Source organism: Pseudoalteromonas issachenkonii (assembly GCF_002310795.1).
Taxonomy (GTDB): Bacteria; Pseudomonadota; Gammaproteobacteria; order Enterobacterales; family Alteromonadaceae; genus Pseudoalteromonas; species Pseudoalteromonas tetraodonis.
Map to the genome: position 1 here is coordinate 2,018,497 of NZ_CP011030.1, position 57,671 is coordinate 2,076,167.

Consider the following 57,671-nt stretch of genomic DNA (forward strand, 5'->3'; position numbering starts at 1 on the left):
TACTTCGTTATGATCCAATATGGTTTGGCGCTTCAATTGTTGTTGCAGTGCTGCTGTCTTTTATAAGTCTCTATACACGTTTTCATTTACCAGCACACTTTAAAAAATTAACGCCTGTGCATAATCGTATTATTTGTGCCCTTATTCTTGGCCTTGCCGTGGCTGGTATGCATTATATGGGCATGGCTGCTACGCGATTTATTGCAACAAGCCCGATAATTAACGAGCAAACAAACCAATCACATCTAACCTTTATTGCTATTAGTGTGTCGTTCGCCACGCTTTTATTAACAGCGGTGGTTGTGATCATCAATGGCATGATCCGTTACAGAATGCTGTTGGGGAAAAAATCAGCTGAAGAGTCTCGCCTTGATGCTATTTTATCAACTGCCATTGACGGCATCGTTACTATCAATATTAAAGGCACTATTTTGAGCTTTAATAAAGCCGCAGAAACAATTTTTGGCTGGCAAGATAATGAGGTCATTGGCCAGAATGTAAAAATATTAATGGCTGATGATATTGCTAATCAACACGATGCTTTTTTAAAAAATACAACAAACCATGAGGTAAAACGTGTTATTGGTGTTAATCGCGATGTGTGGGCAAAACATAAAAATGGTCATCAATTTCCAATTCGCTTAGGGATTGGTGAAGTAAAGCAATTACAAACTGAAACATTGTTTGTGGGCTTTATTACCGATTTAACTGAGCAAAGAGCGTTACAACAAAGCTTAATTGAAAAAGAGCGACAATACCGTACCTTAATGAACAATATGCCCGGTGTGGTATTTCGCTGCTTGTTAGATGAACACTGGAGTATGTTGTTTATCAGCCCTAGCGTCTATGAACTAACGGGTTATCGCGCTGAAGAATTTACTGAGCAGCGTATTACCTTTGCCGAGCTTATTGTTAAAGAAGATGAAGCGGCTATTTCTTTAGCGATTGATCAAGCAGTTGCATCGACCAGTCAATACTCAATTGAGTATCGCATTCGCCATCGCAACGGCAATATTATTTGGGTACTTGATCAAGCAAGTATTATCACTAACTCTAAAGATGATACACGCTGGGTTGATGGCGTTTTAGTTGATATAACCAAGCGCCATGAATATGAGCAAAGCTTAAAGCAAGCTAAATACGAGGCTGAAGCAGCCGCGCAAGCTAAACAGTCTTTTATGGCAAATATGAGCCATGAGATACGTACCCCCATGAATGCAATTATTGGCTTTAGTGATATTTTAATGGATAGTCCGCTTAATAAAGAACAACAAAAACAAATTATTACCGTTAATAACGCTGCGCGTTCTTTATTGCATTTACTCAACGATATCCTTGACTCAGCAAAGCTAGAGAAAGGTAAACTCGAAATTCAAAAAGTACATTTTAACTTGCAAGAATTGCTCGATAATATTGTGTCGACATTTTGGCTTGATGCAAAACGCAAAGACTTACAGCTCATTTTAAAAATAGCTGACAATGTAAATCCATTTTATTTTGGTGATGATACGCGTTTACGCCAAGTGCTAACCAATTTAATCGGCAATGCGATAAAGTTTACTGAGCAAGGCCATGTTACTGTTTCGGTTACTCATAAACCCAATCAACCCATTTTATTTGAAGTACAAGATAGTGGTATAGGTATCGAAAAAGGTCGCCTTGAGGCTATTTTTAAACCCTTTGAGCAAGCAGATGGCACCACAACACGCCGATTTGGTGGCACAGGGCTTGGCACAACAATTAGTAAGCAGCTGGTTGAATTAATGGGCGGCAAAATATATGCACAAAGTACCCTTGGTCAAGGTAGCTGTTTTTCCTTTACTGTTGGGCTTGAGCCAGGCGAAAAAAGTCAGGTGCAAGCCATTAGTAGAAACGCATTTAGCTTACCCCCATTAAAAATCTTAGTGGTGGATGATATTGAACAAAATATCGAACTACTCACTATTATGCTTTCCCAAGCAGGCCATCAGGTAAGTAAAGCAAATAATGGTTTTGAGGCCATTGACATGTTTAATCAGCATCGCTTTGATATTATCCTAATGGATATTCATATGCCTAAATGTGATGGGATCAGTGCCACAGCATCAATTCGCTCTTTAGAGCAGCAAAAACAACTAAAGCACACGCCAATAATTGCCTTAACGGCCAGTGTGCTACAGCAAGATAAGCTAACAGCCAAACAAGCGGGTATGAATGGTTTTACAACCAAACCCGTTGACATAAACCAACTCAACCAAGAAATAGCACGGGTGCTTGGGCTTGCTATCAGCCAGTTAGTAACTAACGATCCAATAGATTCAAAACTTCGCATAGATTTTAGTAAAGGCGAAAAAATGTGGGGCAGCAAAGAGAAACATCTCAAAGAGGCTGTACTCTTTTTAGCTCAGCATCAAAATAGTATGCAAACCTTGGCGACCACTAAGCTAAACGATAAGCATCATGCTCATATTTTGCATAATTTAAAAGGTCTTGCCGGTAATTTAGCGCTCAATAATTTATCTTACTTAATTGCGCAAGCTGAAAAACAACGTGATATAACAAGTTATACTCAGTGCATATTAAAATGTCAGCAAGAGTGGCAGCAGCTAGCAGATGAATTATCACACTTACACATTGCTTTTAAAGAGAATGAATTACAAAAAGAAACCGTGTCAGATGCTGAATTTATTCACCAATTAACGCTTTTACTCAGCCAAGCTAAACGAGCAGAGTTGGATGATACGTTATTAAGTTATATTGTAAGAATAACACCCGAACAACACAAAGTTGCTATTTTAAATATTTATGAGCAGTTTAATGACTTTGAATTTGATAATGCACAAACACAGCTCAACGCATTATTAACAACACTCAATAACTAGCTCTTCTGAGGATACCGATGGATCAATCGATAAGTCATGCGCGAATATTAATCGTCGATGATGAACCTGCAAATTTAAAAGTAATGCGCGAGGTCTTAGCGAGTAACTACCGTTTATCGTTTGCTAAATCGGGGGCTGTGGCACTGCAATTAATAGAAAACGATCCGCCAAAACTCATTTTACTTGATGTAATGATGCCAGATATGAATGGCTTTGAAGTGTGCAAAATTTTAAAAGCTAATCCTAAAACCGCACACATTCCGGTCATTTTTGTCACCGCACTCACGCAAGAACAAGATGAATCGGAAGGGTTTTCGCTAGGTGCGGTTGACTATATAACCAAACCTATTAGCCCTGCGATAGTAAAGGCAAGGGTAAAAACTCATCTTTCTTTAGTACAAGCCGAGCAACTAAAACAAGCACATGTAGATTTAGTTGAGCGATTGGGTCGCGCGGCAGAGTATAAAGATACTGATACGGGTGAGCATATTGCACGAATGAGCCAATACAGCAAAGTACTTGCTTTAGCGTTGGGAATGAACGAACAACACGCAGAATTATTACGCCAAGCTGCGCCAATGCACGATGTCGGAAAAATAGGTATTCCTGATTCGATACTGTTAAAACCTGGCAAATTAACCCCCGACGAATTTGCACACATGAAAGAGCATGCCGCTATAGGGGCTAAAATATTGGCCAACTCACCTTCCCCCTTACTGCAACTTGCCCATGTATTGGCTATTGAACATCATGAAAAATGGGATGGCACAGGTTATCCTAATGGATTGAAAGGCGAGGAAATCTCTATTGAGGGGCGGATTGTAGCGATTGCTGATGTATTTGATGCACTTACATCAAAACGTCCTTATAAAGAGCCTTGGAGCATTGAGCAAACACTAGAGCATATGCAACAACAAGCAGGAAAACACTTTGACCCTCAGCTGGTTGATCTTTTTATTAGCAAAATAGACGCTATTTTAGCGATAAAAAAGGCTCATCAAGAACGCGATTAAATCGTCTCTTTTTTGAACAAACATTACTGCGCAAAGTTCAACAGGACCTAGCCTCTTTTGGCATTGTGAGAGCCTAACGCTACAGCTGGAAAATGCTGTTTTATAATGCGGTAGTCATGGGAAGTGATCTCATGGCTATTGCCACTGTTATCTTTAAAATACATAGAAAAAGTCACGCCATGATCAGCCAGTATCGTTTTAATTTCAAGCTGCTCAAAATGTGCTAACCACGCTATAAATTGCTCACCGGTTGCAGCAAAAGCGATTCCTTTACTTCGCCCTGGCGCCTCAAATAAAGCTAAACGTGTCGATCCGTTTTCATCTTCAAGCGTTAAAGGGCCTTTGCCTTCTTCATTCCAAAATGCTAATTCCTCTACTACAGTAAAACCAAGCACCTTTTCATACCAATCAACGGCTTGGGTGAGGCTTTGAACATTTAAATGACAATGATCAATACCGCTCAATTTTGGCCTCACTGTCTTACCCTCCAATTTCAGATTTTAACTGCTCTAAAAAGTCATACATATAATCTGTTCTTCTAAGTGCTTCAGCTTTAGCTGAAGGTGTATTCATACTTTTTGCAATATGCAGCAACTTTATAAAAAAATGATCTAAGGTGTACTGTTTATCATCAGGTTCACGCTCTAAACAAAATGGATCATTAGGATTGTACAAAAGTCGGCTTATTGAGCCCCCCACTTTCATACAACGACTAACACCAATAGCCCCTAAGGCATCCATTCTGTCAGCATCTTGTACAAGATGTGCTTCAACGGTTTTAATAGCAATATTGGCGCTAAAACTATGCGCGGCTATGGCGTGGTGAATATCATCAAATAGCGCTTCATCATAGCCAATAGACGCTAAAAAACTAATCGCTTTATCGGCAGCCATCGTTGAAGCTTTTGCCCTATCGGGATGGTTTTTTGCTACGGCCACACAATCATGTAACCACGCAGCAGGTAAAACAACATTCATATTGGCTTTTTCAGCAGTGCATAATTTAACTGCAACACGTACTACCCGTTCAATATGGGTAATATCATGGGCTACATCGGCATGTACTAAGGATGTTATAAATTCTCTGCATTGCTGATCAAGTTGCTTTAATGAAGGGCTAAGGGCTAAATTGTTCACCGAGCTTCCAAAAATCTATTTAAACGAGGTAATATCCCCTACTTTAACGCGATTTATAAGGCCCTTGCAAAACATTCATTGTATGTTGCGAGTGGCTTGACTAAAATACAGCGCTTATTTATTACTACAGAGAAGCCCTATGTCATCTGCCGTTTACCTGCAAGCTGGTCGCGATAAATCATTAAAAAGAAAACACCCTTGGTTATTTTCTAAAGCCATCAAAAAAATTAAAGGTAAACCTGGATTAGGTGACACGGTAACCATACACGACAGTGAAGGTAAGTTTTTAGCCACCGCGGCTTACAGCCCGCATTCACAAATTCGCGCGCGTGTTTGGAGCTTTGATGAAAAAGAAGTCATAGATCAACATTTTTTCGAGCGTCGCCTACGTCGTGCTTTAGAAGCTCGCAGCCATGCGATTGAAGAAGGTGGACTGACCGGTTTTAGGCTTTGCGCCGCTGAATCAGATTATTTACCGGGTGTTACCATAGATAAATTTGATAACACCTTGGTTTGTCAGTTACTCAGTGCCGGTGCTGAGCGCCACAAAGGTGAAATTGTTGGTGCATTAATGGCTATTTTCCCAGGCTCTAATATTTATGAGCGCTCAGATGTAGATGTGCGCACTAAAGAAGGCTTGGAGCCAATTAAAGGAGTGCTTTGGGGTAATGAACCCACAGCGCCAGTTATCATTGAAGAAAATGGTTTAAAAATTGAAGTTGATATTCTTGAAGGCCATAAAACCGGCTTTTATTTAGATCAACGTGATAGCCGTGCTGCGCTGGAGCGTTTTTCAAAAGATAAAACCGTATTAAATTGCTTTAGTTATACGGGGACGTTTTCTCTTTATGCCCTGCGTGGTGGCTGTAAGCATGTAACCAATGTCGATGTTTCACAACCAGCTCTGGATACAGCAAAGCGCAATGTTGAACATAACAACCTTGATTTAAATAAAGTCGACTTTGTAAAACAAGATGTATTTAAGTTATTGCGCCAATACCGTGAAGACGGCGTGATGTTTGATACGATTGTGATGGATCCGCCTAAATTTGCTGATAATAAAGCGCAGTTAACTGGGGCATGTCGGGGTTACAAAGATATTAATATGATTGCGATGCAAATATTAAAACCAGGCGGCACACTGCTTACTTTCTCATGCTCTGGTTTAATGGAACAAAATTTGTTTCAAAAAGTGGTTGCAGATGCAGCACTTGATGCAGGTAAAGATTTGCTGATCATGGAGCGATTAAATCAAGCAGCTGACCACCCTATTGCGGGCAGCTACCCTGAAGGCTTTTATCTTAAAGGCCTTATTTGTAAGGTTTACTAAACACTAATTTTAGTTAAACTCAATAATTTCTAGCCCTGCGGTTATCGTGCCATCCTCTTCTGTACTGGCACGTATCACCTTTGCAGTGGCTTTTAACGGTGCAATGCTTGGATGGGTTGATGCAATATCAACCGATAAAATTGAGTTAAGCTCTAATAAATCATCGAGCTGCAAGGAGAGCCCTGTTGCACTTAAGTCAAGGCAGGTGCCTGTGTAACTTAGTCCTGCGACGGGCTCAATCGAGGTTAACTTAGCGGGTGTGTTAACCTGCATACGTCTGTAGTTTCGCTTATCTTCAGTAAACATAATTCCCTCTACACAATATTATTAATTTTTTCTCGTAGTACGGCGATAGAAAAAGGTTTTACAACGTAAGCATCACACCCTGAGTCAAAGCCTGCTTGTTGCTCAAGCTCTGACTCAAGTCCTGATATCATCACCACCGGAATGTGTTTTGTCTCTGGCGTATGTTTAAGTATGCGACAGGTATCATAACCATCAAGCCCCGGCATACATACATCAAGCAAAATAATATCAGGCGGATTAGCAATGGCAGATGCTAAACAACTTTTACCAGAATCAGCATAGCTTAAATCAAATGTTGATGCTAACCCTGCTTTGAGTATTTCAAAATTGAAATACTCATCATCAACCACTAACAATTGTCGCGCTTGGTGTTTTAGTAATGAGGACATAGCAATGTCATTTCCTTCTCAAGTTAGTCCCTTAGGGTCTGTTGACCGTTCAAGGTTGAATTTGCAGTAGCCTGTTTGGTATTTAGGCAAGGCAGAGCCTATGTGGTGTGGTTTTTACTTAGCCCACTAGGTTACAAACCTTGCGCCGCGATTAAACCGCCCTTAGTTTGAACAAATTTTAATCCACAAAGGTCAACAGACCCTAGCTTAATAGCGAATAAAGGGATTATTCAATTTCTTTTATCGCATTTAACACACGTTTTGCTGAAATTGGATAAGGTGTACCTAAGGTTTGCGCAAATAAGGATACGCGTAATTCTTGCTGCATCCAAAAAATAGCCTCAACATCGTCAGGCAATGGCATTCCTTTAGGGGTTTTATTCGTCAGTTTTTTATATTCTTGCGCCACTTTTTCAAGCTCTAGCACACATAATCTATCACGATTTGGGTCGACGGGTAGCTTTTCTAGTCGTTTTTGAATCGCTTTTAAGTAACGAATTAAATCGCCGAGCTTATCCGCCCCATGCTGGCTCACAAAACCTTTAAAAATAAGCGATTCTAACTGAGATTTAATATCGCCATGGGCAGTGATCATGGTTAAATCTACTCGCCCTTTCATTTTTTTATGCAGCGCATGAGCAATACTCAGTACTTGCTCTACTTGGGTTGCAATTGCTACTACGGTGTCGCCTAATTCGCCGCGAATATGCTCTTTAACCGCTTCAAATGCATCACTTGTACGAATATCACCATATTTAACTAATAGGCTATCAACACCCGATGCGATACAGTCATCAATTAAATCTGCAATTTTACCAAAAGGATTAAAGTACAACCCTAGCTTAGCCTTGTTAGGTAAATTTTGCTGCAGGTATTTAATGGGTGATGGTACGTTTAATAACACTAAACGACGCAACCCCTGCTGGTGCGCTAATTGCGCTTTAATTTCGTTATCGAATAACTCCACTGCCGCCGTTGATTTTTTATCCACCAGCGCAGGGTACGCTTTAATTTCGTACTGACCTTGCTTTTTCACATAGGATGTTGGTAACTCTCCAAAATCCCACTGTGTTAAATCGGTTTTTTCTATGCCTTTGTCGGCGACTTTAGATAAGGTGTCGGTGACCTTGCCTTGTAGCTGCGCTTTAAGTTTAGCTAAATCGAGTCCACGTGCCAGTAGCTTGTCGTGTTCATCGCGCACTTCAAATTGTAGCCTTAAATGCGGAGCAAGCGCAGTTAAATCCCACGCCTCAGGGTCTACACGGACGCCGGTCATACGTAGTAATCGATTGCTTAGCGAGTCGATTAACGAGCCTTGTAATGGCTCTATAGCCGCTAACACCGCATCGGCATAATTAGGCGCAGGAACAAAGTTACGACGCAATGACTTAGGTAATGACTTAATTAACCCACAAATTAACTCATGACGAAATGCCGGTATATGCCAATCAAAGCCACTTTCTTGCACTTGGTTTAACAGTGCAACGGGTATTTGTACGGCAACGCCATCAACCGCTTGGCCTGGATCAAAGTGATAGGTAAGCGGCAGCATCAAATTATCTTGCTGCCATGTATCTGGGTAGTCAAATTCGGTAATGCTGCTGGCGCCATGTTGCATGAGCTCTTCGCGCGTCATATGCAGGTAGTGTTTGTCTTGTTGTTTTTGTGTTTTATACCACTTAATAAACGCAGCACGATTGTTAATATCGCTGGGTATTTTCTTCTCGTAAAACTCAAACAAGGTTTGCTCATCAACTAAAATATCGCGTCTACGAGACTTGTTCTCGAGCACTTGAATATCTTCAATTAATTCGCGGTTATACGCTAAAAATGCTTCATTTAATCCAAGCTCTTGTTCAACCAGCGCCGAGCGGATAAATAATTCGCGGCTTACTTTAGGATCAATCTTGCTATACACACACCGGCGTTTATTAACGATAAGCAGGCCGTAAAGTGTTTGTTGCTCAAAGGCAATGACTGCACCGGGCTTTTTCTCCCAGTGTGGCTCGGTATAGCTTCGTTTTACCAAATGTTGAGCAAACGGTTCTACCCAGTTCACATCAATTTTGGCATTAATACGGGCATAGAGTTTACTGGTTTCTACCAATTCAGCCGACATCATCCACTTGGGGCTCTTTTTAAACAAGCCAGATCCTGGAAAAATATGAAATTGGCTATTACGTGCGCCTTTATACAGCTGCTTTTCGTCTTTAAAACCGATATGACTGAGCATGCCACTTAACAGTGCTTTGTGAATAAGCTCGCTGTCTGCAACATTCGTGGTGGCTTTCATTTTCATTTCATTGCACACAGTGCTGATTTGATAAACGATGTCTTGCCATTCACGAATGCGCATATACGCTAAAAAATCTTTTTGACATAGCTTTCTAAACTGGCTATTGGTCAGCTCACTTTGCTGCTCTTCGAGGTAATTCCACAAGTTTAAAAAGGCGATAAAGTCAGAGTCTGGATCGTCAAAGCGACCGTGTTTTTCATTCGCTGCCTGGCGTTTTTCTTGTGGTCGTTCTCGTGGGTCTTGAATTGAGAGCGCAGCAACAATAATAATCACCTCACGCAATGCACCCAGCTTATGCGCAGTCAGCACCATTTTTGCTAAACGCGGATCCACTGGCAAACGACTCAGCTCTCGACCAGATTGCGTTAAACTGGTTTTTTGATGACGTTTAGCTTCTTTTACCGCTTCTAACTCTTCAAGCAGTGTTAAACCATCGTTAATGTTGCGGCTATCTGGGGCTTGCACAAAAGGAAATTGCGCCATATCACCCAACCCTAATGCCAGCATTTGTAAAATAACTGACGCTAAGTTAGTACGCAATATTTCAGGATCGGTAAATTCAGGACGTGATAAAAAATCGTCCTCTGAATACAAGCGAATACAAATACCCGCTTCAACACGTCCACAACGCCCCATTCGCTGATTAGCACTGGCTTGCGAAATAGGCTCTATGGGTAAACGTTGAACCTTTGTACGGTAACTGTAACGACTAATACGCGCCGTACCCGGGTCAATAACATAACGAATACCTGGCACCGTTAGCGATGTTTCAGCCACGTTGGTTGAGAGAATAATGTGGCGGCGCGAATGCGGCGCAAAAATACGATTTTGCTCAGCGTTCGATAGCCTTGAATACAAAGGTAATATATCGGTGTGTTTTAAATTGCGCTTACTTAGCGCATCGGCGGTGTCGCGTATTTCTCGCTCACCGTTTAAAAAGATCAGAATATCACCGGGGCCTTCAGCGCAAAGTTCATCGACCGCATCAAAAATCCCCTGTAACTGGTCGCCTTCGGCTTCCATGTCTTCTTTTTGGATATCACTGATGGGGTTATAGCGTACATCCACAGGGAATGTCCGGCCTGATACTTCAATAATTGGCGCATCATCAAAGTGCTTAGAAAAACGTTCTGGATCAATGGTCGCTGAGGTAATAATAACTTTTAAGTCAGGACGTTTAGGAAGTAAATTTTTAAGGTAACCTAAAATAAAATCAATGTTTAAACTGCGCTCATGCGCTTCATCAATAATAATGGTGTCGTATTGATTCAAAAAACGGTCTTGTTGTATTTCAGCTAATAGAATACCGTCGGTCATCAGTTTTATATAACTGTTATTAGAAACCTGATCGCTAAAGCGAATTTTAAAACCCACTTGCTGACCAAGCTCGCATTGCATTTCTTCTGCTATACGATTGGCAACGCTACGTGCAGCTAAACGTCTAGGTTGAGTATGGCCTATATACCCATCAACCCCGCGGCCTAACTCTAAACACATTTTAGGAATTTGTGTGGTTTTACCTGAGCCGGTTTCACCAGCAATGATCACCACTTGATTATTAGCAATGGCTTCTTTAATGGTGTCTTTTTTTTGACTGACCGGTAATTGCTCAGGATAAGTAACGTTAGGTAGCCCAGCTAAACGCTGCTCGCGAAGCGATTGACTGCGACTGATATCAGCCGTAATTTTTTCAAGCGCACTGGTAAGTTTTGCCTCGTCGGTAATTTTTTTTACGCCATGAAGGCGCTTTTTAAAACTGAATTGATCTTTTTTTAAGCACGTTTTTAGCTCGCCAAACAACTGACCTAGGTTTACCACCTGCATACCTTATAAAAATTAGTCAAAGAGTCCCGATTGTAGCAAATTAAATGGCTGGGGTTAATCCTGTAAAGGACATAACAATCAGCGGATTATTATATAAACCTCCAGCCACTAAAGAAAAACGCTTATTCGTCGCTAAAAATACCTACATAAGTCGCTTGCGTATTCGATTTACTCGCACGGTACATGCCTGTGGTGTTAAACGGCAGGCTAATATTGCCTTTTGTATCAACAATAATAACACCACCTGTGCCGCCAATCGGTTTAAGCACCCCATTTATTACTTCATCCCCGGCTTGAGCAATGGTTTTACCTTGATATTTTACTCGTGCGCAAATATCGCTTGCCACATTATAACGAATAAAATATTCGCCATGGCCGGTTGCCGATACTGCACACGAGGCGTTTTCTGCAAAGGTACCCGCGCCAATAACTGGTGCATCACCAATACGGCCAAAACGTTTTGCGGTCATTCCGCCAGTTGACGTACCCGCGGCTAAATTACCTTGTTTATCCAGTGCAACCGCACCCACAGTCCCCATTTTATAATTAGCGGGTAACGCCTTGTGCGCTGCTTGATAATCTTTATTGGTGCTTTTGCTCGCCTCTAGTTTTTCCTTTGCTTTTAATAAAGCTTCATAGCGATGCTTTGTATCAAATATATTATTCTCTACTAAGCTAACTCCTTGCTCTTTAGCAAACTCTTCTGCACCTTGGCCACTTAACATCACATGCACTGATTTTTCCATCACTAAACGGGCAAGTTTAATTGGACTTTCTATATGCTTAATGCCCGAAACCGCTCCAGCTTGGCGGTTACGACCATCCATAATAGAGGCATCTAACTCATGGCTACCATCATAGGTGTATACCGCGCCGCGTCCGGCGTTAAAATAAGGCGATTGCTCTAACACTTCAATGGCTGCTGTGACTGCATCAAGGCTTTCTCCGCCTTGTTCAAGTACCTTATACCCAGTCTCAACAGCTTGAGCTAATTTATCGCGGTAAGCTTGCTCTTGAGCAGGTGTAAATTTACTTTTTTCGATTGTGCCTGCCCCGCCATGAATCGCAATGGCAAACGGCGTGCTCGCACTCAATGCAGATGAGCTCACACTCATTAAACTACCGCAAAGCAGTCCTAGTAATAGTGATTTTTTCATTGTGCGTTCTTTTGTTAGTTAAGATTAAAACTAATGTGAATGGTTACGTGGGGTTTTTCAAGTGAACTGAGTTTAATGGCATAAAAAAAGCGCCCTGAGGCGCTTTTTGAATTCTGTTTAAAAATTACGCTTGTTGCGCTTTTAAACGTGCTAAACGTGCTACTTGGTGAGTAGACGTTAAGAAAGAATAGATAGGTGCTAAATAACCGCGTTTACGAAGCTCTAGAAAGTCTGCATCGCTTAGCTCATTTAGTTTTTTCTCATCGATAAGGTAAATACCGTTGATGTCTTTTTTCTCGCCTTTAATATCAACCGTTAGCGTTTGTGCTACTAGTAATTCTTTATCAGCAAGGAATTTAGTAAACGCATCAGTGACTTGTGAAAACTCAATGAACGATACTAACGCTTCTTTACGACGCTTAAGGTAATCAGTTTCTTCACCGTTTTCGAATAATGCATTACCCTCTTCTTCACCAACTAATGAGCTCGCTTCGTCAATTACAATACCAAATTGATCTTGCTCAGGGTGCTTTACTAAACCTAATGGGTAACGCGTTGTTGCCATAGGTGCAAATGCTGCTGTCCATTTGTCGCCATCAACAAATAAGTTTTCGCCAGGCTCTAGGCCAAACATAGCAACCGCTTGAAAAGTACCTGTTTCGTTATTTTTAACAAAAGACATTGGAAACTCATTGGCGATACGCGCAAACTCGTGTGCTACAACTGGCACTAAGTGTTGAGTTTTCATAAATTCGATATTGATGCCATTTTTAATTTTAGTGTTGGCATGTTTTTCGTTGTGTAAAGGCTGTACTTGTTGCTCCGCCATGTTACTGCTCCGTTATTTATTAATTTGATTTATTACTATTAGTGGCCTAAGGCTAATGGTTTTGGTGACAAAAAGGAAGTGAAAATTTTGTGTCATTTTGTACGTTATTAATTAACAAAAACATTATCGCTGATTATTTAGACAAATATATAAAAAACGTTACTTTTGCCAACGTTCACTGGTCTATTAGCCATTAAATACACTCGCTGATAGCTTTGACAGCGTTGTCAGAGGTGATATATTAATTTTACAGCGAGGTAAGATGTTTACACTTAAATATTCTCATCAAAAATTAGACCTTAAAAATGAAAAATTTAACCATAAATCCACAGTTAAAAATTGAAAAGTTGATGATCCCTGGCACACAGGTATACGCTTACGTTGTTGATGATTTTCTTTTAGATACAAGTAGTGTAATGAATTTTGCCCATAACATAGCTTACTTTAATCCTATGTTTTCAGATAATTCCTTTTATCCGGGGATCCGCGATAATATGCCACAACCGTACTTGAGGTTGCTGCACGCATTTTTTCAAAATGAAATACTGCCTAAAATAGAAAACAAAAACTACCACGAGTCTATTCTTCATAAAAGTTTGCTTTCATTAGTTTCATGTAAACCGGCTAATTTAATTGTCGATCAAAAAGTGCCCCATATCGATTCATGTGATGAAAGAGACTATGCGTTTGTGCATTATTTATCTGGTGAGGAACTCGGTGGCACCAGTATTTATAAATACATACCGCAAAACATTATTGAATTTAAAGAGCAACACAAACCACTATTGGCAGATATAGTTAACGATGTTAAAAATAACCCTGATGAACATCAAGGCTATTTAGCGGGTACCACTAGCTTATTTGAGCAGGTATTTAAAATAGATGCTAAATTTAATCGCCTTGTTATTTACCAAGGTAACTTATTACACAGTGCAAATATTTACTCTGAGCAAAGCTGCTTAGCCGATGCTAAAAAAGGCCGTCTGTCGATAGCCTCTTTTGCAAGTGTAAGATAAGGTTAGATTGACTGAAGCCCATACTGTTTAATTTTATTTAAAAGCGCTCTGTGATCAGGAAGCTTATTTATTAAATAGTGATCAATCTCAGCTCTTTGTTTTAAACGCGCTAAACAGTGTGCCTGTTCTTTATCGGGGCTGTTAGACGCCTTAGTATTGTAATTCATTCCATAAAGTACAAATAAGAAGTTCTCTAGATAAAACACTTCAAACTGACTAAAAAAATCATCTCTGACTGGGGTAAACTCTTTCCACAAATTAAGTTTTTCTTTTAATGACGTGGAAATAGTGTCTTGGTTTTTATTTGCTATCCAAAAAGCTGAATCAGTGCGGTCTGATATACAGTAGTGAAGTTTAATAAAATCAATCACCCGCTCCCATGCATACCCCATAGCATGATTAAAACGCTCTTCTAATTGCTCTAGCTGCGTTGTTGATGATGGGAAGCGCAACGTTAAAAATTTAGCTGAAAAGTCAGTTAATAATATTGACGTTGCCTCTAATGGTTCTAAAAAGCCTTGCGCTAAGCCAAGGGCAATACAATTTTTATGCCAAAACTTTTTCCGGTAACCGACCCGCATTGGTATTTTTCTGTAGGTAAGATCTTGCTTACTGTCACCTAAATAACGGTCAAGTTTTTCATGTGCCTGTTCATCCGTCATATGGTTATCTGAATAAACAAAACCGACTCCACGCCTATTGGTGAGCGCAATATCCCAAATCCAGCCAGCTTGATGAGCGGTGGCAAGTGTATAAGGAGGAATAGCATCATCGGCTTTGGTTGGTACTTGCACCACTAATGCGCTGTTAATTAATAAACTCTCAGATACATCAACAAAAGGAACCTTTAACGCTTTACTCATAAGTAAAGATTCAAAGCCTGAGCAGTCAATATAAAAGTCAAACTCAAGCTCTTCATTGTTATCTGTAATAAGTGCAGCAATAGCGCCGTCATCGCCAAGCTTTACCTGTGTAACATGGGTGTGTATATGCTCTACAGAAAATTTTTCTTTTGCATTACAAGCAAGTAGTTGCGCAAACTTGCCTGCATTAAAATGATACGCGTAAGCCAACTCCCCTTCATATTGAGCATTAGTGATATTTTTAGGTGCTAAGCCTGCCTCACAAATAACATGCTGAGAAGATAAGCCCTGCGCATAACTTTGACTTTTCTCTTTGTTATTTAACCAATAAGAAGTTAAATGCTTGGCATCATAAGGGCTTGGCACATCAAATAAATGATGAAAAAAGTTGCCTTCGCCATGTTTTTTCTTATCCATCCAGTTAATAAACTTTATTGACTGCTTGAACGTTGCATCACATTGCCTAATAAATTCATCTTCACGAATACCAAAGCTTTTTAGGGTATTCCTAATATCGGGGACTGTGCCTTCACCGACACCAATTGGCGGTATATCTGGGGACTCTATTAAAGTAACAGATATACCTTTACGATTGAGCATCTCTTTGCCAATGTGGTTTGCAGCTAACCAACCGGCTGTTCCACCACCTACAATTGCAACTTTTTTTATATCCATAAATCACCAATAAAGTTTAACCTCGTAAAAAAGCCCAGCAATGCTGGGCCTAGGTTATTTTTACTCATTTAGCGTATTAAAAACGCATTGTTACACCAAGCTTGTAACGTGCTTCACCTTCAAAACTCCACACTGGGAAGTCATTCAGTAAATCAGGGTTTGGTAATGAGGTAGATGCATCATTGTTACCCAACTGAACGCTGTCTTCCTCTGTTAGGTTAATCCCTTCGAAAGTAACATCTAAGTAATCAGTTACAGAGTATGTTGCACTGAAATCTAGCTGTCCGTAGTCTTGATGTTCGCGGTTACCGTACCAACCTGGTGCTTCACGAATAATAAACTCTGAACGCCAGTTATATGCTAAACGGGCAGAGAAATCATCATTTTCATAAAAACCAACTACGTTATAGCTGTTTTTAGATGAATCAGAGAATACCCCAACACGGTCTGGGTAATTCTCTGCTGGTGCTTTCGCATCTGAATAGGTGTAGTTAAATGAATAACCAAAGCCGTTATCGAATGAATCTTGAATTTGGAACTCAATACCTTCGATTGAACCACCCGTACCATTTGTTGATGAGCTTACTGTCCAACAGTCATATTGCTGAGCACCACACGGTGGCTCGCCGGCATCTGGGTTAGTCGTATAAACTGGGATGTCGATACCAATTTGTTGGTTTGTTTGTTGTTGGGTAGAAATAAATGAGCTTACTTCTTTAGTGAAGTAAGTGACGCTTAACATAGCATCGTCATCAAAATACCATTCAACACCAATGTCTGCCTGGAACGCTTTAAATGGGCTTAAACCTACATTACCCGTATTTAACACTTCATTTAAAGGACGGTTATCTGTATAACCCGCTAGATTACGCGTTGCAAATAAATCTGCGTAATTAGGGCGAGAGATAACTTGTGCTGCTGAGGTACGTAAGATTAAGTCGTCAGCTAAGTCCATAACCACGTTTAAGCTTGGTAAGAACTCACTGTAATCAGCTTTGTCTGTAGATAACGTCGAGTCGTAAACACCTTCATCACTTAAATCATAGTAATCTGACGAAATATCAGTTGATATGTAACGAACACCTAAATTACCGCGAATACCACCGGTGTCAAAATCAGCCATCGCATATAAAGCAAAATTTTCTTCTTCTATGGTGCCGTATGCTTGTGGACGTGCTGTATAACCTTCTGTCATTGCTAATGAATCAGCAATCATTAGATCCATATCAGGTTCAGGTATTACAAAACCACCACCGGCAGTCACGGTACCTGGGTAGTATTCATTAGCATTACGTACAGGTACTAAATCGGCATTCACATTGGCTGCATTACCATCTTGTACAACTTTGTGATCGGCATATCTTAAGCCCGTTTTAATTGCGGTAATAACACCAAGCTCAACAGGAATTTCAAAGTCTAAATTTAAGTAACTTTCTTCATCTGAATCAGGGTTGTATTCAGGCGCCCAAGTTTGTGGGCTGATGGTATCAGGTAAAATGCTAGCATCGTATGATTGATTAGCTAAATTAAATCTAGTCACGTCGCCAGTCATATCAATAGACCCATTTAAGTCGCTATTGTTATTTGCAAACATACCATAGTTTGCCGTTGTTACATCACTGTCTGCGCTTGTTTTACCTACACGACCTTTAAAGGTGAATAACTCTGAGTCATATTTCCAATCTAAGTCAATAGTATCAGACTTCATGCTTGCTTTACGCGCCCATGTTTGGAAAAAAGCCGTGCCATTGCCGTCGATATTACGCGAAACACAGTTACCTGAGGCGTTCGTTTGTTCACATGAACCATCACCTGGGAATATAATGATTTGCGAGTTAGCATTGTTAGCATCTAGCTCTAAACTTGTATAAGTTAGACCTAAAACTAGCGAGTCTGATGGCTGATATTGCATAGCTACGTTATACGCAGTTCGCTCACGAGCTTGCTGGAAGGTTGTGGGTGCCATACCGCCACTCCAACCACCTGACGATTCAATACCGTTACGTTGATAATCTACTTCTGATAATGAACCCGCAGCTAAGATACCAAATGTTTCACTATCATTTTTCCAGCTGTACAAGCCTGAAAGCTCAGGATCTGTCTCTTCAGATACTGTACCGTAATCAGCTTTAACACTAGCAAATACAGTGTTTGCATCTAAATCTAGCGGTTTACGAGTTTTAACAATTACAGTACCGCCGATACCACCTTCAACTAGGTTAGCTTGAGATGATTTATAAACTTCTAAGCCACCCACTAATTCAGAAGGTAGTAATGAATAATTAAAGCTACGATCGACCGCTTGTTGATCGAACCAGCTAGTTGAGGCAACAGTATGACCGTCAAGTAATGTGCGTGTTAATTGTGCTGATGCACCACGGATAGATACTTGCTGACCCTGTCCAAATTGACGAGATACACTGACACCAGAAATACGACCAAGAGATTCACCTACATCGCCATCAGGAAACTTACCAACGTCTTCAGCTGTTACAACATCAACAACGGCATTTGAAAAACGCTTGCCGTTTAAGTTTTCTTTATTTGAAGCGCGAATACCCGTAACTTGGATTACTTCAACATCTTCTTGAACTTTAGTTTCATCGGCTGCGAATGCAGCACCAGTGAACCCGGCTCCCATTACTAAGCCGATATTTACTGCTAATAAGCTTTTTTTAAAATTTTTAGCTAACACAGGATTCCCCTTGAATCATTTTGTTGGTTTTTGTTTATCATTTTGCCTACCGCCATGACAGCGCTGTCATAGTAGTAACAAACCATACATGCAAAATTACAATTTTGCTACATTTTTCCGCTCTTTTTGTATGAAAAATAGCTAATTCAACATTAAGCAAATGATTTTAAAGAAATTAATTATTGCATGAAAAAGCCGAATTAAATTTGTTTAATTCGTTCACATTTCCAGCATGTACTTGAAGCATTTTTAAATTGATTTTGTTTAAAACAACGTGGTGAGTAGGAATTTTCAAACCGTAAAACATGCTTGTGAGTTAGTGTTTAATAAATTTAACCATTTGATTTTTTGGCTATAAGTAAAATTTATTCAGTATTTACAACCGGTGTAAAAGCCTATTTTATACTGCTAATTGTGGAGGCAATACTCAGCATTTCATCTTTATCTCTGCGCGGCTTTTTTTAATTCAGCAAAGAGTAAAACAGATCAGCAATAAAAAAGGTCAGTAGCAAAAGCGACTGACCTTTCATTAAACCATCAATACAAAGAGGTTTAGCGCACATCTAATTTATATTAAAATTAGGGCGCCCAATACACTTCAATGTTGATCTCAGGGTGATTTAATACCGCACGTAACGGCATGTCATTCACATCGCCCCCCGCTAAAGCTTGTTTATAAACAGCCAGCTTTTCATCGCCACTAATTAACAATTTAACCACTTTAGATTGTGCAATCGCATTTAACGTTAAGCTCATGCGCTCAGTAATACTGCCTGTTACGTCACTTTGTATCGCGTTGATAGCGCACACAAGTTGGCTTGAATCTAGGCCGTTTTTCAGGCCTTGTGCATGTGGGAATAATGACGCGGTGTGGCCATCTGGGCCCATGCCTAAAATAGTCACATCAAAAGGACGTTTTAATGCTTGAAACTGCGCTTCACAGGCATCAACCCCTTGCTCTGCAGTGGCTGCCGTATTTTTCATGCTAATAAAATTAGCCGCTGCACCATGGTTTTGTAACAAAGTACGCTTGATGAATGCTTCATTACTCTTTTCATGACTTGCCTCAACCCAGCGCTCATCAACCATAGCAACATCAATGTTTGCCCAATTTAAATCAAGGGTCGATAAATGTTTATAAGCCGGTTCTGGCGATGAACCGCCTGAAACCATTAATACTGCACGGCCATCACGTTCAATACCATCACGTAAAGCATGCTCTAACGACTGAGATAATTCATCAGTCAGCGCAGCTTTATCGTCAAAAAACTTTTCTACTATTGTTGCCATCACTTATGCCTTATCGCCAGTATTAAACCAAACATGATTATTCTCTGCTAATAATTCATCTGCATCTTCAGGGCCCCAACTACCGGCTCTATAAAGTGCAGGTTTACCTTTTTCTTGCCAACGTTCAATTATTGGATCAATCCACTTCCATGCTTGGCGTACTTCGTCACGATGAATAAATAATGATGGATTATTCGCTGCAGCATCAAGCATTAAACGTTTGTAAGCATCTGAGTGAAAGCCATTACTATATGCTTGCGACAGCTCAATGTTCATCGTTACAGGTTCAAGTTGCATGTCTAAATTATCTAAACGCTTCGACATCAGCGTTAATTGAATACTTTCTTGTGGTTGTAAACGGATCACCAAACGGTTTGGCTCGATATTACCTACGCTGTCCTCATACACGTTATGAGATACTTTTTTATATTCAACCACAATTTCAGCGCAGCGCTTTGCCATACGTTTACCGGTACGCAGGTAAAAAGGCACACCTGCCCAACGCCAATTATCAATGTGCGCACGAATAGCCACGAAGGTTTCAGTTTTACTTGCCCCTTCGTTTAGCTCTTCTAAGTAACCTGGGACTATTTTACCGTTTAAATCACCCGGTACGTATTGCCCACGAATAATATTGTCATCAACATCGCTGCCCTCTAATGGGCGTAATGCTTCTAATACTTTTAACTTTTCATTGCGAATACTATTGGCTTTAAGTTTATGCGGTGACTCCATTGCGACTAAGCAAAGTAGCTGTAACAAGTGGTTTTGCACCATGTCACGCAAGGCACCGGCTTTATCATAAAAACCAGCGCGGCTCTCAAGCCCTACCGTTTCTGATAAGCTAATTTGGATGTTATCAATCGATTTAGCATCCCACATGTTTTCAAATAATGAATTTGAAAAACGCAATGCCATTAAGTTTTGAACGGTTTCTTTACCTAGGTAGTGGTCAATACGGAAGATTTGATCTTCGTCGAAGTACTGTGCAATTTTCGCATTAATAACTTCTGCAGACTCGCCACAATAGCCAATTGGTTTTTCTACAACAACACGTGAATTGGCTGTTATTAATTTTTTAGTGGATAGAATTTCACAACAAGTGCCATACACAGCTGGCGGAAGAGATAAGTAAAACACACGAGATTTATCGCTGTCGTCTTCATCAAGAATTTTTTTCAGTACATCCCAGTTATCATCCGCTTCGGTAACATTACTCACTACAGGCACTAAAAACGCTGAGAACGATTTCCAATCCTTAGCGTTATACTCGCCTTCGCTTAAAAATTCTTGTAATGCTTTGTGTGCGGTATCAATGTATTCATCACATTTACTTTGTTCGCGCACGGTAGGCAAAATACGTGAGCCTTGCGGTAAGTTACCTTCTTGATATGCTCGATACATTGCAGGAAGTAATTTGCGTAACGCAAGATCACCACCGCCCCCAAAAATTATAATATCAAAAGGATTAAGCATAGTTACTCTCTACGTTTATGCTACCTGCCACTACCGTATTGGTAATCAGTTATAGCGGTTTATTATCTGGATAATGCAGGCCTTAGCACAAAGCCTACTAATGTTGTTCGTTATATGCGCCATAAAAAATGGGTCTAGGGACACTGTAATTCCTCTCACAAAAATACAGGCCCTAGGACTCCAGCGCTACCCGTTCAAAGGTATTTGGTTACTTATTGTGTAATAAGTGAATGTGTTACTGCGTACGGTGTTGTTTGTAGTACGCCATCAAGCCCTGTGTTGAGCTGTCGTGCTCATTAACCACGTTATCGTCGGTTAATTCAGCTTCAATTTTAGAGGCTAAACCTTTACCAAGCTCAACGCCCCACTGATCAAACGAACATATTTGTAAAAGAATACCGTGGCAAAAAATCTTATGTTCATACAGTGCAATTAAACGACCCACCGCTTTTGCATCAACCGTGTCTAATAATATAGACGTTGTTGGGCGGTTTCCTTGATGAATTTTATGCTTTAGTAGCATTTCAATTTGCGCAGGCGTTTTGCCTTTGGCTGCTAAATCAGCGGTTATCTGCTGCGCATCTACCCCGTTCATTAATGCTTCGGTTTGTGCAAAAAAGTTCGATAATAAAATATTGTGATGCTTATCAACGTTAACCTGTGGTTTTACAGAGCCAATAAAGTCCGCAGGGACAATTACATTGCCTTGGTGCAAACATTGATAAAACGCATGCTGGCCATTTATTCCCGTCATGCCCCAAATAATAGGCACGGTAGTGTAAGGTACGGTTTGCCCGTCAAAAGTGACGTGTTTACCGTTACTTTCCATTTCACCCTGTTGTAAATATGCAGGCAACATATGCAATGCTTGGTCGTAAGGTAAAATAGCTTGCGAATCAAATCCTAAAAAGCTGGTATTCCATACACTCAACAACGCCATAATTAAAGGAATATTCTGCTCAAGCGGTGCCGACTTAAAGTGCTCGTCAACTTCAAACGCCCCTTCTAAAATAGCTTCAAATGCTTCAAAGCCGGCATAAAGTGCAATAGGTAAACCAATGGCACTCCAAAGTGAAAAACGACCCCCAACCCAATCCCACATGGTAAATACGTTTTCGTCACTAATACCAAATGCCGCGGTTTTTTCTAAATTGGTGCTTACTGCCACAAAATGCTTTGCTATGGCGCTTTTATCTTTGGCGCTATTTAAAAACCAATCAACCGCTGTTTTTGAGTTGGTCATGGTTTCTGAGGTAGTAAAGGTTTTTGACGAAATAACAAATAACGTTGTTTCAGGGTCAACTTTATTCAATACTGACGCAATTTGTACGCCATCAGCATTAGAAACATAATGAACGTTTAACGGCTTATCAACCACTGCTTTAAGTGCTTCAGTCGCCGTTTGAGGGCCTAGGTTTGACCCCCCTACTCCAATACTCACTACATCTTTCACCGCTTTACCGGTGTAACCTAACCACTGCCCGCTGCGTACTTTTTCAACAAAGGTTTTAATTTTAGCAAGTTCGCTATCGACCGCCTCAGTAATATTTTCACCATCAACAATAAGCGGTGTATGGGCGCGATTTCTAAGTGCGGTATGCAATACGGCACGGTCTTCGGTGATATTTATTTTCTCACCGGCAAACATTTTTTCACGCCACGCTTCAATATCACACTCTTTAGCTAATGAGATTAATTGAGCGAAAACTTTCTCATCAATACGTTGTTTTGAATAATCAAACAATACACCGGGAATGTGAGTAGAAAATTGAGAAAAACGAGAATCGTCTTGTGCAAATAAAGTTTTCAGATGTGTTTGTGCCATCTTTTGTGCACTATTTTCTAGTGCTTGCCAACTTACTAACTCAGAACGGCTCGCCATGTAAACATCCCCTAATTTATTAATCTATTGATTTAAAGCGCTTTATTTAATTTCTTACGACGCAAGACAACCGAATTTTGTAAAAAGCAAAGCTCAATATTATAGCTTAAAAAGTCTAATTTGCGTTATTTTTATAAGCTTTGATGCAGATAATAGCGCAATTTTTTGCTTTTGACACCGGTATCATAAAATTAAAAATTGAATTTAACAACTGATCAGCCCCTCTCTTTAATGAAGATTTTATTAATTTCTAACTGATCCAAATTAAAGTGAGCAAAAAAAAGGCCGACAAATGTCGGCCTTTCCTCTAAAAAAACAATTAACCGGTTAACGCTAAACCACCTGATAAGTTATAAACACTGCTGTAACCAAGCTCAGTCAAATTTGCTGCCGCAATTTTTGAACGGTTACCACTGCGACACACCAAAATATACTGGTTGTTTTTGTCCAATTGGCCTTGCGTAAGTGCATGAGCCATTCGACTTAAAGGAATATTTAAGGTTTTAGCTATGGGTACGTTTAGCAATACGCTTAAATTATTAGCGCCGTGTTCATAAGGTTCTCGGGTATCAATTAAATACGCATTGCCCTTTACCAGTATTTCTTTTGCTTGGTTAAAACTTAATTGCGAAGTTTCTACAGCAGGCTTAGCATTAACATAACCACAGAGCGTATTGGCTTGTGTGTGCTGTTGTAAATCTGCTTGCTGTTTTTGTGCGGCAAATTCAGCGTCATCAATATCACCTTTAATTAAGGTTTGTAATAATGGCGTTTGCTGCTGTTGAACAGCCCAGTTCATTGCAAAGCACTGTTGGTAATCATGCCCTGAACACAGCACACTTTGCGGATTAAGCTCTGCTGCTAACCTCGTCAAGGAATGCGCCATTTGCATTGCATCCCCGCCATCAAGCGCGGTATTTCCAAGCCCCGCAGGTAAAATTAAATCACCACAAAAACAGTACTGAACATCTCCATTATTCGCTTTTAATAAATAACTCACGCTATCTTGGCTATGCCCTGGTGTGGCTAGCTTTTCGAGAACGTTAGTAGTTAATTGCAATGTGTCGCTATTCGTTGGCCAGCCTAATTTATCAACCTCTCCAGCGACTAGGTTTTCTTTAAGTGCGCTGCGCATTAAATCAAGTGCGCAGTAACGTTCTTGATGCTCATGCGTATTTAAAATAGCGGTAATAGTTAAATTTTGCGTAGTTACTATTTTTTCAAAGCGAGGGATCAGTTCAATAATCGGATCGATAATAAATGCATGTTGATCATCTGTTACATACAACCAACTACATGCACCTTGGTGTCTAAATTGGGTAAGCCCTAAAGCACATACTTCTTGCAAAGGAAAACTGCTATCAGAAATCACTAAACAGTTAGCTTGTAATACCGTTTTAAGCGCTCTAATTTGTTCACATGCATCATCTATTTGCGCCATCGTAGCAGCAGGGCCAAATGACAAACGAATAGCGTTTTCACTTTGCCACTGTGAGGCTCCCATCGCATCAAGCACAAAGCTCTGCGTAGCTCCCGTGCTGCATGCAGAGCCACCGCTGACCCTAATACCTGCAGCGTCAAACAAATCAATAACTTCTTTACTAGTTAAATCGTTAACCGCAAAATTAAGCGTTGTGGGCACAGAGCAGGCAAAGTCATGATTAAAGGTAATACTTCCAAAAGTATCAACTAAGGCGCTATGCAGTTTATCCCGGTACAAGTTAAGTACATCTATTGATTTAAAAGTCTCGTCTTGTTTATCTAGCAGCAAACTAAACAGCTTATTGAGCCCAGCTATACCAGGCAGGTTTTCTGTACCAGAGCGCATGCCACTTTCTTGGCCGCCACCGGCTATAAAGGGCGTGTATGGGCTGCCTTGACGAATATACAATAAACCTATGCCTTTAGGTGCATAAAGTTTATGCCCTGAAAAAGGCGCATAATCAATCGTTGTTTCACTTAGGTTGAGCTGTTGTTTGCCAAGCGCTTGTACACAATCAACCATCCAAGTGACTTGGCTATTACGACTACGAATCACCTTTTCTATGGCGCTTAGATCTTGGTAAACACCGGTTTCATTATTAACGGCCATCGTGCAAATCATCAAAGCGTTATCAATATGCTGAGCAATAAAGTCTAAATCTAAAATACCATCACGATTAACCGGAATAGCAATAATGTCAGCGTTAATCTCAAGCACTGTATTCCAATGCTTTAGCGTATTAGGCACCGCTTTATGTTCGGTTGCCCCATACAATAAAACGGGGTTTGGCTTTGTATGGTGTTTTGCATTAATGAGCGTCGATACGATGGCGGTTTGAATCCCCTCAGTGGCACCGGAGGTGAATAAAATATCACCTTGCTGCGCGCCAATGACGGTACGGGCTTTTTGCCTAGTTTGTTCTAATAAGTGCTTGGCTTGAATGCCGGTTATATGAGGACTTGAGGGATTACCAAAACAAATTTGCATAGCATGGCACACCACCTCTGCAATACATGGCAATACAGGTGTGGTCGCATTTGCATCGAGATAAACTTGAGCTTTGGGTTCATCTGGCAATAAAAACTCTGACATTAAAAACGCACCTTATTACTAAAAAATATATCTTATTCCCAATAGTACATAGTTTTGACAGGAATGAATAATAATCTTTCGTAATTAAAGTGCGTTTACTATACCTTTTAGTTACCGAGCTCTTGCGCGAGTTCTTCGTGTTTGGATGACCAGGCATTAATAAGTGCTTTGACTAATGATGCTAATGGAATGGCAAAAAACACTCCCCAAAAACCCCATAGGCCACCAAAAAATAGCACCGCAACAATAATAAATACCGGATTTAAATCAACCGCTTCAGAGAACAATAAAGGCACCAATACGTTGCCATCGAGCGCTTGAATAATGCCGTATATAATTAAAACGGTCCAAAATTGAGTTTCTAAACCAAACTGAAACAGCGCTACTGCGGCCACTGGTATAGTTACTAACGCTGCGCCCACAAATGGAATAAGCACCGAAAAGCCTACGAGAACGCCTAAAAGCGCGGCGTACCGTAAGTCCAGTATGGTAAAAGCAATAAACGACACAGAACCAACAATTAAAATTTCAAATACTTTGCCACGAATATAATTCATTATTTGCTGATTCATTTCATGCCACACTTGTAAAATTAAGCGGCGTTGGCGTGGGATCATTTTAGCAATGCTGGCACTGAGCTCTACTTTATCTTTGAGCATAAAAAACACCAGTAGCGGTACCAAAATAAGGTAAATTAACCATGCTACAGCGTCTTTTAATGAATTAAGCGACGCAGATAATACCACTTGGCCAAAGTCGAGAACTTTGGTTTCAACGGTTACTACAATCGATTGTACTTGCTCTGCGCTAATAAGGCTGGGGTATTTATCAGGCAGATCGAGTAAAAACGATTTACCTTGTTCAACCATATGCGGTGTTTCTTGGACTAAGTTACTGCTTTGCTGCCAAAGCACAGGGCCTATAACCAATATTAAAGTGAGCATAATGCCAATAAATATCAGCATTACTATGCTGGTGGCAGTAAAACGCTTAAGGCCAAACCGTTCTAAGTGAACCACAGGCCAATCTAATAAATAAGCTATGATCAGTGCCACTAACACAGGCACAATTAATGGGCCAAAAAAATACAACATGGCAACCAGTGCCAACAATAAAAAAAGTAAAGTGACTGAATCAGGATCAGAAAACTTTTTTTCATACCATGCTTTTACATATTCAAACACGTAACGGCTCCACTAATAACAACCCCTGTTGTTTATTTAACTTGTAATAATACGCTTTTTTTTGCAAATATCGTTCAATATCATCAGTGTTTTGTTCTTGTGAGATATTAAAGGTAATTGCTTGTTTTAACGATATTGCATCACGCAGCCCTAATTTAAACTGAATAAATTGCTGTGGGCATTTATAAGTGCGTAAATTTAGCTCTAGCATACTCGTTTCGCTACCTATTCACATTAATAATAAGTCCTATAACAGGGCCAATTGAGATTAACCGCAGTTAAATTTAACTTTTTCTTAAAACAACCTCTGCAATGGTTTATCCTTATAACATCGTTAGCTATCAGGATACGTTAATGCCTAATTCGCATAATAAAGCGCAATTGCCTAGCAATCCAACTCTCAAAGAAATTAATTGGTTTAAAAAGCAAATTAATTGGGGGGAGCTGCCGCATTTTTATCATTTAGTGGCTTCATCGGTGAGTGAATGTGAAAGTATTTTAGATCACGGATTTGATAATGCCATTAAGCGTATTATCGACAAACGCAATTGGAATTTAGAAGCGCTGGGAATAGACCCCAACGAACTTTATGAAAAAGAAAGCAATAACAAGCCACGAATTTCACTGCATCAAGTGTTTACCGAGCGTGGTTTTGAATTACAAGCCTTCCCTTTTTCTAATGATACCGCCATCGATAGGTACGCACGACATGATGAATCGATGGAGTTTAGGTTATGGGATCCATTGACTATGAAAACCGTTATTCGCATTAATCAATTACATAAATTTATTGGCTTTTACTTAGACCAAGGTGATGAGGCAGATAAAGCGCTTATATTACATTCTCACAAAGTGGTTCATAAAATTATTGCTTTTTTACAAACTCAATTGAACATTGTTAAGGTTGATGGGGTCACAATAAAGGCGTTTTATCAACTATGTGAAAAGGACAGCCGTTTATACACAGATGATCCTTCAAGTGCTAGTGCCCCTGATAAAAATAAACAAGGAATATAATGCAGCTAAAATCAGCCTTTATCACTTTATGCAGTGCAGCGCTTACGTTTAGCCTACTGATAAGTGAGCCGTTAAAGGCACAAACCAATCTTCAACTGCCCGACTTAGGCACTTCAGCCTTACAAGCATTGCCAATTGAAAAAGAAAAAGCGATTGGTGAAGTGATGATGATGCAGATCAGAGGCTCATCGCCTTTGATTAACGATCCGGTGCTTGATGAATACCTAACAACCTTAGGTAGAAAGTTAGTTGCTAACGCCAATGATGTGCGTTTTGGGTTTTCATTCTTTTGGTTAAATAATCCCGAAATCAATGCATTTGCATTTTATGGCGGCCATGTTGGTGTACACACCGGATTAATAGCCCAAGCCGATAACGAGAGTCAATTTGCATCGGTTCTTGGCCATGAAATTGCACACGTCACACAGCGCCACTTAGCAAGGCGCATTCAGCAGCAACAAGATAATAGCGGGCTTACCATTGCAGGCATGATTGCTGGTATTTTAGCCGCGGTTGTAGCCCCTGATGCCGGTATGGCTATTATTTCAGCCAGCCAAACACAATCAGCTTTCAGTCAGCTGACACATAGCCGTTCTGCCGAGCAAGAAGCAGACAGAATGGGCATGCAAACCCTCAACAACGCAGGGTTTGATGCCAGAGCATCAAGTGAATTTTTAACTAAACTTGCCGCACAAATTCGTTATAAATATAAACCACCGGCGTTTTTACTCACTCACCCTCTTCCTGAAAGTCGTGTGTCAGATGTTCGCCTTCGCGCCGAGCAATACCCTAAACGCCAGGTAAGCTCGAGCCTTGATTTTGACTTAGCAAAAAGCCGAGTCCTGGCGCGTTACGATAACAAACCCGAAAACGCAGAAGCCTTATTTAGAAAGTTAATGCGCGAAAACACCTATAACAACGTAGCATTACAGTACGGCTTAGCTATTAGTTTGCTTGATCAAAAAAAGACGGATGAAGCACAGCCTATACTTGATAAGTTACTAGCAGACGATCCTAAAAACTTATTTTATATTGATACCAAAACAGATTTACTCATTGCACAAAAAAAAGCCGCAGAGGCTGTTAGTTACTTAAGCGAGCTAAATAATTATCGGCCAAATAACCAAGTGATCACCTTAAATTACGCCAACGCGGCACTAGAGGCTGAGCAATATGAGTTAGCTGAAAATATATTAAAGTCGTTTTTACTGGAAAAACCCGATCACAGTTTAGGCAAACAGCTTTTAACTAACGCCTACAAAAAACAAGAAAAATTGGCGGCCTACCATGAAGCCAATGCCGATGTATTATCTCAGTATGGTGCGTATTTAAAAGCGGCCGATGAAATACAAAAAGCGCTTAATTTTGTAGAGCCAAGTGAAAATGTTAAGCAACAGCGCTTAAAAGCGTTACTCACACAGTATCGGTTATTGCAAAAAGAGCTTGCGAGGCTTTAAGTCTTTAGTGAGTTCACCTAAAATAGCCACAATTTATACTTTGGATGTATTTTTATGTCAGTTACTATTTATCATAATCCGCGTTGTTCAAAATCACGCGAAACCCTTAACCTATTACAAAGTAAAAACATTGAACCGAGTGTTGTTGAATACTTAAAAACACCCCTTTCTCATGAGCAAATTAGTACCTTAGTTTCTCAACTGGGGTTTAATTCGGCACGAGATTTGATGCGCACCAAAGAAGAGCAGTACAAAACGCTTAATTTAAAAGATGAAAATAGCGAGTCAGTGCTTATTGATGCCATGGTCAATCACCCAAAACTAATTGAGCGCCCTATTGTAGTAAATAACAATAAAGCCGCCCTAGGTCGCCCGCCTGAAAACGTATTAAGCGTTCTATAATGAGCACAACCATCGTGGTGCTGTATCACTCAAGCCATGGCTCAGTAGAGGCTATGGCGCATGAGATTGCAGAGTCAATAGAGCAACAAGGCGCAACCGCATTACTGCGTACTTTTGTGGCCAAAAACCCGCATGACATTGTGATCAGTAAAGATGATTTAGTTGCCTGCGACGGGCTTGCATTTGGTACGCCGACCCGCTTTGGCATGATGGCCTCACAAGCAAAAACGTTTTGGGAAACCACCAGCGATCTTTGGCTCAAAGGCCAACTTATTGATAAACCTGCCTGTGTGTTTTCATCATCAAGCAGTATGCATGGTGGCAATGAAGCAACCTTACTCAATTTATCATTGCCTTTGTTACACCATGGGATGATGTTGATGGGCGTACCTTACGATGTACCTGAGTTGCTCGGCACCGAAACAGGAGGAACACCTTATGGCGCCTCTCATGTTGCAGGTAGCAATAACAGCTCAACCCTAAGTAAGGATGAAATTAAAATATGTCAAAGCGTAGGAAAACGCCTGACTCAAGTTGCGAGTAAACTTAAATGATTCAAGCAAACGAGCCTGCTAAAAAACCGATTACCATTAAATTTCAGCGCCTAGCCTTATTTGGTTATATTGGTCTGCTTATTTTAATGCCGTTATGGATGTTTGTATTAGCCCCTAGAGACGGCCACAGTAACACCTTTCTTTTCTTAGTGTATGTATTGCCACTATTACTGCCATTAAAAGGCATATTACAAGATAAAACCTACACCTATGCGTGGGCTAATTTTATTGTTATGTTTTACTTTATTCATGGCTTTACATTGCTGTGGGTCGCACAAGATGAGCTTAAATGGGTATTGCTTGAGTTATTATTTGCCTCATCTATGTTTATTGGCTGTACTTATTATGCGCGCCATAGAGGGCAAGAACTTGGGCTTAAAATTCGCAAGCTTAAAGATGAGCTCGCTGAAGAAAAAGCCGCACACGAGCACGATAAAAACAATCCGTAATAAATACCCAACAATGCAAAAACGCGCTAATTAGCGCGTTTTTTTGTAGCAAAACATTAACTTTTAAACTAACTCGCTTAAAGCTGCCAGCCCCACAATACAGGCTAAACCTAGTTGTGCAACAAGACTAAAAACCGACATCATTCTTATTAAAAACAATCCCCATGGGTGTTTTACATGCGGATACAATGAGCAACGCTTTAAGTTCGTTGCAAAGAAAAAACACACCACCGCCGTCATAGTCATAAAAAGAGTAAGCTCACTTTTTATAGTGATGTTTTCATCAAAAAAGAAAAATAACTGTAGCGGTAATAATAAAGCGACAACCGCATGTAACACATGCACCTTTTTAATTCGCTCTAGCTGCCCCTCTGGCGATAACTCTTTAATACCAAAGTCACGCTCAAGGCACTTAACTAAGTTGCTGGCTTTTATACTAACCGCTAATCGGTAACAACTTAACCCCTCGTTATTTCGCGCTCTAAAGTCATACCCTGCTTTGAGCAGTAAAATCATTAACGATTCGTTTTTACTTATCACCGCGTAATGCAGCGCCGTATTACCTTGGCCGTCTACCGCTTTTTTATCTTGGTACTGCAGGAGTGTTTCTACTACATTTACGTAGCCTTTTTCTGCCGCCCACATAAATGCTGTTTTATTATCTTCATCGGTTAAGGTGCCCGTGGCGCCTTGCTCAATAAAGCGCATTGCCATGGTTTGCTTAGCTTTTTTCTTGTTTAAATGCGCAAGTAAGGCATTTTCTAACAACACAATAGAGTCAACATCAGGAGACACCTGAGTTAACAAAGTAAAGTAATCTTTGCCAGCAGCCACTTTTTCGCTGGTCAGCTCTGCTAAGTGATCAATATCAGCAATCGACTGGGGAATATGCGCACTTAAACGCTCTCTAAAATCGACCTCTTTCCAAATAGATAAGGTATCTTCAGCTGAGAGCTTTGCACCTTGCTCTAGCGCATGCTCTATCAGAGTAAAAAAGCGTTTACTAAAAAATAAGCTAATTAAAGAAAGTGGCGTTTCAATGTTATTTTGCGCCGACACACTTGCATACTTTTCAAGTCGCTGACACAGCATTAGCACAATATTTTCTATGCTGTAATCATTGGCAAAATAATGCTCTTTCAGTGCAGCAATATACTCTTGTGCGTTTTCATCATATTCAGAAATATGCTGAAAATAACACTCTTCAAATGGCTCTAAGGGGGTTAACCAGGTTAAATAATAAATTGGGGGTAAAACAGTGGTGCATACACCATTATCTTCTTCAGTAGAGCGACAGGCGGGCCAAGCTTCTAAAGCATCTAAAATGAAGGCACCGTTTTGTTCAACCAGCCCTTTGACCAGTAACGGGTATTCCTTTGGCCAAATTAGTACATTTTCCATTAAAACAACACAACTCCAGTGTAGCTCGGGTGAGTAGTCAGTTATAACAGTATTTAGCTGACACCACGCTTAATCAAAGAAGCCAATATTCTACCACAGCTAGGTAGCCAAGCTAGCGTAAACTCATGCAATATAGGCCAAAATACAAAAGCAGCTAACGACATCTGCCATTAGCTGCTTTTAAGGTTGGAGCTGTTAATTGCAAAAGTACTAGCTTTGCTGAAGTTCTGCTGTGACTTGGTCTAATCCCACATCAGAAATACGTTGAATGATCTCTTTTTGCTTAGCACTGAGTAACGAAATTCCCTCTGCAACAATATCGTATACCTTCCACTGATTGTTATTACCTAAACGCAATTTAAAATGCAAATCAATGGTTGGCTTATTCGGTTCAATAATTTGCGTTTTAACCGTAGCAAATTTAGAGTCGCTTGCAGCAGCGTCTTGCTCAAATATTACATCCTGCCCTGTGTACTTCATAAGCGCACCGGCATATGTTCCTGTTAAGTAATGCTCTACAGCATTAATAAACGCAACACCTTGGTCGCGGTTAATACCTTTAATATGCTTACCTAATAATTTAAACGACACAAACTTAACATCAATATGTGGCATTAAACGCTGCTGAACAATTAACGACATGGCTTCTTTGCTGGCATCGCCTTTCGCATTTACCTGTCCAATATCGTTAAATAATGATTCTGCTACAGTTTGCAATAACTGCTTAGGTGATGGCTGCGTTTGTGCATACAAAGCGCTACTGAAAAAAACAGCAATAACCACTAAAAGCTTTATAAGTTTCATAAAAAATGCATAGTTTAAATAATTAATTTAAGCGTAATTTACGCAAATAACAGGCAATAAAAAAGGCATAAATAAGCAACTTATTAATGCCTAATTGGCACCAATTGAATTAATTAAATAAATTCAATTGGTTAAATAAATCAGTTAACAAGCCATATACAAGCGGCTTTTTGTCCTCATTGAAAACACCAATTCACCGCCCTTATTATCCCTTTACTATTTTGACTTAAACCCAAGTTGGCCGTTATGAAAACCTCATACAACAGACTTTTAGTTCTTGTTTTTACCCTGTTTATATTGGCTACCAAAGCCGCTTATGCATCCTCTAACCATGGTTATGCCGTCGATTTATTAAAAGGAGAAGGCAATGTAACAGGGGCAAAGCTTGCGTATCAATATCACCCTCAAGGAATGCAAAACTTTGTCGGCGATGCTCGTTTTTATTTAGAAACCAGCGTTAACGTGTGGCAATACCGCCATGATCAACAATCGCAATCCAACGTAGTCTTAGCTGTGTCACCGGTAGTGCAATTTCCAGCATTTAGTGTGTACAACACCCCCTTTTATGTAGAGGCAGGTATTGGTTTTTCATTACTTGATGAGCGCTATTTTGCCGATAAAAACCTAAGTACTCACTACCAGTTTGAAGATAGGATAGGCCTAGTGGCGGATTTTGGTGAAACCAATGTAGCGCTGCGAATTATTCACTATTCAAACGCCGGATTTAAAGCGCCCAACCCAGGCATTAACTTTTTAACGTTATCGGTGGCACAACGGTTTTAATTGCTTATTTACAGTCCTAGAGAGGATTGCGGCTTTTATTTAAAGTGGTCATAATTACCGCTTAATAAAAAATAAGAGCATCGCAATGCAAATTTGGCAAATCGTACTCGTTATCGTGATTGTACTGGCTATTGTTATCGGCAATTTAGTACTGCTGCGTTTAAGTGCAAAAAGCGAGTTTAAACCTTCAGCACCAAGCTCATCTGCGCAAAGCAAAGAAACAAAAAAGCCCTGAATAATCAGGGCTTTTTTTCGTTTAAATGATTGTTCTAACCAACTAACCAGTGTGCCATTAAGGCAATAACTGGCAAGGTTACTAAAGTTCTGAGAATAAAAATAACAAATAACTCAAAAATATTAACCGGTATTTTACTACCTAATAAAAGTGCGCCCACTTCAGACATATAAATAAGTTGCGTTACACTCATTGCTGCAATAATAAAACGTGTTACATCGCTTTCAATTGAGCCTGCGGCTAAAATAGACGGAATAAACATATCTGCAAATCCCACCATAATCGTTTGCGCCGCCATTTCGGCTTCAGGTATTTGTAGTAATTCTAAAAATGGAATAAACGGCATACCTAAATATTGAAATATTGGCGTGTACTCAGCAATAATTAAAGCAAATGTACCCACAGCCATTACCACAGGTAATACTGCAAACACCATATCAAATGCGTTGTGTAAGCCCTCTTCAATTGTGCCTTTTAAGCCTGGTGCTTTTTCTGCTTTAGTTAATGCAACATCAAGTGAATGCTTAAATAATGTTTTGCCTTCAGGAACCAATTCAGCGTTTCCATCGGGCTCTTCACCATCAATAAGCACGTCCTTTTTAAAACGCAGTGGCGGTAAACGCGGAACAATTATCGCAGCCACTACACCCGCTAAACACACGGTTAGGTAAAAAGGTGCAAATAAATATTCAAGCTTTACTTGGCCAATAACAACCAAACAAAAGGTAATTGATACAGCAGAGAAAGTGGTACCAATAATCGCAGCTTCACGTTGAGTGTAGTATTTATCTTCATACTGGCGTGCAGTCATCAAAATACCGACACTGCCATCACCTAACCACGAAGCAACACAGTTAACTGCACTGCGCCCTGGTACGCCAAACAATGGACGCATTACTTTAGTAAGTAAGGTACCCACCAGCTCAAGTAAACCAAAATTAAGTAATAACGGCAGTAACAAGCCCGCTAAAATAAACACCGAAAACAACACCGGTAGTAAATCTTTTAATACTAATAAACCGGTATTTTCTGAGGTAATAGCATGCGGCCCAACTTGAAAATAAGTTAAAAGCACAAACGCCATACCAAATAACCGTGTTACTAACCAAATCCAACTCACATTAAACAAATGATTTAATAAGCGAAATTTGGTTAAGCTTTTCGGTTTAAACACACTAAATATCAACGACATAACGCCAGTAATACAAATAATTGTTGCTATTAGCCCTAGTGCTATTTCACTAAATAAGGCTTGAATTGCTTTTGCCATTACCGCAATAGGAATTGTCATTATTTCGCCAGACGGTACTGGCGTCATGAACAAAAAAACACCGATTAAAGAAGGAATTAAAAAAACCAACCATACTTTCAAATCATAACTTTTTTGAACCGGTGCTGGGCGTGATGAATCTAACTGAGACATATTTTCAACCTGTAAAAACCACAAAAAGAGCTAAGTGCTCTTTTTGTGGGAAGTATTTATATTTATTAAATTTTAATACCGCGCTTGATTAACGCCGCTTCTAATGCTTGTTGTAACCCATTCATTGTACCTGGTTCAAGCGTTTCGCCTTTGTCATCCATCCACGTTAGACTGGTGCCACCTTGTTTGGTTTTGCTAACCAAAATTTGGTATTGACCTTCATCAATTGGAAGCTCTGTTGGTACATCGCCCCAAATTGAATCCCACACACTGCTTTCTACTTTCGCATAATCTGCTGTAATTAAACCTGTCTCTTGGTTTACTTCAACAATTGTGAACGACAAACGCTCTAAAAATCCAGAAAAGCGATCGAATACGGTGTCATACGTTTGCTCAGTAACAAGTGCGGCATTGCCTTTGTTATCAAACCCGAGTTCTAACGAGATGATCCCTTGACGCTTACGCATATCAACTTCAAGCTGACGGTAGCGGTAATCAAACTCGCTCACTACTTGGTTAAGCGCACGCACTTCAAGCTGTTGTTTTAATAAATCAGTTAGCGGCTTATCACCTTTAAAATCAATAAGCTCAGCGGTTAAAGACGCTGTGCGTTGGTGTTCTTTTTCTTCAATGGTAAATTTAAAACGCTCTAAATCAACGCTTTCATCATTGCCCCATAACCAGCTTTCTTCAGGCTTTACAATAGCGTACCAATCGGTTACGAGTGTTCCTTGCGTTTTATCTTGCTGTGTTGCGTTAATGTTATTATCAGCAAGCACCGCTTGAATCGAATCCCAAATAAACACATCTAAATCTTCAATGCCGTCATTTTTATCAAAATAAATACGCGCTTGTTTATCTGCTTCCTCAACCCAACTGCCTTTAGCAATGGTTAAAACTTGCGCCGGCGGACGATAGTTTGTTGCCTCCGGATTATTATCATATTGACCCACATCCATTTTATAAACAGGATCTTGAGCGGGTTGAGATAACGATGCAGGCGCTTTAACCGGCTCATGGGCGCGGTAATTACGCTCATTATGAGCATCACTTGTAAATACACTACACCCTGACAAACTTACCAATACACTTACTGCTAGTGCTTTTGGGATCCAATACTGCACAGATAATTCTCCTTAGCATACCCTTAATTGTTTTAACAAATATATGAGTGGGTAATGCCGATTTGGTTCAGTGTAAAATCAATATTAACTTTACATTTATAATTTGCTTGCCTAACTGCATTCAGCCTATGAGATAACAAACGGACTAGGCTACAAATAGACACATTTTTGCTATGGTACTTTCACAAGCTTGTAAAAACAAGAAACACTGCACTATTAACCGCCTAAAATTAACCGCTGCTATAGTTTAACGCGGGTTTTGTGTTAAACTTTGCCGCCGTGCAACGCTACGTGTTTATTTTTTTGTTGCCAAGTCGGTTGTTTTCATCCAAGTAACTTAGGTACTTTAAAACCCATGACTGCATTTTCAAATCATCAAATTGTTTTAACCGCAATTGGCGAGGATAGATCGGGCATCGTCAGTGAACTTACTCAACTCGTAAGCGATTGCCACTGTAATATTATAGATAGCCGTATTGCAATTTTAGGCAACGAATTCACCTTTATTATGCTACTTAGCGGTGATATGTCAGCCATTAGCCGCATAGAGCATACATTACCGACCAAAGGCATGGAGCTTGGACTGCTCACTATGATGAAGCGTACTTCAAGCCATAATCAAAGCGAATTTTGTGCAGGCTATACCTTAGAATATACCGGCATAGACACCCCTGGCACATTAAGTAAAGTAACGCGTTTTTTTGCAGATAATAATATTAATATTTGCTCATTAAAATCAGATACCTACGAAGAGGAAACTGAGCTTAAAATGCGCTGTGAACTTGAATTTAATATTCCCGTTGACGTTGATATTGACCAATTTAAAATTAGTTTTGAAAACCTTTCGCACGTTTTAAACGTAGATTACATCTTTCGACGTATTCGCTAAGGAGTTTAGCATGAACAAAATTACCCCATTACAAAGTGGCGACACAGCACCGGCTTTTAGCTTACAAAACCAAAATGACGAAACCGTCGTGCTCAGCGAGTTATTAAAAGAAAAACAAGTACTGGTATACTTTTATCCTAAGGCGTCAACACCTGGCTGTACCGTACAAGCCGAAAACCTGCGTGACCAACAAGCCGAGCTTGCTAAATTTAACACCCATGTTGTTGGCATAAGCCCAGATCCGATTAAGCGCCTTAAAAACTTTGAAACAAAAAAAGAATTAAACTTTGATCTACTTTCAGATGAAGATCATGCCATTGCTGAGGCATTTGGGGTGTGGGGCTATAAAAAGTTTATGGGCAAAGAGTACGACGGTATCCACCGCCTCACTTTCTTAGTAGGCCAAGACGGTAAAATTAAACACTTGTTTGATAAATTCAAAACCAAAGATCACCACCAAGTGGTATTAGATTATTTAGCAGCTGAATAAAGGCTAAAGGCTAAAGGCTAAAGGCTAAAGGCTAAAGGCTAAAGGCTAAAGGCTAAAGGCTAAAGGCTAAAGGCTAAAGGCTAAAGGCTAAAGGCTAAAAGGCTAAAGGCTAAAGGCTAAAGGCTAAACAAGATAAAAATAAAAGCGTTGCTCAAGAGCAACGCTTTTTTGGTTTTTAAAGCACCAAATCAATTAAGCTATTGTTGCCAATAAAGCGGTTCACCGAAAACATCAGCAAAGTAATCAATAAGCGCCCTAACATTTAAAGGGGCATAGCGTGTGTGTGGATAAATAGCCGCTATTTGCTGAGGCTCTGTTTTAATTGCTGCATCATAATTAGGTAACACCTTTACTAAAGTACCCGCCTTTAAATGCTCACCAATAAGCCAATCAGGAAACAGCACTAAACCCATGCCTTTTAATGCACAAGTTAATAATGTATCAGCGTTATTTGAGGCAAGTAATGGTGCAACAGAGTAATGAGCCCATGATGCATTTTTAGCTTTAAACAGCCAACGATTCGCGCCTGAAGAACCTTTGTAAATTAAGCATTGATGATTTTTAAGTGCAGATGGGTTAGTAATTTTAGGGTTGTTTTTCAAATACGCTGGTGAGGCTGCTAAATGATACACTTGAGTACCAAATACGCGCGCATGTAACGAAGAGTCGGTTAACGCACCGATACGAAATATAACATCGGTGGCATCTCGATGCGGGTCAATAAAGTCATCAGTAAGTGTTAACTCTATTTGTAAGTTTGGGTAGCGAATACTTAACTCAGGCAACCAAGGAGCAATGTGCCTTTGGCCAAAAAATACAGGCGCATTAATTCTAATTAACCCGGTTGGTTCGAGCGTTCTGTCTTGCAGCTCTTTTCTCGCGTCATTCATTTGCTCGGTGATTGTTTGTGCATAATCTAAAAACAACCGACCCGCTTCTGTTGGCACAACAGCACGGGTATTTCGATAAAAAAGCTGCTGCCCTAGTGCATCTTCTAATTGTTGAATAGTGCGTGAAATATTTGACGCAGACACCCCCTCCCGCCTAGCCACCTCTGAAAAACTATGGGTATTAAAAACACCGATAAACGTAACGAGTGTTTTAATGCTCACTGTATTTATGTCATTCATTTGTGCAATTCCTGCAAAAGTCAATTCTGGATTGTAGCGTTTTTCTGGCTTATTAGCTGGGTTAAAATGGTATTAATTACTATTTGGAGGATATAAATGCAATTTCTATTAATATTACTGACCTTTATGGGCGGTATGGGTTTGTCCGTAGAAGCGGGGTTATTAGGGCCTTTGGGTAGTGAAGTGGGTGAACTGTGGGCCACATTTAGTATATTTGCGGTTGGTGCCGCCTTAACATTTTTGCTAATGCTGTTTTTTAGCCCTCGTAATAGTCCTTCATTTTTTAGCCAGCCCCCTTCTTTATTATTAGGTGGCGTGCTTGGCCCTGTTTACGTGGTTATTTTAACAATTGCAACGCCAAACATCGGCATAGCCATGACAATGATCGGCATACTCGCAGGGCAAATTTTCAAAAGCTTAATTATTGACCATTACGGTTTGTTTGGCACCACTGAACGCAAAATCGATGTTAAACGCATTATTGCTTTGGCGTTTATTATTATCTCTCTGGTTTTTATGGCACAAGGATAAACTCACTATGACTATTATTATGATTTTTCTAGCTGTAATTGGTGGCGCAACATTAAGCATTCAAGCAGCCTTAAACGGACGACTAGGCGGTAACGTCGGTGTTTTTAAAAGTGCTTTTTTAACCTTTTCTGTTGGTGCACTAGTAACCGCACTGCTCATATTTTATTTTGAACCAAATCATGCTGTAACCTTAATGGATGTACCAAAATGGCAGCTACTTGGTGCCATGTGTGGCGTACCATACATTGTTATTATGGTGCTTGCGGTGCAAAAAATAGGTGCAGCGTTGGCAACCGTCGCGGTTATTTTTGGTCAACTAACCATGAGTGTATTAATTGATAATTTTGGCTGGCTTGGTAATGAGGCTATTGCATTGTCACCCAGTCGACTAGCGGCGTTAGTGTGTTTAGCCATTGCATTATTTTTTATTTATTCAAGCGGTAAAGTTGAAAACAAAAAATCGTAGTATAAACCTAAAAAACGTTGCTCAAAGGCAACGTTTTTTATTGCTTTAGCACTTTAAACTTTGGCATCGCGGCCGATAACAACATTAATAAACATACTATTATGGATAATAAACCGTGATACAGCTAAATAAACACTCAGCCTTTGACGTTAAAATTACAGCCGAAAAAACAAATATTACACAACAAACAAAAGACACAACAAAAAATCAGGACAACACTGATTATCAATTATCAGACAAAGAACGCAATAAACTCTCAGGAAAAGAGGCTGAGCAAAACGCTGAAAAAACAGCAAATTCAGAAATGCCTGAATATATCGCAAAAATGATAGAGCAACTTAAAGAGCTTAAACAGCAGCTTGAACAACAAAAAGAGCTACTCTCTCAATTAAAAACTCAATCCGATCCGGAAGACGAGGTCATACAAGCACAAATTGAAGCACAGGCAAATATTGTTTCATCAACACAATCTCAAGTAGTCGCGCTGGTACAAATGATTAGCCAAGCCATGAAAGACGCCGGTATTACTGACGCAGGTGCACTTGTTAGTGCCATTGTTTGAATTTTCAGAGCCAAGTATTCAGCGTTATACAAATCTACCTTACAAAGGCGGCTTTATTTTTATCATCGGCTTATTATTTCAATGATAAATATGCCTACCCTAGCGGTTAAAAAACCACGTTGTGCTTGCGTTCTCACTCTTCATCTAACAGTGCTTGCTGATAAATTTTATTAAACTGTTCAGCAGGTAAGTCAGCCGCAAAGTGGTATATAAGCGCTTTATATTCATCGCTTTGAATTAATTTTGAGAGTGTATTATTAAAGTTCTGCATAAATTTTATATTTTCTTCACTGCGCTCACACATTAAATGCCCAACAGTAAACGATGTTTTTAATTTCAAATCAAAGGAGTGAATATCAGCATCTGTTATATCGTGCCAATACGTGGCTACATCACTGGGGTATTCAATAGACGCATCAAACTCTTGCAACTTCGCTAATTGTTGTAATCTAGAGAATATATTAGTGGGAGCTGGTTTTATTTTAGTTTTATCTACCTCTTCAAGTAGAGACATAATGTCTTCGGAGAATATTCTGAATTTTGATAACCCCAACCTTAATCCACTTTGTGACACCAACTCGTCTAAATTTTTTATATGTTTAAATTGAGCCAAGTTATTTGGAGAATAAAGTCGCGGTGCGAGATACAAAGAAAACGGCTTTGATATTAAATAGCGGCTTGCTCGTTCTGGCGTGTTAATTTTATTGGCGAAACAATGACTAATGCCAAATTGCACCTCAACATTGGTATCTGGCGCTTTTACAAACTCAATTCTGTAATCTCGCATTTCAGCCAAAATTAACTTATAAAGCTGCGCGTCGAGTGATTTTCCTTCGGTAACTGAGTTCAGTCGTAGCAAAGACTCATCGTTACTACTCAATACGATTTTTGTTTTATTTGCGTCAAACTCTGCAAAACGCGTATTTTCATAATCTGATTTATATAATGCCTGCAACCTTCCCGATGATTTTAATTTTGGCATTGTTTGGTCAAATCTTCGCGCCAAGGCTTTCCCTTTTTCATTATTCGAAAAGGCTAAATAAATAGGCCTTGCGGGCACAACCTCTACATAATTAAGCTTTGATTTGTACTCTTTGGGAATGTTGTAGTCAAAATCAACGAAAGCATCTATGCGTTTATTGAGTAGCAGTGCCACTGCGTTTTCAATAGTAGAAGCCGGGTAATAATCGTGTGGGTATTCAATAAACTTATCGAAATTGTAGCCATCAAGCCAGCTTAATACTTTGTTGTTTAAATCAGACAGTTTATTAAACTTATGAGCAGAATCTACAAAATACGCATTAATTGGGTAATCGTAGTCTAAATACCAATTAGGATAATAAGCTAAAGGAATATCCTCTTTAGCAACACCAACAACAATATCATATTGTTTTTGTTCAAATAAATTGGTAATTCGTTTGTAAGTACTAAAATCAAACTCGAGCTGTTCATCCGCATAAACTTCTTTTAATAATTCAATATAAACGCCTGTTTCATCCGGATTAGTGTAATCAACCCAGTGAGTCACGCCCACTTTTACAGTAGCAAAAGCCGAGTTTATAAAAACATAAGAAAAAACAAACAACGGTAGTAGGTATTTAACCAAGCGCATTCTCCCAATCACTTAGTTTAATATATGCACCCCCCGTATACTTTGCAAACTTAGGTGTTAGTTTGAGGCTCAAGGCTCAAGGCTCAAGGCTCAAGGCTCAAGGCTCAAGGCTCAAGGCTCAAGGCTCAAGGCCAATACAAAATAAAAACAAAAGCGCTGCTCAATAACAACGCTTTTAAATATTAGCTTTTCTTAAAAATCATAGAAAAGTTAGTGATAGTAATATCTTAGGTAATTTGTTAAAACTTTACAGAAGAAAAGTGAGCGTGGTATGGATATAAACCTGCACGACTCGCGCACTATAAGATTATTAAATCGCTCAATAAGGACAAGTATTGAATAAAGAAGAGTACAAGGAAAGTGGGATCTTATATGCGGTGTTTACTACCGTTTTATTATATTTCTTTTTTAAAATTACTTTAATTTTCTCTATGGGGTTAGATTGGAGTTCAATTTGTCTAAGCTTCCTTTGGGATAATATTGATACTGCAATTACACCTTTTACGGCATTTTTAATAGTGGCAGTTTTAAGCTGTGTCTGGTTTTTTTATTGCGCCATAAAGTACAAACGAAAAGTTGGCAAATCAGCATATTTCCTATTGGCTGTTGGAGCGGTGTTTTATTACTTTTGGTTCAAAGGCTTTTACGGTTTTTGGCAGCTAATGAGCTACGAGAAAAAAGAAATTACATTACAAGAGTTTTATGAAAAAACGGGTGGTACAGAAAGGTTGAAATTTTTGTTTGGTAATAAACTTAACCAAAATGTATTGTGCAAATCGCAATTGAACAAAACAAATTAGAAGTGGGATAAAAACAGATTATTTTGTTCGTTCCCAACAAGTTATTGCCAACTATCTTCTGCCGTTTATTTACGGCGTTAACATGTTATACACTTTTCAAAAAATGGAGTTTGAAAATGAGAAAAGAGTTCGAATTCACAGTTAAGGGCCATAAAATTAAAATTGTTAACTCATGGTTTGGTGGTGCAAAACTATATGTTGATGGCGATTTTCGTGATCAACATTCTACTTTTATTGCTAATGGCAAAACGGCACTTCTTTCAGCTAAACTTGCTGATCTTGGTGTTTTAGAGATTTTCCCCATATCTGCTTTAATATCTGTAGAAATGGATGCATTTTTAATTACGGACGATGAAAGGTTGCAAGTATACAGCTCACATAAGCGTTTAAACTTAACACAGCAGCGATTAGCAAAATAAACACATAGGTAAAATATGAGACTATTAATGGCCCCTTTATTACTCATTATTGCTGGATGCAGTAGTGTTGCGCAAAAAGATGAACAATATTCGCCGTGCTCTGAAGCATGGTTTAACCATGTTGAACAGCAAATTAATACCGGTGACGGTTATGGACATGGGCCAGACATTGGCTCTTTAGAATGGCGCTCTGTGATCATGTTTAAACTCGGTATTAGAGATAAGCCAAACGTACCAGAATTAAATACACCGCAGTGGTGCCAGTTTATTGATGAAAATTATATTTAAAGCCTGCTTGGCTTTATGAGCTGAAATTTGTTGAGTTAGGTTGGGGTTTACTCACCCAACCTAGGTAATATAACTTAACGCCAAGCAGTTTAACGCTTACAGCTAAGCACTTATAACTGCTCTTTCTGTTTAACTAATACCCAAATACTTATGTACTTGAATTGATAAGCGCCAGTTTTTGGCGATACAAGTATCAATGGCTAATTTAGTTGCCGACGTTTTTTGGCTGATTGGCTGTAAATATACCAGTTTTGGGTTAACACCCGTGGCGACAAATAACTCTTCCAGTTCTTCTACGTGCTTTTGCATAGCAACCGGATGTTTAATTTCATCGGCGCGTTGCATAGCACTGCTCAATACTTTGTAACCACCACGCATATTAATTTTTGGCGATACCGTAACCCACGTTTGGGCAGGGGCAAGAATTTCAAAGGTGCCACTGGTTTCTATTTGTGTGCTAAAGCCATGATCATGCAGTAAATTACATACTGGGTTCAAATCATACATGCAAGGTTCGCCACCGGTTATAACAACATGCTTGGCGGTATAGCCACGGGATTTAAATAACTCAAGTACCTGCGCTGCACTGGCCTCGGCCCAATGATCTGAGTCGGCTTTTTTTTCTACCGTGTCATCAAGTGATACTTTATATACGTTATCAACATCCCAAGTTTGCTTTGTGTCGCACCATGAACATCCCACAGGGCAACCTTGCAGGCGTAAAAAAATAGACGGCGTACCAGTAAAACTCGCTTCACCTTGAATGGTTTCAAACACTTCATTAATTTTGTACAAAAGAAATCTCACTTACAACCTGACGGCAAAATTGTTACTATTAGAAATCACAAAGCACGGTGCAAAAATTGTCATTTATGCCTTGGCCGTGTAGTATATCGCGCCCTGATATAAACCTCTATCAAAACTAAAGAGCAAACCACGTATGACGCAAAAAGTAGTTGTTATTTATTCCGGCGGTATGGACTCATTTACTGTATTAAATAAAGCCCTGCAGCAAGGCCATGATGTTTATGCCCTCTCGTTTGATTATGGTCAGCGTCATGTTAAAGAACTTAAAGTCGCCGCCAGCGTATGTGAAAAGCTAAATGTACCGCACAAAATTGTTGATATATCGGCAATTAATCAGCTTATTGGTGGTTCGTCGTTAACGGACGATATTGATGTGCCAGAAGGCCATTACGAAGAAGAAAGCATGAAAAGCACCATTGTGCCTAATCGCAACATGATTTTACTTTCTTTAGCGGTAGGTTATGCGGTGTCGCTTAAAGCAAGCAAAGTATATTACGGTGCGCATTCGGGCGATCATGCTATTTACCCAGATTGCCGCCCTGAGTTTGTTAAAAAGATGGATGATGTGTGTCGTATTGCTAATTACGATGCGGTAGAAATTTTTAGCCCGTATTTAAATAATACTAAAATCGATATTTTAACCGATGGTATTAAAATGGGATTAGACTACAGCCAAACATGGACCTGTTATAACGGTCGTGATAAGGCCTGTGGCAAATGTGGCGCTTGCCAAGAACGTTTAGAAGCCTTTGAGCTGAACAACGTAACCGACCCGCTTGAATACGAGTAAAGTTTAAAATAAGCACACTATAAGGCTACCAAGGGTAGCCTTTTTTAGTATGAAAAAACATTAAAGCCAGCGTTTTACCCGCGATTTGTAATCCTCAAATTGCTCACCAAATAACTGATGTAACGCCCGCTCTTCGGGAATGATTTGAAACAGCGTTAAATAACCAACGTAGCCCACAATACCTAAAAAAGCCCAAATAGAGCTTAGCCACACGCCCCACCCCGCCAGTATAAAAGCAAAGCCTAAATACATAGGGTTACGTGAGAGTTTATATACCCCTGAGGTAACTAAGCTTGTTGCTTGCTCAGGTTTATTTGGTAGTACCGTGGTTTTGGCTAAACGAAAACTGACGACCCCAGCAACACAAAAGAAACAACCTATAGCGACTAATCCTAATGCTAGGTAAGTTATGAAGGCGGTAAAGTCTATTACTGTGTAATGCGCAATCAGTGCCATAACAGCAGCGAAAAATACCACAACGACAACCGGTGGAATTTTATTATTTAACATACCTATTCCTTGTATCGATTAAAAAAAACTGCATGGTTACTATATGGTGGCGGCACAAATAATAACAATGACTTTATAAATACAAATAAAGTTACAATTAATTAGCTTTATCGGCGCTTAATTATGGTTATAATTTAAACTTAAAATAAAATTAAAGGAAGTAATTATGTCTGGCACAACAATGATAGTTCTCATTGTACTTATTTCTGTAGGTTCGGGGGTTATTTACGATATGTATAAAAAGCACCTTGAGTTTAAACATAAAGTTCAAGACAACAATCAAGATGCTCATAAGCAACTAGCAGAAGTAACCGCGCAAGTGACTGAACTCAAACAGCGAGTACAAACACTTGAAGCCATTGTTACCGACTCAAGCTATAGCGTAAAACAAGAAATAAACAAACTATAGCTGTCCCTTAGTTATAAATAATTAGGGTATAAATGTGCATTTTCTGGCTGCTCTATACCATGGGCAGCTAAAAACCCGCCAATGGCTTGTCCACACCCTTGGGGTGCCCTGCCGCTGTCTATTTCAAAGTTTAACTGATTCGCCTCTTGCTTACCCATAGAACATAAACTAACTGAACTTGGTGAACGCATGGCAATGCTTAGCTCCCCGACCTGCTCTGCGTGTACATCTTTACTAAAGCGCGCAAAGCCTTGGTATTTAAAATGCTCACTCACATACTCGTTACTTACAGCAACCAGTGCGGCAATAAAGCTATGTAAAAAGCTGTTGATTGTTGCATCAGGTGCTAAAAATGACAAGGTTTTATTATTAAATTCGCTTAGCTGACAACTATCGCAATGAAGTTTAACCGTATACACCTGCTCGCCGGTGATTATGGCTTGGCAGTTAATTAGCGCAATTTTATTATCCGCAAACACCAGGCGCTCTATCAGGTCGCTCAATGGAATATTTTTAAACGATGTGCTTTTAACAAGCTCAGGGTTTTGCGCCATAACAGGTAAATCATGATGATTATTAAACGGCGTGCTGGTTGCGCCTTGATGCTGCAGCTGAAAAAGCTCTCTTACTTCATGCTCGCGTGCCACTTTCAATGCTAAAAATGCTGTTTGAATAAGCTCTGAGGTTGGCAAATTTTGCTCTACTGGCCAGCGACGACCAAACAGTAACTTTTTTGCTTTGTTCTCAGCACGGTAATTATCTGGACTAAGTACCGCCACTTGCAGATAAATATCACTGTTTTTTTCTGCAGCTAACACACTAAAGTGAGTAGAAAAACTAATGTCGTTAAGCACTTCATTAACGCTGGCTAGCGTATGTTTGTAACGTAAAAAATGCTGGGGAACAATCCAATTATTATTGGCCAGTTGTACTAACGGCGCATACGAAATCGGTTGCTCGTAACTGTGTTGCCACTTTTGCCCATCGCCTAATAATGGCTCAATTTTTATATTTTTATCTGACATATTTAAACCAAATAAATCCGCCTAGTGGCAAGATATTAACTATGAAGCACTTTACGTAGTTAATCACAAAAACCGATCACACTGACAGGAGTATTTAGCATTCAAATACTCGTTGATACTCTGTTATAACTTTTTGATAGTAAAGTCTATCTTTATTGAGCATTCGAGTATAATGGTTAAGCAATTGCTGCTGATATTGATGATGTTGTGGATTGTGTTTATCCCACATTTGAGCACCGGTTTGAGTGAGTGTTTGGCTGGCATTTACACTAACGTGTAATACTTCGTAAAAACGTTTGTTTTCAACAATAATTTGCTCGTTTTCGAGCTTTAAATTACAGGCTTTTAAACCTTCGCGCACTTTGTAAAGATGCTGAATGGGGCAAATAATAAAACTGAGTTGGTGCAAGCTTTGCGGGTTGTTGGCAATAATTTGTTCAATAAGCTTTAAACATAAATCGCCCCCCACACCAGCAATAACCACCACTTGCTTTGCAGCTGTTGGCAATTTAATTTGCGCAACATCTTCGCAGCGCACTTGCCATGAAGGTAAAGATTTACCTTGCTCAAATTGTTGCAGCGACTGTTCGAGCGCTTCCATTAACGTTGGAATAATATCCACAAAATTTATATGTTTTGCTATATCGCGCTCAAGTAACGCCATCCCTAAAAAGCCATGATCGCAGCAACAATCCCAAACAATATCGTAAGGCTCTGTAATTAATGAATTGATGGCGTTTAAACGTTTACTCAGTTTCATTTAACTCACTATGTTTTTGTTTTGTACACCAATGCTTTTAAGCTTTTATCGCTATCAATTTCAATAAAGCGATCAGTCGGTTCTAGGCGTTTAACAAACTCAATAGCACCTTGAGTATGTTCTTGAATAAGTGCTTTAAAGTCGTTTTCTGAAAGCTCTGGGCTATTAGCGCATAACAACAGCTGTGTAGTATCGTTTAAAAGCTCAGGAAGTCTGCGCAGCACTTTTTGGTAGTCTTTTGTTAATATAAAACTGCCTTTTTGAAAGCTGGGTGGATCAACAATAATTAAATCAAACGGTGCGGCTTTTTTTAGCTTACCAAACGACTTTAAAATATCATGCGGTAAAAAACTGACGCCCCTATCAACATTGTTTAATTGATGGTTTTGCTTACCGACTTTTAACACGCCTTTGCTCATATCCATGTTCATCACATGATCGGCACCGCCGTGCATAGCCGCTACCGAAAAACCACAAGTATAAGAAAACAGGTTAAGTACTTTGGCATGTTTACTATTTTGCATGACAAACTCACGGCCTTTTCGCATATCTGGAAAAATACCGGTGTTTTGCTTACTCATTAAATCAACCAAAAAACGCACACCATTTTCGGCTACGCTATGGCGCGCGGGCAATTGCCCGTGAACAAGGGTGTTATGGCTTTGCAGCCCCGCTCGCTGCTGATACACCAATGCAGTAATTAGCTCTGGATGATGTTGTTGTGCCCACTGCCATAACATATCGGTGAGCGTAGTGAGTGTTACCTCATCAATTTCACTGTATGACACCAAAAACAAACTCGGTGGATAAAAGTCTAAGTTAATATGGCTTAGCGCTTCTACGCTGTGGCCGCGACCATGAAATACGCGGCATAATTCGTTATCTGCAAAAGGCGTGTCTGCTAATGCATTAATAAGAGGAGTAAAATCGATTGTCATTTAATTAATCAACTGTTGTTGTAGTTCATGTATTTCGTCGCGTACAGAGGCGGCTTTTTCAAATTCTAAATCACTGGCGTAGGCATGCATTTTGGTTTCAAGCTGCTTAATTTGCGTGGCAATTTCTTTCGCACTAAGAATTTTTTTAGACTCTTTACGAATAAGCTGTAAGTTATCTTGCGGTGAAGCATCTTCACCTACATCCATTACATCGAGTATCTTTTTGATCAGTGCTTTAGGCTCAATACCGTGCTTAACATTATAAGCATGCTGTATATCGCGGCGTCGCTGGGTTTCATCAATGGCTTTGGCCATCGACTTAGTGATTCTATCACCGTATAAAATAGCACGACCATCAAGGTGGCGCGCAGCACGGCCTATGGTTTGAATAAGCGAGCGAGCTGAGCGTAAAAAGCCTTCTTTATCGGCATCTAAAATAGCTACTAATGCCACTTCTGGCATATCTAAACCTTCACGTAGTAAGTTAATGCCTACTAACACATCAAACACACCGGCACGTAAATCACGAATAATTTCAACCCGCTCTACGGTGTCTATGTCAGAGTGCAAGTAGCGTACTTTTACATTGTGCTCACTCAGGTAGTCGGTTAAATCCTCAGCCATGCGTTTAGTCAGTGTTGTAACTAATACACGCTCGCCTTTTTCAACACTTTTATAAATTTCTGAGAGTAAGTCATCAACCTGATCGCCAACCGGACGCACTTCTATTAATGGATCAAGTAAGCCGGTTGGACGAATAACTTGTTCAGCAACCTCGCCATTGCTGCGCTCTAATTCAAAATCACCCGGTGTGGCCGACACATAAATAGTTTGCGGTGCAATGGCTTCAAATTCTTCAAAACGCAGTGGACGGTTATCCATGGCCGAGGGCATTCTAAAACCGTATTCAACGAGGTTTTCTTTACGACTTCTATCGCCTTTATACATAGCGCCAATTTGCGAGACAGTTACGTGCGATTCATCAATAATCATTAATGCATCGTCGGGTAAATAATCAAGTAATGTTGGCGGTGGATCACCAGGTGTACGCCCCGATAAGTAACGGCTGTAGTTTTCAATGCCTGAGCAATAACCAAGCTCGGTCATCATTTCTATGTCGTATTGGGTACGCTGCGCAATACGTTGCTCTTCAACTAATTTATTAGCGCTGAGTAATTGTGCCCTGCGCTCTTTAAGTTCAACTTTTATTTTTTCGATGGCTTCGAGTATTTTTTCTCGTGGCGTTACATAGTGAGTTTTAGGGTAAATAGTTGCACGCACTATATGTTTTTCAACAGCACCAGTGAGGGGGTCAAAAATACTTAGGCGTTCAACTTCATCATCAAACATTTCTACACGTACTGCGTAGGTATCTGATTCAGCGGGGAATATATCCACCACTTCGCCGCGAACACGATATGTACCACGACTAAAATCAATATCGTTTCGCGTATATTGTAGCTCTGCAAGACGGCGCAGCATATCGCGCTGGTCGACTTTTTCGCCCACTTTTAAAAGCAGCATCATTTTCATGTATGAATCAGGATCGCCCAGACCATAAATCGCCGATACCGACGCAACGATTATGGTATCGCGACGCTCTAACAGCGCTTTAGTGGCGCTGAGCCGCATTTGCTCAATGTGTTCATTGATGGATGCATCTTTTTCAATAAAGGTGTCACTGGCTACCACGTAGGCTTCTGGTTGGTAGTAATCGTAGTAAGATACAAAGTACTCAACCGCATTATGCGGGAAAAATTCTTTCATCTCGCCGTATAATTGCGCCGCTAAGGTTTTATTGTGCGCCATAATAATAGTGGGGCGATTTAAATCACTAATGATGTTAGCCATCGTGAAGGTTTTTCCCGTCCCTGTTGCGCCCAATAAGGTTTGATGAGCAAGCCCTGCTTCTAAACCTTCGCACAACTGAGCGATAGCGGTAGGCTGATCCCCAGCGGGTTTAAATTTTGATTCTAACTGAAAATGATCGCTCAATGACTACACTCCTGTAATGCTTGACTGCTTAACGCTTCAATTTCTCTCATAAACCACTTATAGGCTACAAGGGCTGTGAATAAATTACCAATGGCCGCGCCAATAAACAAGCCGATTAAACCTGCCAGTTCATTCCCGATATACGCAAAGGGAACATAAAAAATAAATAACCGAATGACGCTCAAAACTAAGGCGTTCATGGGTTTGTGTAAAGCGTTAAACGAGGAGTTGGATAAAATGATCACTCCTTGCAAGCCATAACTTAATGGGATGGTATAAATAAACAGCTTGATGACATCAACAACGGCTTGCTCCTTACCAAATATTTCACTTATGGCGCCTGAGAACATAATTAATAAAATATAAATAACAAACTGCCATAACATCACAAATTTTAAGGTTCCTAGGTAGGCATCCTTTACGCGAGAAAAATGACTGGCTCCAAAGTTTTGACTAATAAAAGGTGGCAAAGTCATCGATAATGCTAATACCACCAAACTCGCTATTGATTCTATTCGACTCCCTACTCCAAAAGCAGCCACAGCCTCTGGGCCATGATGTGCAACCAATGCCGTCATTACTGCCATAGCAACCGGTGTTAGCATGTTAGCACCAGCTGCGGGTAAGCCTATTTTTAATATTTTACGAATAGCTCCAATAACCGTTTGCGACCCTGCTTTTAAACTCAATAAGCGCTTTTTAGCAATTAATAAGTATAAAATAATTGCCACAGCAACTGCCCATGCTATAACACTGGCGATGGCGGCTCCTTTAATGCCAAACGCAGGAATGGGGCCAAAACCAAAAATAAGTACAGGATCGAGTACTGCATTGATAAGTCCCGCTCCACCCATAATAATACTCGGTGTTTTAGTATCGCCACTGGCACGCAGTACAGAATTACCAATCATCGGGGTAATTAAAAATACACTGCCTAAAAACCAAATACTGATATATTCATGAATGAGCGGTAATACTTGCTCCCCAGCTCCGAGTAAAGTAAAAATAGGATCAATTAATAAATAGCCACACGTAGATAAAACCAACACTAATACCACCGCAATCAACAACGATATACTGGCATCAAAACGCGCTTCTTCAATATTGTTACTGCCTAATGCTTTTGCTATTACCGCTGAGGTACCTATGCCTAAACCAATCGCTAAACTAATAACGGTAAAAGTGACGGGAAATGTAAAGCTTACTGCAGCAAGCGGCTCAGTACCCAATAAGCTAATGAAAAAAGTATCAACTATGTTGAACATCATTAGGGTGATCATCCCAAAGATCATCGGAATGGTCATTTTCTTTAGTGTAGGCAAGATTGGAGCGGTGAGTAAGTCAGGGCGAGTATGTGATTGAGAATGTGCGCGCATAAAATAAATAAGCCTCTTTTACTGAACGGCATATTTTAAAGCATCCGAGCTGTTCAAGCCATGCTTTATTAAATCTAAACAATTAATTAAACATTTAATCTAAAAACTGTTATTTTTATGCCTTTGTAAACAAATTTTGCGCTAACACACTAAAAACCAAATAAAATACATTTATGTAACTTTTGCAACATTTATTTTTTAGGTTTTGTTGATTTATCACACAGCCAGAGACTGTGTTTTATCGTCACGAAAAATTTTATTTATCGATTAAGTGAGTAACTTAGCTGAATCGTAAGTTACTGTTTTTAAATGTATAAAAAAAAAGCTTTTAAATACTTGAAATCGTTGTATCGCCCTACAATGCTGGGGGTGCTGATGTTCTTAAAGTTTCATAAACAGAGTTATCCACAGAAACCGTGGATAACTCAATCAACCCCACGTTTATAAAGGGCTACAACGTGGTGCTAAATTGTCAGATCATTTGGTTTTTTCCGTTACCAATATGCAAACAGCGTCGTATGCCCCTGTTATGTGTATGAAGGTGATTTTTTCTTAGGCTAATATCAGTGGGTAACACACTCAAACAGGTAGCTAACTCATTGATTGTTTTATTTTTGTACAAAGCATTGCTGCTGCAGTCAAAATTTATATTATGTTTTAGCGCTAATTTCAGTTTACGTAAGTAATACGCATTTAGTTCAACCGTTTTAACGTTCCAAAATAAAAAGGAGCCATTTATTTTAAATAAGTTAATTATCGCTTTATAAAAATACAGGAAATAAAACGCGTTTTTGCTATTAAAAGCCGTTTTCTTAAATTTTACTCATCACTTTATTGCCTCAAATTACAAACTTCATGCAAATATTGCCCTGTTTTTATAAAACAATATCACTGCGCTTTACTTAAATAGTGTTACAAAACGCGCAGATTGCACATAAAAACAACGAATAGACCTCTTTTTTGAATTTATGATCTTTTATATGTTGACACTTTGCTATGCGGTCATTAATATTTCGCCCCGTTGAAAGGCAAGACGCTTCCCCCTTAGCTCAGTTGGTTAGAGCGACGGACTGTTAATCCGCAGGTCCCCCGTTCGAGTCGGGGAGGGGGAGCCAAGTTTTTCAGCCATAAACGATTCCCCCTTAGCTCAGTTGGTTAGAGCGACGGACTGTTAATCCGCAGGTCCCCCGTTCGAGTCGGGGAGGGGGAGCCAAGTTTATGTTTATGATGTAGTTCCCCCTTAGCTCAGTTGGTTAGAGCGACGGACTGTTAATCCGCAGGTCCCCCGTTCGAGTCGGGGAGGGGGAGCCAAGTAATAAAAAGTATATTTTAGTTCCCCCTTAGCTCAGTTGGTTAGAGCGACGGACTGTTAATCCGCAGGTCCCCCGTTCGAGTCGGGGAGGGGGAGCCAATTTACTACAATCACATAGACATACCCTCCAATTTGCTCTACCATTCTTCTTTTAAAATAAAAACTTTTTTGCTTAAAAAACTAACCATTTGATAACTATTGATATCGAGCTATAATTAGTTTAATAATCATGAGGTTGTGTCCTCCCCCATTTGACATAAAAAGATTAAATAATGGCAGCTTTCAAAAAACTTATTCTTATACAACTGTTAGCTTGGCTGGTACTTGTGTCCGCTGGTAGTTATTTTATTAGCCAAAATTTTGATAATGCCATCGGCAATGCTCAAAAAAATGCACAAGCGACCGTTGAGCAATACATTAAAAATCTCTCTGCGGCAGATATATCAGCAGAAAATCTTAAAAACACGCTTGCAACTAGTGAAACCTTTTCAAATTTTGTTTTACGTGACTATCAAGGCGTTGAAGTATTTTCGGTTAACAATGCAGTGCAATTACCTTTTATTGCTGAGCTTATTCAATCTAGTAGCAACTCAGTACGTCCTCAGTACGCCACAAATAATAACGCCGATATAAAAATTGAATTTAAATTAAACATTACTCACTTGGGTGAGCAGTTTCAAACCGCGTTTTTTGTTATTTTAATTGTTAGCACCCTACTCGCCCTAATACCTATTATATTGATGAAAACCATTGTTAAGCACATTAACGACAATATATGTACGGACGTTGCTGATGTTATTGATGTATATATCAATCAAAACCAACTAGGTGATGATTTTGCAACTAAAATTGATTCACCTGAGTTAGCTAAGTTGGGGAAAAGTTTAATTCCTAGCTTTAATCGTTTATCGCACTTTTTAAAAAGCAAAAACGACAATATAAAAAATGCAGCCCACGATATTAAACGTGAAGCCTACAAAGACGGCGTTACTGAATTAGGTAATCGCAATATGTTTGTTGATTACTACGAAAAAAATATAGAAAACACCGAAATAAGTACATTTGGCTCTTTAGCACTTGTCCGCTGTAGTGAGTTACAGTCAATTAATCAAAGTCGAGGCTATCAAAAAGGTGATGAGTACATTAAGTCGGTTGCAGATATCATAGTAAATATCAGTGGTACCTATTCCGGCAGTCAAGTTTTTAGAGTAAACAGCTCTGACTTTATAATTATATTGCCGAATACCCCGTTAAAAGAAGCTGAAAAATTTGGTGAAAACTTACAATCTCGCTTTACTCAATATATGCAAAACCAAGAGCTTAGCTCGGTTGCAAACACAGGTATTGTGGGGTACGAAAAAGCCAAACCTTTAGGTGAGTTGCTCTCTATCGTTGATAACGCAATGAGTATGGCGCAATCTAAGCAAGCTAATGCGTGGCATGTGCAGCGCGATACTGATCTTGTTAATAATGTGAGCGCAGGGTTTGGTAACCAAAACTGGCGTAAAGTGATTAACGAAGTGATCGAGTCTAAAAGTGTCCATTTAGTGATCCAAAATATTATGCCATTAGGTAAAAGCATTAAAGCCTATGCTGAAATTCAAGCCCGCTTCAAAACAGAAGAAAATCAAGCTTTGCCTACCGCTTCATTTTTAGCAATGGCTGAAAAGCTCGATATGGCAATAGAAATTGATAAGTTAATTATAGAATCGTCATTAGAAAGAATAAAATCGAGTAATTTATCTGAAAAATACTTTGGCTTAAATATTACCCCTTCAAGTGCGCACAGTGACCAATTTATGATTTGGTTAGAGCGTCGTTTGCTTAAAGATACCCATATTGCTTCTAAGTTAATTTTTGAGGTGAGTGAATTTGGTCTGCAACAAAACATTAAAGCAAGCAAACGTTTTATTGATATGGTGCATCGCGTTGGAGCCAGAATTACTGTTGAACGCTTTGGTGTAGGACTCACATCATTTAAGTTTTTCAGAGATTTAAAACCAGACTTTATTAAAATGGATGCAAGTTATACCCGAGGCTTAGAGGATGATAAAAATAATCAGTATTTTATGCGTTTAATGGTCGACCTTGCACACCGAATTGGCGTCAGTGTTTTTGCTGAGGGCGTTGAAAGCCAAGAAGAAAAACACATTGTAGAAACGTTATGCCTAGATGGTGTTCAAGGTTACTACATTGAAAAGCCCAAAGACATCTAACGCCTCTACTCCAATTAACGTAAAAAAGAGCATGTATGCTCTTTTTTACGTTTTAAAGTGTGCTTTTATGAATTTTCAGCCGTTAAAATGCTGACAGTTTTTTAATTGCAAAGTCCCTTGATTTTAACCCTTTACAATTAGCCCATTATTTAACGTTGTTTATTTAACTGATAATCACTCAACGTGTTGTTAATCACAGTAGAAAAAAGGATAATACACGGGATTTTATTAGCGTGAGGCACACATGACAGAATACGTCTTGTTATTAATTGGAACAGTGTTAGTCAACAACTTTGTATTAGTACAATTTTTAGGCCTTTGCCCGTTTATGGGCGTGTCGGGGAAACTTGATACAGCCATAGGTATGTCTTTGGCAACCACCTTTGTGCTAACGCTTGCCTCTGTGACAAGCTATTTAGTAAATGAGTATATTTTATTACCATTGGATATTACCTATCTGAAAACAATGAGCTTTATTTTAGTGATAGCTGTTGTTGTACAATTTACTGAAATGGTTGTCAGAAAAACCAGTCCAACGCTTTACCGGTTACTGGGAATATTTTTACCTTTAATAACCACTAACTGTGCGGTCTTGGGTGTTGCTTTATTAAATATCAAAGAAGATCACACGTTTTTACAATCGGCCGTTTATGGCTTTGGTGCTGCGGTGGGTTTTTCATTAGTATTGGTTTTATTTGCTGCATTGCGCGAACGTTTAGCCGCAGCAGACGTACCAACCCCATTTAAAGGTGCCTCAATCGCAATGATAACGGCAGGTTTAATGTCAATGGCCTTCATGGGTTTTACTGGATTAGTGAAGTTTTAATATGACCTTGTTGTACGCTTTAATAGCGCTGGGTTTGCTGGCGTTAATTTTCGGATTAATTTTAGGGTTTGCAGCAGTACGCTTTCGAGTTGAAGGTAATCCTGTTGTAGAACAAATCGACACTATTTTACCGCAAACACAATGCGGCCAATGTGGTTACCCGGGCTGTCGTCCTTATGCAGAAGCCATTGCCAATGGCGATGAAATAAATAAATGCCCTCCAGGTGGTGAAGCGACCGTTAAAAAGCTAGCTGATTTAATGGGGGTTGAGGCTAAACCCCTCGCTGGCGGCGAACAAGCAGATCCGGTTAAAACAGTGGCGTATATCCGCGAAGATGAATGTATTGGCTGTACTAAATGTATTCAAGCCTGCCCTGTTGATGCCATTGTGGGTGCAACACGTCAAATGCATACCGTTCTAATTGACGAATGCACTGGCTGCGATTTGTGCGTTGAACCTTGTCCGGTCGATTGTATTGACATGCTACCTGTTGCACCAACAAAACAAACCTGGAAATGGCAATTAGACGCTATTCCTGTTACCCAAATAGATTAGAGGTTTGAGTGGAAAAGTTACTTGAACAAATAAAAAAAGGCACCGTTTGGGCATTTCCTGGCGGCGTACATCCTCCTCAGCAGAAATCATTATCTAATAGTGCGCCTATAGCCAGACTCCCTTTGCCTGAAAAACTTGTTCTGCCTTTAAAGCAGCACATTGGCGCTAGTGGTAAATTAATAGTTGAAAAAAACCAGCACGTGTTAAAAGGCCAAGCGTTAACAAAGCCATCAGCTAATTGGTCGGTGCCAATACATGCACCTACATCAGGTACTATTATTGATATTACGCCTATGCCATCAGCGCATCCTTCGGCATTACCTGAATTGAGCATTATTATTGAACCCGATGGCAACGAAACCTGGTGTGAATTATCGCCTTTAGCAAACCCAGCCACTGCATCACACGATGAACTGGTTGATGTTATTCATAATGCGGGGATCTCTGGCATGGGCGGCGCAGGCTTCCCAACCTATGTAAAAGCTGATATTAAACAACCTATTGAATTTTTGATTGT

Annotated in this window: 53 protein-coding genes and 4 tRNA genes (2 of these 57 only partly in view); 29 read left to right on the plus strand and 28 right to left on the minus strand. The window is 39.7% G+C overall.

All coding sequences use genetic code 11. The annotated features are described in order from the left end of the window. Both PISS_RS09270 and PISS_RS09275 read left to right on the plus strand, forming a co-directional pair. A protein-coding gene (locus PISS_RS09270) for a PAS domain S-box protein (RefSeq protein WP_058154868.1) crosses the window boundary here: on the plus strand, positions 1–2,861 show its 3' portion. It extends 451 nt beyond the left edge of the window; 2,861 of the gene's 3,312 nt are visible here — the last part of the coding sequence; its start codon lies beyond the left edge, outside the window; it ends in the stop codon at positions 2,859–2,861. Between the two features lie 17 nt (positions 2,862–2,878). Further along, the gene (locus PISS_RS09275) at positions 2,879–3,874 is read left to right on the plus strand and encodes a response regulator (protein ID WP_058154870.1); all 996 of its coding nucleotides are present in this window, start codon (positions 2,879–2,881) and stop codon (positions 3,872–3,874) included. Positions 3,875–3,921: 47 nt separating this feature from the next. Here PISS_RS09275 and PISS_RS09280 read toward each other — a convergent pair whose 3' ends face one another. After that, the gene (locus PISS_RS09280) at positions 3,922–4,350 is read right to left on the minus strand and encodes a VOC family protein (protein WP_232311316.1); all 429 of its coding nucleotides are present in this window, start codon (positions 4,348–4,350) and stop codon (positions 3,922–3,924) included. 4 nt (positions 4,351–4,354) lie between these two features. Then, positions 4,355–5,011 carry an HD domain-containing protein gene (locus PISS_RS09285; protein ID WP_096040835.1) on the minus strand — a complete coding sequence of 219 codons (657 nt, stop codon included), beginning with the start codon at positions 5,009–5,011 and terminating at the stop codon, positions 4,355–4,357. Between the two features lie 139 nt (positions 5,012–5,150). On the opposite strand from PISS_RS09285, the gene PISS_RS09290 reads away from it, so the two are divergent. Further along, positions 5,151–6,341, plus strand: a complete 1,191-nt coding sequence (locus PISS_RS09290) for a class I SAM-dependent methyltransferase (protein WP_013465236.1) — start codon at positions 5,151–5,153, stop codon at positions 6,339–6,341. 9 nt (positions 6,342–6,350) lie between these two features. On the opposite strand, the gene PISS_RS09295 is transcribed toward PISS_RS09290, so the two are convergent. The 5 genes from PISS_RS09295 to PISS_RS09315 form a co-directional block, all read right to left on the minus strand. Next, positions 6,351–6,647 (minus strand): PilZ domain-containing protein, encoded by a 297-nt coding sequence (locus tag PISS_RS09295; RefSeq protein WP_013465237.1) that lies wholly within the window; start codon positions 6,645–6,647, stop codon positions 6,351–6,353. An 8-nt stretch (positions 6,648–6,655) separates the two neighbouring features. Then, entirely contained in the window at positions 6,656–7,036 is a 381-nt protein-coding gene (locus tag PISS_RS09300) for a response regulator (RefSeq protein WP_013465238.1), read from the minus strand. Positions 7,037–7,262: 226 nt separating this feature from the next. Then, a complete protein-coding gene (gene hrpA, locus PISS_RS09305; protein WP_175527434.1) occupies positions 7,263–11,150 on the minus strand; it encodes an ATP-dependent RNA helicase HrpA in 3,888 nt (1,295 codons plus the stop codon). Positions 11,151–11,278: 128 nt separating this feature from the next. Then, positions 11,279–12,313: an isoaspartyl peptidase/L-asparaginase family protein gene (locus PISS_RS09310; protein WP_013465240.1), complete on the minus strand. Its 1,035-nt coding sequence runs from the start codon at positions 12,311–12,313 to the stop codon at positions 11,279–11,281. A 124-nt stretch (positions 12,314–12,437) separates the two neighbouring features. Next, positions 12,438–13,142 (minus strand): SapC family protein, encoded by a 705-nt coding sequence (locus tag PISS_RS09315; protein WP_013465241.1) that lies wholly within the window; start codon positions 13,140–13,142, stop codon positions 12,438–12,440. A 305-nt stretch (positions 13,143–13,447) separates the two neighbouring features. Between PISS_RS09315 and PISS_RS09320 the strand changes: the two genes are divergently transcribed. Beyond that, positions 13,448–14,158 carry a DUF6445 family protein gene (locus PISS_RS09320; protein WP_024601129.1) on the plus strand — a complete coding sequence of 237 codons (711 nt, stop codon included), beginning with the start codon at positions 13,448–13,450 and terminating at the stop codon, positions 14,156–14,158. 2 nt (positions 14,159–14,160) lie between these two features. Here the strand turns inward: PISS_RS09320 and PISS_RS09325 are convergent, their stop codons facing one another. The 8 genes from PISS_RS09325 to PISS_RS09360 all read right to left on the minus strand — a co-directional run bounded on the left by PISS_RS09325 (position 14,161) and on the right by PISS_RS09360 (position 27,009). After that, positions 14,161–15,696, minus strand: coding sequence for a tryptophan halogenase family protein (locus PISS_RS09325; RefSeq protein ID WP_058154872.1), 1,536 nt, complete (start codon positions 15,694–15,696; stop codon positions 14,161–14,163). A 76-nt stretch (positions 15,697–15,772) separates the two neighbouring features. Next, the gene (locus PISS_RS09330) at positions 15,773–18,391 is read right to left on the minus strand and encodes a TonB-dependent receptor (protein ID WP_058154873.1); all 2,619 of its coding nucleotides are present in this window, start codon (positions 18,389–18,391) and stop codon (positions 15,773–15,775) included. A gap of 579 nt (positions 18,392–18,970) precedes the next feature. Further along, positions 18,971–19,681 carry a 6-phosphogluconolactonase gene (gene pgl / locus PISS_RS09335; RefSeq protein ID WP_013465246.1) on the minus strand — a complete coding sequence of 237 codons (711 nt, stop codon included), beginning with the start codon at positions 19,679–19,681 and terminating at the stop codon, positions 18,971–18,973. 3 nt (positions 19,682–19,684) lie between these two features. After that, complete coding sequence (gene zwf, locus PISS_RS09340; RefSeq protein WP_013465247.1) at positions 19,685–21,157, minus strand: glucose-6-phosphate dehydrogenase; 1,473 nt, start codon at positions 21,155–21,157, stop codon at positions 19,685–19,687. A 235-nt stretch (positions 21,158–21,392) separates the two neighbouring features. Further along, positions 21,393–23,039 (minus strand): glucose-6-phosphate isomerase, encoded by a 1,647-nt coding sequence (pgi, locus tag PISS_RS09345; protein WP_028835030.1) that lies wholly within the window; start codon positions 23,037–23,039, stop codon positions 21,393–21,395. Between the two features lie 319 nt (positions 23,040–23,358). Then, positions 23,359–25,614: an aminotransferase class V-fold PLP-dependent enzyme gene (locus tag PISS_RS09350; protein WP_058154875.1), complete on the minus strand. Its 2,256-nt coding sequence runs from the start codon at positions 25,612–25,614 to the stop codon at positions 23,359–23,361. Positions 25,615–25,721: 107 nt separating this feature from the next. Then, on the minus strand, positions 25,722–26,798 hold the full coding sequence (locus tag PISS_RS09355; RefSeq protein ID WP_016900418.1) for an AI-2E family transporter: 1,077 nt from the start codon (positions 26,796–26,798) through the stop codon (positions 25,722–25,724). Further along, complete coding sequence (locus tag PISS_RS09360; protein WP_033104406.1) at positions 26,791–27,009, minus strand: hypothetical protein; 219 nt, start codon at positions 27,007–27,009, stop codon at positions 26,791–26,793. Before PISS_RS09360 ends, PISS_RS09355 begins: the two co-directional genes overlap by 8 nt. Positions 27,010–27,152: 143 nt before the next feature. Here PISS_RS09360 and PISS_RS09365 point away from each other — a divergent pair, with 143 nt between their 5' ends. The 5 genes from PISS_RS09365 to PISS_RS09385 are packed head-to-tail and all read left to right on the plus strand — an operon-like array spanning position 27,153 to position 30,677. Next, positions 27,153–27,815: a hypothetical protein gene (locus PISS_RS09365; RefSeq protein ID WP_058154876.1), complete on the plus strand. Its 663-nt coding sequence runs from the start codon at positions 27,153–27,155 to the stop codon at positions 27,813–27,815. Next, the gene (gene bepA, locus PISS_RS09370) at positions 27,815–29,272 is read left to right on the plus strand and encodes a beta-barrel assembly-enhancing protease (protein ID WP_058154878.1); all 1,458 of its coding nucleotides are present in this window, start codon (positions 27,815–27,817) and stop codon (positions 29,270–29,272) included. Before PISS_RS09365 ends, bepA begins: the two co-directional genes overlap by 1 nt. A gap of 54 nt (positions 29,273–29,326) precedes the next feature. After that, complete coding sequence (gene arsC / locus PISS_RS09375) at positions 29,327–29,674, plus strand: arsenate reductase (glutaredoxin) (protein ID WP_058154879.1); 348 nt, start codon at positions 29,327–29,329, stop codon at positions 29,672–29,674. After that, positions 29,674–30,228, plus strand: a complete 555-nt coding sequence (gene wrbA / locus PISS_RS09380; protein WP_013465255.1) for an NAD(P)H:quinone oxidoreductase — start codon at positions 29,674–29,676, stop codon at positions 30,226–30,228. Before arsC ends, wrbA begins: the two co-directional genes overlap by 1 nt. Then, entirely contained in the window at positions 30,225–30,677 is a 453-nt protein-coding gene (locus PISS_RS09385; protein WP_058154882.1) for a DUF2069 domain-containing protein, read from the plus strand. The genes wrbA and PISS_RS09385 overlap by 4 nt, the downstream gene beginning before the upstream one ends. A 63-nt stretch (positions 30,678–30,740) precedes the next feature. Here PISS_RS09385 and PISS_RS09390 read toward each other — a convergent pair whose 3' ends face one another. Together PISS_RS09390 and PISS_RS09395 are read right to left on the minus strand one after the other, a co-directional pair. Continuing rightward, on the minus strand, positions 30,741–32,078 hold the full coding sequence (locus PISS_RS09390) for an ankyrin repeat domain-containing protein (protein WP_058154883.1): 1,338 nt from the start codon (positions 32,076–32,078) through the stop codon (positions 30,741–30,743). A 210-nt stretch (positions 32,079–32,288) separates the two neighbouring features. Beyond that, positions 32,289–32,882 carry an MlaC/ttg2D family ABC transporter substrate-binding protein gene (locus tag PISS_RS09395; RefSeq protein WP_013465258.1) on the minus strand — a complete coding sequence of 198 codons (594 nt, stop codon included), beginning with the start codon at positions 32,880–32,882 and terminating at the stop codon, positions 32,289–32,291. A 246-nt stretch (positions 32,883–33,128) separates the two neighbouring features. On the opposite strand from PISS_RS09395, the gene PISS_RS09400 reads away from it, so the two are divergent. Further along, the gene (locus PISS_RS09400) at positions 33,129–33,665 is read left to right on the plus strand and encodes an acyloxyacyl hydrolase (RefSeq protein WP_058154885.1); all 537 of its coding nucleotides are present in this window, start codon (positions 33,129–33,131) and stop codon (positions 33,663–33,665) included. Positions 33,666–33,750: 85 nt separating this feature from the next. Next, on the plus strand, positions 33,751–33,900 hold the full coding sequence (locus PISS_RS09405) for a DUF2897 family protein (protein ID WP_096040836.1): 150 nt from the start codon (positions 33,751–33,753) through the stop codon (positions 33,898–33,900). A gap of 34 nt (positions 33,901–33,934) precedes the next feature. Here the strand turns inward: PISS_RS09405 and PISS_RS09410 are convergent, their stop codons facing one another. Both PISS_RS09410 and bamC read right to left on the minus strand, forming a co-directional pair. Then, the gene (locus PISS_RS09410) at positions 33,935–35,323 is read right to left on the minus strand and encodes a YjiH family protein (protein ID WP_024601116.1); all 1,389 of its coding nucleotides are present in this window, start codon (positions 35,321–35,323) and stop codon (positions 33,935–33,937) included. A gap of 65 nt (positions 35,324–35,388) precedes the next feature. Continuing rightward, positions 35,389–36,447, minus strand: a complete 1,059-nt coding sequence (gene bamC / locus PISS_RS09415) for an outer membrane protein assembly factor BamC (RefSeq protein ID WP_058154888.1) — start codon at positions 36,445–36,447, stop codon at positions 35,389–35,391. Between the two features lie 355 nt (positions 36,448–36,802). Here bamC and PISS_RS09425 point away from each other — a divergent pair, with 355 nt between their 5' ends. Then, positions 36,803–37,336 carry a glycine cleavage system transcriptional repressor gene (locus PISS_RS09425; RefSeq protein ID WP_013465263.1) on the plus strand — a complete coding sequence of 178 codons (534 nt, stop codon included), beginning with the start codon at positions 36,803–36,805 and terminating at the stop codon, positions 37,334–37,336. A 10-nt stretch (positions 37,337–37,346) separates the two neighbouring features. Beyond that, positions 37,347–37,826 (plus strand): thioredoxin-dependent thiol peroxidase, encoded by a 480-nt coding sequence (gene bcp / locus PISS_RS09430; RefSeq protein WP_024601114.1) that lies wholly within the window; start codon positions 37,347–37,349, stop codon positions 37,824–37,826. A 197-nt stretch (positions 37,827–38,023) separates the two neighbouring features. On the opposite strand, the gene PISS_RS09435 is transcribed toward bcp, so the two are convergent. Beyond that, complete coding sequence (locus PISS_RS09435) at positions 38,024–38,956, minus strand: LysR family transcriptional regulator (protein ID WP_010388467.1); 933 nt, start codon at positions 38,954–38,956, stop codon at positions 38,024–38,026. A 96-nt stretch (positions 38,957–39,052) separates the two neighbouring features. Between PISS_RS09435 and PISS_RS09440 the strand changes: the two genes are divergently transcribed. The 3 genes from PISS_RS09440 to PISS_RS09450 all read left to right on the plus strand — a co-directional run bounded on the left by PISS_RS09440 (position 39,053) and on the right by PISS_RS09450 (position 40,515). Beyond that, positions 39,053–39,487: a DMT family transporter gene (locus PISS_RS09440; protein ID WP_054201161.1), complete on the plus strand. Its 435-nt coding sequence runs from the start codon at positions 39,053–39,055 to the stop codon at positions 39,485–39,487. A gap of 7 nt (positions 39,488–39,494) precedes the next feature. Beyond that, complete coding sequence (locus tag PISS_RS09445; RefSeq protein WP_058154890.1) at positions 39,495–39,953, plus strand: DMT family transporter; 459 nt, start codon at positions 39,495–39,497, stop codon at positions 39,951–39,953. A gap of 115 nt (positions 39,954–40,068) precedes the next feature. After that, positions 40,069–40,515, plus strand: coding sequence for a hypothetical protein (locus tag PISS_RS09450; RefSeq protein ID WP_024601113.1), 447 nt, complete (start codon positions 40,069–40,071; stop codon positions 40,513–40,515). 133 nt (positions 40,516–40,648) lie between these two features. Here PISS_RS09450 and PISS_RS09455 read toward each other — a convergent pair whose 3' ends face one another. Further along, a complete protein-coding gene (locus PISS_RS09455) occupies positions 40,649–42,127 on the minus strand; it encodes a substrate-binding periplasmic protein (protein ID WP_058154892.1) in 1,479 nt (492 codons plus the stop codon). Positions 42,128–42,462: 335 nt separating this feature from the next. On the opposite strand from PISS_RS09455, the gene PISS_RS09460 reads away from it, so the two are divergent. The 3 genes from PISS_RS09460 (at position 42,463) to PISS_RS09470 (ending at position 43,634) form a co-directional block, all read left to right on the plus strand. Further along, a complete protein-coding gene (locus tag PISS_RS09460) occupies positions 42,463–42,927 on the plus strand; it encodes a hypothetical protein (RefSeq protein ID WP_058154894.1) in 465 nt (154 codons plus the stop codon). Positions 42,928–43,043: 116 nt separating this feature from the next. Continuing rightward, positions 43,044–43,346 (plus strand): hypothetical protein, encoded by a 303-nt coding sequence (locus PISS_RS09465; protein ID WP_058154896.1) that lies wholly within the window; start codon positions 43,044–43,046, stop codon positions 43,344–43,346. Between the two features lie 15 nt (positions 43,347–43,361). Then, positions 43,362–43,634 carry a hypothetical protein gene (locus PISS_RS09470; protein ID WP_058154897.1) on the plus strand — a complete coding sequence of 91 codons (273 nt, stop codon included), beginning with the start codon at positions 43,362–43,364 and terminating at the stop codon, positions 43,632–43,634. A 129-nt stretch (positions 43,635–43,763) separates the two neighbouring features. On the opposite strand, the gene queE is transcribed toward PISS_RS09470, so the two are convergent. Then, on the minus strand, positions 43,764–44,429 hold the full coding sequence (queE, locus tag PISS_RS09475) for a 7-carboxy-7-deazaguanine synthase QueE (RefSeq protein WP_055013381.1): 666 nt from the start codon (positions 44,427–44,429) through the stop codon (positions 43,764–43,766). 145 nt (positions 44,430–44,574) lie between these two features. Between queE and queC the strand changes: the two genes are divergently transcribed. Then, complete coding sequence (gene queC / locus PISS_RS09480) at positions 44,575–45,231, plus strand: 7-cyano-7-deazaguanine synthase QueC (RefSeq protein WP_013465272.1); 657 nt, start codon at positions 44,575–44,577, stop codon at positions 45,229–45,231. Between the two features lie 60 nt (positions 45,232–45,291). Here the strand turns inward: queC and PISS_RS09485 are convergent, their stop codons facing one another. Then, entirely contained in the window at positions 45,292–45,741 is a 450-nt protein-coding gene (locus tag PISS_RS09485) for a methyltransferase family protein (RefSeq protein WP_024601107.1), read from the minus strand. A gap of 166 nt (positions 45,742–45,907) precedes the next feature. Between PISS_RS09485 and PISS_RS09490 the strand changes: the two genes are divergently transcribed. Beyond that, positions 45,908–46,150: a hypothetical protein gene (locus tag PISS_RS09490; protein ID WP_013465274.1), complete on the plus strand. Its 243-nt coding sequence runs from the start codon at positions 45,908–45,910 to the stop codon at positions 46,148–46,150. A gap of 11 nt (positions 46,151–46,161) precedes the next feature. Here the strand turns inward: PISS_RS09490 and PISS_RS09495 are convergent, their stop codons facing one another. The 5 genes from PISS_RS09495 to PISS_RS09515 form a co-directional block, all read right to left on the minus strand. Further along, positions 46,162–47,175 (minus strand): hypothetical protein, encoded by a 1,014-nt coding sequence (locus PISS_RS09495; protein ID WP_058154900.1) that lies wholly within the window; start codon positions 47,173–47,175, stop codon positions 46,162–46,164. A gap of 94 nt (positions 47,176–47,269) precedes the next feature. Next, entirely contained in the window at positions 47,270–47,935 is a 666-nt protein-coding gene (locus PISS_RS09500; protein WP_024601105.1) for a tRNA (adenine(22)-N(1))-methyltransferase TrmK, read from the minus strand. 8 nt (positions 47,936–47,943) lie between these two features. Next, a complete protein-coding gene (locus PISS_RS09505; protein ID WP_024601104.1) occupies positions 47,944–48,873 on the minus strand; it encodes a class I SAM-dependent methyltransferase in 930 nt (309 codons plus the stop codon). Continuing rightward, a complete protein-coding gene (gene uvrB, locus PISS_RS09510) occupies positions 48,874–50,868 on the minus strand; it encodes an excinuclease ABC subunit UvrB (RefSeq protein WP_013465278.1) in 1,995 nt (664 codons plus the stop codon). It abuts the gene before it with no gap. Beyond that, the gene (locus PISS_RS09515) at positions 50,865–52,244 is read right to left on the minus strand and encodes an MATE family efflux transporter (protein ID WP_058154901.1); all 1,380 of its coding nucleotides are present in this window, start codon (positions 52,242–52,244) and stop codon (positions 50,865–50,867) included. The genes uvrB and PISS_RS09515 overlap by 4 nt, the downstream gene beginning before the upstream one ends. Positions 52,245–53,282: 1,038 nt before the next feature. Here PISS_RS09515 and PISS_RS09525 point away from each other — a divergent pair. The 8 genes from PISS_RS09525 to rsxC form a co-directional block, all read left to right on the plus strand. Continuing rightward, a tRNA-Asn gene (locus tag PISS_RS09525) sits at positions 53,283–53,359 on the plus strand. Positions 53,360–53,380: 21 nt separating this feature from the next. Then, positions 53,381–53,457: transfer RNA gene (locus tag PISS_RS09530), tRNA-Asn, on the plus strand. 21 nt (positions 53,458–53,478) lie between these two features. Next, positions 53,479–53,555, plus strand: a tRNA-Asn gene (locus PISS_RS09535). Between the two features lie 23 nt (positions 53,556–53,578). After that, positions 53,579–53,655: transfer RNA gene (locus PISS_RS09540), tRNA-Asn, on the plus strand. Between the two features lie 173 nt (positions 53,656–53,828). Next, positions 53,829–55,772 (plus strand): bifunctional diguanylate cyclase/phosphodiesterase, encoded by a 1,944-nt coding sequence (locus PISS_RS09545; protein ID WP_058154903.1) that lies wholly within the window; start codon positions 53,829–53,831, stop codon positions 55,770–55,772. A 244-nt stretch (positions 55,773–56,016) separates the two neighbouring features. Beyond that, positions 56,017–56,598 carry an electron transport complex subunit RsxA gene (gene rsxA / locus PISS_RS09550; protein ID WP_008115244.1) on the plus strand — a complete coding sequence of 194 codons (582 nt, stop codon included), beginning with the start codon at positions 56,017–56,019 and terminating at the stop codon, positions 56,596–56,598. Position 56,599: 1 nt separating this feature from the next. Next, positions 56,600–57,154 carry an electron transport complex subunit RsxB gene (gene rsxB, locus PISS_RS09555; protein WP_013465282.1) on the plus strand — a complete coding sequence of 185 codons (555 nt, stop codon included), beginning with the start codon at positions 56,600–56,602 and terminating at the stop codon, positions 57,152–57,154. Between the two features lie 8 nt (positions 57,155–57,162). Beyond that, positions 57,163–57,671, plus strand: partial view of an electron transport complex subunit RsxC gene (gene rsxC, locus PISS_RS09560; RefSeq protein ID WP_016900422.1) — the beginning only. It continues 1,882 nt past the right edge of the window; only the first 509 of its 2,391 coding nucleotides appear in the window; it begins with the start codon at positions 57,163–57,165; its stop codon lies off the right edge, out of view.

Excerpts from the sequence above, each read along its gene's own strand:
- PISS_RS09320 (WP_024601129.1), top strand. The coding sequence starts at position 13,448 with ATGAAAAATTTAACCATAAATCCACAGTTAAAAATTGAAAAGTTGATG.
- PISS_RS09325 (WP_058154872.1), bottom strand. The coding sequence starts at position 15,696 with ATGGATATAAAAAAAGTTGCAATTGTAGGTGGTGGAACAGCCGGTTGG.
- queC (WP_013465272.1), top strand. The coding sequence starts at position 44,575 with ATGACGCAAAAAGTAGTTGTTATTTATTCCGGCGGTATGGACTCATTT.
- pgi (WP_028835030.1), bottom strand. The coding sequence starts at position 23,039 with ATGGCGAGCCGTTCTGAGTTAGTAAGTTGGCAAGCACTAGAAAATAGT.
- PISS_RS09490 (WP_013465274.1), top strand. The coding sequence starts at position 45,908 with ATGTCTGGCACAACAATGATAGTTCTCATTGTACTTATTTCTGTAGGT.
- PISS_RS09410 (WP_024601116.1), bottom strand. The coding sequence starts at position 35,323 with ATGTCTCAGTTAGATTCATCACGCCCAGCACCGGTTCAAAAAAGTTAT.
- PISS_RS09495 (WP_058154900.1), bottom strand. The coding sequence starts at position 47,175 with ATGTCAGATAAAAATATAAAAATTGAGCCATTATTAGGCGATGGGCAA.
- PISS_RS09445 (WP_058154890.1), top strand. The coding sequence starts at position 39,495 with ATGACTATTATTATGATTTTTCTAGCTGTAATTGGTGGCGCAACATTA.
- PISS_RS09440 (WP_054201161.1), top strand. The coding sequence starts at position 39,053 with ATGCAATTTCTATTAATATTACTGACCTTTATGGGCGGTATGGGTTTG.
- PISS_RS09500 (WP_024601105.1), bottom strand. The coding sequence starts at position 47,935 with ATGAAACTGAGTAAACGTTTAAACGCCATCAATTCATTAATTACAGAG.
- PISS_RS09310 (WP_013465240.1), bottom strand. The coding sequence starts at position 12,313 with ATGAAAAAATCACTATTACTAGGACTGCTTTGCGGTAGTTTAATGAGT.
- PISS_RS09425 (WP_013465263.1), top strand. The coding sequence starts at position 36,803 with ATGACTGCATTTTCAAATCATCAAATTGTTTTAACCGCAATTGGCGAG.
- PISS_RS09300 (WP_013465238.1), bottom strand. The coding sequence starts at position 7,036 with ATGTCCTCATTACTAAAACACCAAGCGCGACAATTGTTAGTGGTTGAT.
- zwf (WP_013465247.1), bottom strand. The coding sequence starts at position 21,157 with ATGCTTAATCCTTTTGATATTATAATTTTTGGGGGCGGTGGTGATCTT.
- PISS_RS09465 (WP_058154896.1), top strand. The coding sequence starts at position 43,044 with ATGAGAAAAGAGTTCGAATTCACAGTTAAGGGCCATAAAATTAAAATT.
- bepA (WP_058154878.1), top strand. The coding sequence starts at position 27,815 with ATGCAGCTAAAATCAGCCTTTATCACTTTATGCAGTGCAGCGCTTACG.
- bcp (WP_024601114.1), top strand. The coding sequence starts at position 37,347 with ATGAACAAAATTACCCCATTACAAAGTGGCGACACAGCACCGGCTTTT.
- PISS_RS09435 (WP_010388467.1), bottom strand. The coding sequence starts at position 38,956 with ATGAATGACATAAATACAGTGAGCATTAAAACACTCGTTACGTTTATC.
- PISS_RS09395 (WP_013465258.1), bottom strand. The coding sequence starts at position 32,882 with ATGAAACTTATAAAGCTTTTAGTGGTTATTGCTGTTTTTTTCAGTAGC.
- PISS_RS09360 (WP_033104406.1), bottom strand. The coding sequence starts at position 27,009 with ATGCTAGAGCTAAATTTACGCACTTATAAATGCCCACAGCAATTTATT.
- PISS_RS09295 (WP_013465237.1), bottom strand. The coding sequence starts at position 6,647 with ATGTTTACTGAAGATAAGCGAAACTACAGACGTATGCAGGTTAACACA.
- PISS_RS09350 (WP_058154875.1), bottom strand. The coding sequence starts at position 25,614 with ATGTCAGAGTTTTTATTGCCAGATGAACCCAAAGCTCAAGTTTATCTC.
- wrbA (WP_013465255.1), top strand. The coding sequence starts at position 29,674 with ATGAGCACAACCATCGTGGTGCTGTATCACTCAAGCCATGGCTCAGTA.
- PISS_RS09455 (WP_058154892.1), bottom strand. The coding sequence starts at position 42,127 with ATGCGCTTGGTTAAATACCTACTACCGTTGTTTGTTTTTTCTTATGTT.
- PISS_RS09390 (WP_058154883.1), bottom strand. The coding sequence starts at position 32,078 with ATGGAAAATGTACTAATTTGGCCAAAGGAATACCCGTTACTGGTCAAA.
- PISS_RS09485 (WP_024601107.1), bottom strand. The coding sequence starts at position 45,741 with ATGTTAAATAATAAAATTCCACCGGTTGTCGTTGTGGTATTTTTCGCT.
- arsC (WP_058154879.1), top strand. The coding sequence starts at position 29,327 with ATGTCAGTTACTATTTATCATAATCCGCGTTGTTCAAAATCACGCGAA.
- rsxA (WP_008115244.1), top strand. The coding sequence starts at position 56,017 with ATGACAGAATACGTCTTGTTATTAATTGGAACAGTGTTAGTCAACAAC.
- PISS_RS09470 (WP_058154897.1), top strand. The coding sequence starts at position 43,362 with ATGAGACTATTAATGGCCCCTTTATTACTCATTATTGCTGGATGCAGT.
- PISS_RS09515 (WP_058154901.1), bottom strand. The coding sequence starts at position 52,244 with ATGCGCGCACATTCTCAATCACATACTCGCCCTGACTTACTCACCGCT.
- PISS_RS09365 (WP_058154876.1), top strand. The coding sequence starts at position 27,153 with ATGCCTAATTCGCATAATAAAGCGCAATTGCCTAGCAATCCAACTCTC.
- PISS_RS09405 (WP_096040836.1), top strand. The coding sequence starts at position 33,751 with ATGCAAATTTGGCAAATCGTACTCGTTATCGTGATTGTACTGGCTATT.
- PISS_RS09400 (WP_058154885.1), top strand. The coding sequence starts at position 33,129 with ATGAAAACCTCATACAACAGACTTTTAGTTCTTGTTTTTACCCTGTTT.
- PISS_RS09545 (WP_058154903.1), top strand. The coding sequence starts at position 53,829 with ATGGCAGCTTTCAAAAAACTTATTCTTATACAACTGTTAGCTTGGCTG.
- rsxB (WP_013465282.1), top strand. The coding sequence starts at position 56,600 with ATGACCTTGTTGTACGCTTTAATAGCGCTGGGTTTGCTGGCGTTAATT.
- PISS_RS09290 (WP_013465236.1), top strand. The coding sequence starts at position 5,151 with ATGTCATCTGCCGTTTACCTGCAAGCTGGTCGCGATAAATCATTAAAA.
- PISS_RS09385 (WP_058154882.1), top strand. The coding sequence starts at position 30,225 with ATGATTCAAGCAAACGAGCCTGCTAAAAAACCGATTACCATTAAATTT.
- PISS_RS09315 (WP_013465241.1), bottom strand. The coding sequence starts at position 13,142 with ATGGCGGAGCAACAAGTACAGCCTTTACACAACGAAAAACATGCCAAC.
- pgl (WP_013465246.1), bottom strand. The coding sequence starts at position 19,681 with ATGGCAACAATAGTAGAAAAGTTTTTTGACGATAAAGCTGCGCTGACT.
- PISS_RS09275 (WP_058154870.1), top strand. The coding sequence starts at position 2,879 with ATGGATCAATCGATAAGTCATGCGCGAATATTAATCGTCGATGATGAA.
- PISS_RS09505 (WP_024601104.1), bottom strand. The coding sequence starts at position 48,873 with ATGACAATCGATTTTACTCCTCTTATTAATGCATTAGCAGACACGCCT.